Below are 53,583 nucleotides of genomic sequence, written 5' to 3'. Positions count from 1 at the left end.
GGATATCCTGATGACGAATATTTCTTTCTGAAGCTATTCGATATGAGCCGACAGAGCTACGAGAGGAATCGGAAATCCCACAAAATTTGTGATTGAGCCTTATTTATTCGCAACATATACAATTCCGAATGCTCCCGGTCCGATATGGCTGCCAATCGTCGGTCCGATCTCTCTGGTCTTAATCTTACCAAAATCCAACCCATTTTTCTGCAATGTCTGGATAAATGAAATACAGTTCTTCTTGTCCGCTGAATACAGAAAATATACCGAATAATTCTCATCCGGCATATCAGCCTCGACATATTTTATAATCTGGCGGAATACATTTTTATTACCACGCTGTTTTCCGCATACTGCTACCTTTCCTTCTTCATCAATGGTTATGATTGGTTTGATACCCGCCAGTCTTCCGATACTTGCTGCTGTCTTAGAGATCCGACCGCCTTTCTGCAAATATTCCAGCGTATCCAGTCCTGCAAAAAGACGTACTCTCGCTTTTAACTCATCCAACGCTTCTGCAATCTCTTTTGCACTCTTTCCCTGATCACGCATTCTGACTGCACGGTCTACTAACAACCGGATTCCAAGTGTGGCTGACTTGCTATCTACAATATATACGCCATCATGCTCTGCTATATCTTTCGCAATTGTGGCACTCTGCACTGTACCACTGAGCGCACCGGAAATCAGAATTGCTACAACGTCATCTCCATTCTCTTTTGCCTCTTCAAAACAATCTGCAAACTTTGCCGGAGACGGCTGTGATGTCTTAGGAAATTCTTTTTCATTCATCAGTTTCACAAAAAATTCTTCTTTCGTAAGATCTACTCCATCGATATACTGCTCATTTCCGAATGTTACAGTCATCGGAATACAGGTAATCTGTCTCTTCTCAATTTCTTTTGCCGAAAAATCAGCCGTAGAATCCACAATAATCTGAACCGCCATAATTATCCTCTTTTCTTAATCTGTTTTTATTATGAATATTAATCTCATTCAAAGCTTCTCTCAAAATAGATGTTGAAATATCAACATGACTATGCTACTATAGCAGATAGTTGTTGATAAATCAACTATTTTTAATGTGAAACGAGGAATTATTATGACCGATAGTTTTGAACTGCTAACCGGAGGTATAACCAGCGTCTATAAAAGCATACAGAAAATCAAGAAACTCTCAATGAGCGAAATCGGTCTGAAGGGTGTCCATGCCATGTGTATCTACTATTTATATACTACACCGGATGGTCTGACCGCCGCCGAGCTGTGCATTCGCTGCCGGGAAGACAAGGCTGCGATTTCCCGCATTCTGTCGGAGCTGGAAAGCTTTGAAATGATCACCTACCAACATTCAGGTCCGCAGGAAGGCAGAAAATACCGGGCAAAAGCTGTACTTACCGACAAAGGACGTGCCTACGCAGGTCAGGTCTCTGAACTGATCCGCCAGGCAGTAGATGCCGGACGCAATGGACTTACTATGGAAGAAACCAAGACATTTTACCGGGTACTCTATCACATTTCCGATAATCTGGAACAATTGATTTCTGTACTCGAAGAGAAAGGATAAGAAAACTCATGAATATATTTAAAAAAATATACTGCCGCGTATTTCAGACAGCATTCCGCCTGGCACTGCCAGTACTTCCTTATCGCAAACCGCAGATTGTAGGCAGTGTCCGGGAACTTCCGGATGTGATCCGCGGTAATCATGCCTCCTGTGTACTGATCGTTACAGACTCCTCTATTCGGAGTCTGGGACTGACCAAACGCCTGGAGCATACGTTAGAACGTGCCGCTATTCCATTTGTCATTTATGACGGAACTGTTGCGAATCCTACTACAATTAATGTGGCAGAAGCTCTGGAACTGTACCGCGATCATGCATGTGATGCGATCATTGGTTTCGGCGGAGGTTCCAGCATGGACTGCGCCAAGGCTGTTGGTGCCTGTATCGCCCGTCCGAAAAAAACACTGGCGCAGATGAAAGGCATCTTAAAAGTACGCAAAAAACTTCCGTTGCTCATTGCCATTCCAACGACCGCCGGAACCGGAAGCGAGACAACCCTCGCCGCTGTCATCACCGATGCTGAGACGCGGCACAAATATGCGATCAACGACTTTCCATTGATTCCAAGGTATGCCGTATTAGATCCGAAAGTGACTTTAAGCCTTCCACCGTCAATTACAGCAACAACCGGAATGGATGCTCTGACTCATGCCGTAGAAGCATATATTGGGCGCTCCACTACTTATCACACCAGACGGGATGCGTTGCACGCTGTACGACTGATCTTTGAAAATATTGATACAGTCTACGCTGATGGCAGAAACGTCAATGCACGTCGTGATATGCTTCACGCATCATTCTACGCCGGCTGTGCATTTACCAAATCCTACGTGGGTTATGTCCACGCTGTTGCCCATTCGCTTGGCGGTGAATACAATGTTCCGCATGGGCTGGCCAATGCAATAATCCTGCCAATGATACTGGAATCTTATGGTAAATGTATTCACAAAAAATTGCATAAACTTGCCATTGCCGCCGGCGTCGCTGATAAAAAAATGTCAGACGCTGAAGCTGCTGAATGTTTCATAAGCGCCATCAAAGATATGAAACACCGGTTTGACATTCCTGACACAATCCCGGAGATTAAACAGGAAGACATACCTCGTCTTGCCAGGTACGCAGACAAGGAGGCCAACCCATTATACCCGGTTCCGGTGCTGATGAACGCCTCAGAACTTGAACTATTTTATGAATCATTGATGCAAATAAACTAATTTATATTTTTTTATTGCGCAGAACCCTCTCTTCCTTTATAGTAGATAAATACGTGTATTGTATATTTATATCGTATATTAAGGAAGAGAGGGTTTATTTATGAGTAACAATTCACATCATCATAAGCGCGGCAGCTTTACTGGCTCGCTGGGCTTTGTTATGGCCGCAGCCGGAAGTGCTGTAGGTCTTGGAAATATTTGGCGTTTTCCTTATCTGGCAGCTAAGAATGGCGGAGGTACCTTCATCTTCGTATACATCATTCTTGCACTGACCTTTGGTTTTACCCTGCTGATCACGGAGATTTCCATGGGACGCAAGACCAAACAGGGACCGCTTACCGCTTACGGTATGCTGAACAAAAAATTCGCTCCGACCGGATTCCTGGCATGGATGGTGCCTGTCATCATTCTGCCTTACTACTGCACCATCGGTGGATGGGTACTCAAGTATCTGTTCGCATTCCTCACCGGAGACGCTATAAATACTGCAGCCGACGGCTATTTTACCGGTCATATTACCAGCCAGTGGTCACCGATTATCTGGATGATCATCTACATGGGATTGACTGCATTTGTTGTAATCAGCGGTGTTAACAAAGGTATTGAGAAATACAGCCGTATTCTGATGCCAATCCTGATCGTACTGATCATCGGTATTTCTTTCTTCTCACTGACACTGCATAGCACCGATGCAGATGGTATCACACGTACCGGATTAGAAGGACTTAAGATTTATCTGATACCGAACTTTGAAGGTATGACAATCAAAGGATTTTTCCTGCTTCTGATGGATGCTATCGGACAGTTGTTCTTCTCCATCAGCGTTGCCATGGGTATCATGATCACCTACGGTTCTTATGTAAAAGACGATGTTAACCTGATGTCATCCATTAATCAGATTGAATTCTTTGATACACTGGTTGCTCTCCTTGCAGGACTGATGATTATTCCGGCAATCTACACCTTCTCCGGTATCGAAGGTATGTCAGCCGGACCGGGACTGATGTTTGTATCCCTGCCAAAGGTATTTGCTGCTATGGGAAAAGTGGGTATCGCAATCGGTATCCTGTTCTTTGTAACCGTTACCTTTGCCGCGATCACATCATCTGTATCCGTCATGGAAGCGATCGTCTCCGGTCTGATGGATAAATGGAAGATTTCCCGTAACAAAAGTGTAGCCCTGTCACTGATCTACGCAATTGTCGTAGGTATCATCGTATGCCTTGGTTACAACGTATTCTACTTTGAACTTCCGCTGCCGAACGGATCTGTAGCCCAGGTTCTGGATGTACTGGATTACCTCAGCAACATGATCATGATGCCGATCGTTGCAATTTCAACCTGCATTATGGTTGGATGGGTACTGGGACCAGATACTATTATCAATGAAGTTACCAAGAGCGGTGCCAAGTTCAGCCGTAAAGGACTGTACATCGTTATGGTAAAATACGTAACCCCGATCCTGCTGTTCTTCTTATTACTGCAGTCTTTGGGCATTCTGTAAAAACGATTATAATCAAAAAAGGAAGACATCACAGTTTTCACTGTGATGTCTTCCTTTTTTCATGACCTTATACGCCCTCCAGAGTAAATGGAGGAATGAAGCTCTCTTCTGCTGTATCTCCTTCCTGGATATACGCGCATTCCACACCCAGATCTATGGCATAATCTACAAGCGCATCGTATTCCTTTTCCGTTACTTTTCTTCCAAGTTCCGGATATCTCACAGTATCCAGAGTATCTAACGGCGTATACTGATTCATCAGGCTCATATAGACAGAATCGCCGTAAGTCTCATAGAGATACTGCACAATCCTTTTCGCCGCCTTAAGTTCTCCCGGAAGCAACAAATGTCGTACGATCACACCCTTCTGAATCTTTCCGTTCTCATCAAATCTGCATGCGCCGGTCTGACGGTACATTTCACGAATCGCTTTTTTCACAGTTTCCGGATAATCCTCTGCTTTGGAATACCGCAATGCCTGCTCACTCTCCCAGTATTTAAAATCCGGCAGGTAGACATCGACCCATCCATCCAGCATACCAAGCGTCTCTTCCGACTCGTATCCTCCGGTATTGTATATAACCGGCAGATGTAATCCCCGAGCTTTGGCACATTTCAATGCCTCGATAATCTGCGGTACAAAATGTGTCGGCGTCACCAGATTGATATTATTTGCCCCCTTTTGCTGCAATTCCAAAAATATCTCTGCAAGCCTTGATATAGTAATCTCTTTCCCCGCTACGCTTCTTGACAGATCATAATTCTGACAGTACACACATCTGAGATTACAACCTGTAAAAAATACTGTCCCCGATCCTTCTTCTCCGGAGATGCAGGGTTCTTCCCACATATGTAAGGCGGCTCTCGCCACACGCAGATGATCCGTCTCCTGGCAGAATCCTTTTTCTCCATTATCCCGCATCACCATGCAGTGACGCGGACACAATACACATCCACTCATATTACTTTTTACAGCACTTCTTCATATATACAACACTGGCTGCCAGAGATACGATTACAACAACCAGATAAATCACAAATCCCATCTGTGTCTTCACACGCATGCTGACAGCAGATGCTGCACCGATCACAAGAAAAGCAACTCCATACCCTTTCTGTGCCTTCTTCATATCATACAGCTTATTCCGCTGAGCAGCATCCTTATCATTCAAAAGGACATCTCCTCTTCCCGTCAGCATCATAAATCCAACGATCAGACAGCCAATCGTAATAATCAGATCAAATGTTTCCATACTTTTCATCCTTTCATCTCATAATTCCGTAATATTTTCATGATACCTAATGCGCATTCATTTGTCAAATGATGCACTATTTACAATTAATTTGTCATTCAATTATTTTGATCATCAAATCTATTGACGTAGTATCGATTACCACTTATAATGTTTTTAGTTTCTAAATATTACAACTATGTGAAAGGAGATTCTCATGAATCCTATTATAATCGTCGCTGAGACCGGTTCTGATATCACACCGGAATTAGCCGCTAAATACAATATTACCTTAGTGCCGATGCACGTTACTTTTGACAACCATACTATGGATGACGGTTCTTTCCCGGTTCAGAAAATCTGTGATTATTATAAAGAAACCGGTAAGCTTCCAAGAACAAGCGGATGTTCCCCAGATGACTTCATGCTGGTATTTGATGCCATCCACACCGCGCATCCAGATGCCCAGATTCTTTATCTGGCTTATTCTGCTGTCACCACCTGCTCTTACCAAAGTGCTGTAATCGCATCTGAGGAACGGGATTATGTGACAATGTTAGATACCAAACAGGTATCCATCGGACAGGCAGCCATCGTAATCGCCATTGCAGAATTATTGCAGAAGAATCCGCAAATGACTCTTTCTGAAGCTGTGTCTGCTTCAAAAGCACTCTCTGCCCGCACCAAAATGTGCTTCCTTCCAGACAACCTGGAATTTTTGAAAGCAGGCGGTCGCGTCAGTAATGCTGTCTGCCTGGGAAGCCGTATTCTACACATCCATCCATGCATCGAAATCCAGGACGGTAAACTGGTTGCTACTAAAAAGTACCGTGGCAAAATGAAAAAAATTGCTCGACAGCTGATTTTGGACTATATAGAGAATTATAACCTTGACCGCAGTATTCTGTGGTTTGTCCGTACTGTCGGTCTCTCCGATGATGTACGAATAATTGCAGAAGAGACTGCAAAAGAATGTGGTTTTCAAAAGATTCAATGGCTGCAGGCGAATGGCGTTATCACAACTCATGGTGGACCAGCCGCCTTTGGATTGGCAGGATTTACAGAATAATAATTGCACATTGTTCCGAATAGGCGTAAACTGAATTTTATACATGATTTTAATCAAGGAGGATTCTTTTATGAGCTTAAATAATACGCCATCCGGTGAACGCATACATATTGGTCTGTTTGGAAGACGGAACGCCGGGAAATCCAGCATTATCAATGCAATCACCGGACAGAATCTGGCAATTGTCTCTGATATTGAAGGCACCACCACTGATCCTGTCATAAAGTCCATGGAACTGCTTCCTCTTGGTCCGGTTGTCATCATTGATACTCCGGGTCTGGATGATACAGGTGATCTGGGAGCCCTTCGTATCCGCAAAGCATACCAGATGTTGAACAAAACTGACATTGCCCTGCTAATCATCGACAGCAGTTCAGGCATCACAGATGAAGATCTGCGCATTTTGAAACAGATTCAGAAAAAGAATATTCCTTACTTGATAGTTCTGAATAAATGCGAACTAACCGAAGATCTTAATACCCTAACAAGTGCGCTCTCCGTCTGTCAGACAGATTCCGAGCATATCATTTCAGTAAGTGCTGAGAAAAAAATCCATATTCACGAATTAAAAGACCGCATCGCCAGTCTTGCCCCAAATCAGGATTCTGACCACAGAATCGTTGGCGACCTGATCCATCCGTCTGACTTCATCGTGCTGGTCGTGCCCGTAGATAAAGCTGCACCGAAAGGTCGTCTGATTCTTCCACAACAGCAGACCATCCGGGATATTCTGGATTCAAGAGCAGTATCCATCGTCGTTCAGGATACGGAATTAAAAGAGACCTTAGATTCTCTTGGACAAAAGCCTTCTCTCGTCATTACCGACAGTCAGGTCTTCGGTCACGTTGCCAAAGACACACCTCGTGACATACCGATGACTTCTTTCTCCATCCTTTTCGCCAGATACAAGGGCAATCTCAAAAGCCTGGTAAATGGTGCACAGGCAATTGACACGTTGGAAGACGGTGACAAAGTACTGATCTCCGAAGGCTGTACCCACCACAGACAATGCGGTGACATCGGCACGGAAAAGCTGCCGAACTGGCTGAAACAGCACACCGGAAAGAACCTCACTTATGAATTCACCAGTGGAACCGAATTTCCTCTGGAACTCGACCAGTATAAGCTGATCATCCACTGTGGAGGCTGCATGCTAAATGAACGTGAAGTGAAATATCGCATGAAATGCGCTGAGGATGCCGGCATTCCAATGACCAATTACGGAACAGCCATCGCTCATATGCATGGCATACTGGAGCGTAGTCTGGAGATATTTCCTGATCTGTAATATGGTGTTCTCTGATGACCACAAAAGGTTCTGGACATTAAGTCTCAGAACCTTTTTCATGTTGCACACTTTTTTATCTGTCATATGCATTGACATATACAAATTCTTCGTTTTCTCTCTCCATCTGATATCCTTCATCCAGAACTGCGTCTACAAAGTCCTGTCCGCCCGGTTCGATCGCCGTCAGATGCATTTCCAGTGCTTCTTCCACCTGCTGCACCGTCATATCATCTAGGAACACTTCTTCACCTGTACGCAGCATATTAGATGGAATCAGAAGTGTCTCACCAAGGTCCACACCCCGCTCCTTATATTCCAGCAGCTGTGTTACCAGGTCCTGTCCCGTGATCAGACCGGATACGGTAATCGTCTCTCCAAAGAAATCATTGCGGATTGCATATACATGAACCACAAGACCTGGATATAGCTTCGTCAGCCGCTCTGCAAACTGACAGATCGTCGGATACGTCAGCTTACCGGTAGCAATGGTCAGCGTACGTTCCATTGGTTTTCCTTCCAGATGCTTCACTGCCTCTTCAAACTCTTCGATAAAGAGACGCATCATGCCCACACCATTTTCCAGCTGAATGTATCCATCATATCGCTCTTCTTCCGGGAAATCCCGTTCAGCAGTAATATACCATTCATCACTGGCGTGAATAAAATGAAGTCCATACTCATTGTAGAACTTCTTCTGATAACTTTCAATCAGATCAATAACCTCTCCCGCTTCTTCCTTGGTATATAATTCCAACGGGTATAAACCATCCCGATATTTGGTGATACCGGCCGGAACAGCTGATACGCTTCGCATAAATGGAAGATACTTCGACAGATCCTCAATACTTCTTCTCAGTTCTTCCCCATCGTTAACGCCCTTACAGCATACAATCTGGCCATTCATCTCCACATGTCCTTCATACAGCTGATCCAGATATTTTAATTTATCACCTGCGAACCGATTGTGAAGCATCTTACAGCGAAGTTCCGGATTGGTACTCTGCACTGATATATTGATCGGCGCAAGCTGCATATGGATAATACGCTCTACATCTTTTTCTGTCATATTCGTAAGCGTGATATAATTTCCCTGCAGAAATGACAGTCTGGAATCGTCATCTTTAAAATACAAGGTCTCACGCATACCCGGAGGCATCTGATCGATAAAGCAGAAAATGCATTTATTACTGCAGGATCTGTAATCGCTCATCAGCCCATTGTCAAACTCGATTCCCAGATCATCATCGTAATCCTTATCAATCTCCAGTAGCCATTCTTCTCCATCTGCCTTGCGGATCAGTACTTCGATATAATCATCTTTTATATAGTAACGGTAATCAAATACATCTCCGATTTCCTGCTTATTAATCCGAAGCAGCACATCGCCCGGTTCAATTCCCATCTCCTCGGCAATTGAACCCGGATAGACTTCTTTGATCAAATGTTCCTTCTTCTTCAACTTATTCTCCTTGCTTAATCGCATTGATAATGCGGTTCACCAGTCCCACTCTGTGGAATGGTGTCATCAGATAAAATCCATCTGCAGCCCCACGCAGCGCTTCTGCAATATCCAGGCAAAGCGCTACTGCTGTATCCTCTGCCTCTTCACGGCTCATCTCTGGATCATATCGGTTCAGGATCTCATCATTCACATGAATGCCCGGCATCTCATTCTTCATAAATAGTGCATTTCTGTAGCTGACTAACGGCATCAGACCACAGATAATCTTCGCACCCGTCATCTCTTTCAGCTCGATCACTCTCTGTACATCTTCTTCTGAGAATATCGGCTGTGTCAGGAAATATGCACATCCTGCTTCCATCTTTTTACGCATTCTGCCGACAATTGCCCGGATATTATTACCCGCATAATTAAGCGCACCGCCATAATACACCGGCTGATCCGGGAATATCTCTTCATTCATGTGCTGCAGATATTCCATAAAACGGATAGAGTTTACATCAAATACACCGGTAATCTTGCCTCTGTTATCCGGTCCCACCGGATCTCCCGTGATCACAAGAAAATCGCGAATACCATTCGCATGCACACCCAATATCTCTGAGCGAAGACCGATCAGATTGCGGTCACGCATTGCCACATGTGGCATCACAGAAATGTCTGTCAGACGCTTTGCATAAACAGCCAAAAGTGCTGCATCTGCCCTGGATCTTGCCAATGGTGAATCCGATACCGTTATCATATCCACTCCATTTTCCTTTAATGCATAGACTCCCTTGCTGAATTTATCCATCTGCGCATCAAACGGCGCATCCAGTTCAACTACAAATACCTTCTCGCCACGTTCTAACTTGCTGATAAAATCAGTCGGTGCTGCATTACTTACACTCTCTCCATCCGCATTTTCCTCTACAACCTCTTTTGGTTGAGGTGCCTGTCCACCAAGTACTTTTTTCAATGCAGCAATATGTTCCGGTGTAGTACCACAACATCCACCTGCAATATTAATTCCCAGTGGGATCATGCGTTCCATCTGCTTCGCATAATACTCCGGATCATCCCCATAATGCATTCTGCCACGGAGCTCCTGCTGATATCCGGCATTCGGGAGCACACTTAATATACATTCCTTTGGAAATGTCTGCTTCTCCAACAGTTTCCGAAGATGTGCAGCACCTACGCCACAGTTAAACCCAAAGATATCGACTGTCTCCATCTGACACAACTTATCAATGATCTCTTTCATTCCAAATCCATACTGGGTATACCCGGATGGATTCAAAGAAAACTGAACGATCACGACGGACTCTTCACACTGACTCTTACAATATTCTGATAACGGCTGAACCCATTTTAATTCCAACATCGTCTCAAATACAAAAATGCGAATGCCTTCTGCCAGCATCGAATTTATAAGGAACTGATATTCCTTTATCGTATTCTCATCATCTTCTGTCACCGTCTGGCGGATCGGTCCGATCGATGCAGCAATTTCCACTTCACGACCGGATTCTGCTACCGCCTGTCTTGCACAGGCAATCGCTGCATGAATCGCTCTCTTACATTCCTCCCGCTTCGGAAACATCAGATGATTCACCGCAAAGGTATTCGTCCTGATCAGTTCTGCTCCTGCTTCAATGTATGCCTTATGTATTGCAGTAATCTCCTCCGGATGCACAAGATTCGCTTCCTCTGCCTCCAGTTCTGTACCATACTGCTGATTATAATAAGTGCCCATAGCACCATCCATCAATAAAATGTGATCTTTTATCTTGTCCAATAATCCCATAATGCTCTCCTCTTCTGTCACACTATATGTTATAATAACATACTTTCCACATTATCAAAAGGGCTATACACCATTTCGTGCACAGCCCATCTTACAACATTTTATCTTTTATCTGTTTTTCATTTTTCTGCGTCCGGTCCTCATCACCAGAAGCGTTCTCTGAAATTATTTTTATGAATCCTTTCCCTCTCCTGCAAAATATTCTTTTGTCATCTTCACTACCGTACCAGACAACAGGAATACTGCAATCAGGTTCGGGATCGCCATCAGTCCGTTAAATGTCTCCGCGATACTCCATAAAAGCCCCAACTCAACGGTAGCACCAAGAATCGCCACCAACGAATATGCCACCATAAATGGCTTAATTACCTTTGCGTCAAACAAAAACTCAATACATCTCGCCCCATACAATCCCCATCCGAGAATTGTAGAAAATGCGAAACAGCACATTGCCACTGCAGTAAAAACAGATACCCAGTTACCATATGTTGCTGTGAATCCTGCAATCGTAAGCTCCGCTCCTGCTGCTTCACCATACGGAACAGACACACCGCTACACAGGATAACTAATGCTGTCAGTGTACAGATCACGATAGTGTCTGCAAACACTTCAAAGATACCGAAAAGTCCCTGCTTTACAGGCTTCCTGGTATCTGCACAGGCGTGTGCAATGGAACCTGTACCAAGACCTGCCTCATTAGAAAAGATACCTCTGGATACACCTTTCTTCATACTTAAGAAGAAACTTCCGATCACACCACCGGTTACTGCTGATGGATGAAACGCACCTTCAAAGATTGAAGCAAATACAGCCGGGATATTCTGAAAATGAAATACAACAACGCCAAGTGCAAGCACGATATAAAGCACTGCCATAAATGGCACCAGACGCTCTGTAACCTGTCCAATCCTCTTCACCCCGCCAAGCAGGATCAAACCAACCAGGAACGTAATCGCAATACCAATAATCCAGTTCATTACAGGTACTGTATCTGTTGAAATCACATGATAATTCAAAAGTGCAGAATCAATTGCTGTCGTAATCGTATTCACCTGTGTGGCATTACCGGTTCCAAATACCGTCAGCACGCCAAATCCTGCGAACAGATACGCCAACCATCGCCAATTTTTCCCAAGTCCGTTTTTAATATAGTACATTGGACCACCGACAAGGTCTCCCTCTGCATTGCGCTCTCTGAAATGTACTGCCAGCGTAACCTCAAAAAATTTGGTACACATACCGAGAATCGCTGATATCCACATCCAGAACACCGCTCCTGGTCCTCCGATAGCAATCGCTCCGGCTACACCTGCAATATTACCGGTACCGACCGTTGCCGCAAGTGCTGTACAAACTGCCTGAAACGGCGTCAACGCTCCATCGGACGCCTCCTTTTTACGAAACATTCTTCCGATCGTCGTCTGAATCGCATATCCAAACTTACGGATCTGAAGAAATCTGGTACGTATACTCAAATACAGTCCCACACCAATGATACAAATCATTGCAGGAACTCCCCAGATAAAATCGTTGATCACACTGTTGATTGATTCAATTGTATGTAGCATCTTTTCAACCTCTTCCACTCTCATATAAACTATACATTCATTTTTTTGTTATCATAATAGCATACGAAAGTAGAAAAGTAAATTTAGTCTTTTAATTAACCAGTCTGATACTTTCTTAACTTTTCATAGATAAAAGAAAAGGTCATACGCTATTGTTCACGCACAACCTTTTCTTCTCATTCATTTAATTCTTCATCCGTAAGTATTCGCTGCAGATGCATTGCCAGATATCCGATCTCTACTTTTGAGAACTGACAACGCATATCTTTTCCAAGCTTCTCACAGATCTGTGCTGCCATCTGAAACTCTTCCGGAAACTTCTGTCCCATATAATCATTCATATCCAGCTTCAGTACTTCGCCGCTCATCTGTCTCGCTACCATATAACGGACATGATTCATCAGACGATTGTACGACAGGGACATGACATTCAGCTTCTTATCCAACACATTTTCCACATAAAACACACAGTCTCTGACCGCCTGCGCAATCTGCATTGCCTGGGATAATTCTTCTTTTTCGATCGCCGTATGGACATGAAGCGCAATATATCCCACTTCATGCTCATCCATATCAATACCCATTTTTTTCTTTAAAATCGGCACTACAGTCAGTGCCACTTTATATTCCGAATAAAACAGCAGGCGGATATCCTCTGTCAGCGGATTACTGATCGCCTCACCGGACTGGATACGTTTTACCGCATATTCAATATGATCTGCCATAGGAAATAATACGCTTTGATCAATCTTCCCAAAGACTCTCTCAGCTTCCTGCAACACCAGGTCTGCCACTTCCAGATATTCCGGTGGAATACTTCTGGCAAGCTTACTGGCACTGCCACGCCTGGTCGTCTCCTTCAGCGAATACATCGATACTTCATCTGGAAGCTCTACACGTTCCGTAACCTTCTTCCCAAATCCGATTCCTTTCCCCATGATCAGATATTCCTGGTGATCTTCTTCCTGGATTCCGATGATGGTATTGTGATTCAATACCTTGCTGATTCTGTACATCCGCTCTGCCCTCATTCTCTCCGGAGCTTCCTGTCTACTCGTAAATATTTACTGCAAACAGCGGTTCTCCCTTTTCAATCTCTCCTTCTTTCAACAGAGAAATCTTCTGATTGTCCGTCAATTCCGTACACAATATCGGTGACATCACTGACGGTGCATGTTCCTTCAGATAATCCAGATCCAGGCGCATGATCGGGTCTCCTTTTTTCAGCTTCGCACCCTGCTCTGTTAATATCTCAAATCCTTTTCCTTCTAGTTTTACCGTATCAATACCCACGTGAATCAATACGCTAATGCCGTTATCCATAGCATATCCTACTGCGTGCTTTGTGTCAAATATAAAAAGTACTTCTCCGTCTTCCGGGGCACACACAACCGGGTCTGTCGGAAGAACTGCTGCGCCGTCTCCCATCATGCGTTCTGCAAATGCTTCATCCGGCACTTCTGACAGATCTGCTGCCACACCTTTGATCGGGCTTCCTATTGTAATACTCTTTACAAGCTTCTTCTCATTTGTCTTCTCTTCTACAGCCTTTGTCTCTTCCGGAGTTACTTCATGAGTTGCCACATCGTCCTCGTCATCATTATCACCACATCTCTCCAGATAATCTTCCAGATCAGACTTAATCAGTGTAACTTTCGGTCCGTAAATAACCTGAACGCCTTCACCCTTACGTACCACGCCGGATGCACCGCTGGCTTTCAGTGTCTCTTCATTTACCAGAGACGGATCATAAACTGTGCAGCGAAGTCTCGTGATACAGCAATCTACATCAGAGATATTCTTCTTACCGCCAAGTCCTTTACAGATCATACGTGAGATAGTGTCATCTTTTTCGCCATTTTCAGAAGCACCTGCTCCACCATTCTTGCGGGCTTCCACATCACTTCTGCGATACAGTTTCACTTCTTCATCATCATTTCTTCCCGGTGTCTTCAGATCCATCTTGCGGATCATGAATCCAAACAGGAAATAATATACTACAAAATAAACTACACCTACAATTACGATCCAGATCCAGTTGGTCTTCGCATTACCCTGCAAAATACCAAACAGGAACATATCGATCAGTCCGCCGGAGAATGTCATACCTACACCAACTTTAAAGATATGCATCAGCATATAAGCAGCTCCGGCCAGTACACAGTGTACACCATACAAAGCCGGTGCCACAAAGAGGAATGTAAATTCCAAAGGTTCTGTGATACCTGTCAGCATAGATGTAAGCGCTGCAGATAATAACAGACCACCAACTACCTTTTTATTTTCCGGTTTTGCTGCTTTATACATAGCAAGTGCTGCTCCCGGAAGACCAAAAATCATCAGCGGGAATTTACCGGACATGAATCTTGTCGCTGATACTGCAAATTTTGTTGTAGATGGATCTGCTAACTGAGCAAAGAAAATGTTCTGTGCTCCTTCAATAACCTTACCGCCGACTTCCATAGTTCCGCCAAGTCCTGTCTGCCAGAATGGGAGGTAGAATACGTGATGAAGTCCAAACGGAATCAGCAGACGCTCCATGAATCCATATACCCAGGTTCCCGCATAACCGGAATTAAGTACCAGATTACCAACTGCATAGATACCGCTCTGAATTACCGGCCATACAAAGAACATCACAATACCGACACCTGTATACACCAATGCGGAGATAATCGGCACGAATCTTGTACCACCAAAGAATGACAGTACCTGTGGAAGCTGGATCTTGTAATATTTGTTATGGAGAGCTGCTACTCCAAGTCCTACCAGAATACCACCGAATACGCCCATCTGCAGGGATGTTATACCGCACACATCAGTCGTTGCACCGCTGAGCATCTTATCGGCACCACCATTCAGGTTGATCATTGCACTGATAGACGCATGCATAATGAAGAATGAGATTGCTGCTGCCAATGCCGCTACTTCTTTCTCCTTCTTCGCCATACCAATTGCCACACCCATTGCAAATATGATCGGTAAATTTGCGAATACAATATTACCTGCTTCTGACATTACCTCAAAAATCGCATGGAAGACTGTTCCAGGTCCCATCAATCCAATCAGATGATAGGTCTTCAGCATGGTTTCATTCGTAAAGGAACCGCCGAATCCTAACAGAAGTCCTGCCACCGGAAGGATAGCAATCGGGAGCATAAAACTGCGCCCTACTCGTTGCAACACGCCAAAAATTTTGTCTTTCATTTCTTTCTTCTCCTCACTTTCAGATGACTGAAATCTGTGAAGGCTGCCTGACTTTCTGCGCCCTGCGGATAGTCACTTTTTGGTACAAAAAAAGGCACTAACCCTACACAAATTCCGTTAAAATTTATGTATAGTTAATGCCTCGTTTTCACAAGTTACATACTATCTATTTGTTAAATTACCATACATAGTCTGACTTGTCAACACTTTTATCTGTGAAACAGACCTTTTTTTACATACGCTTCACTTGACACGGATACCAGTTCATATCCGGTTGGCTCGATAACTTTGCGAATCTGATCTTCCGGAAGTTCCTCTTCGCTGATGATCACGGTCTCATTCTTTGAATGAGAAGAATTCACTTTTTTCACTTTAAATGCATTGCGGATTGCTTCATTTACGTGAGATTCGCACATACCGCATGCCATACCGTTGATCTGTAATGTTGTTTTTACCATGATGTATTCCTCCTTACCGATAGCATCCAGATACTACTGGATCGAGGTTACTTTGTAATCCTGATCTTCTACTGTTTTCTTCAATACTTCATCCTGCACACCACTGTTCAGTGTTACCACTGCTGTGCCTGCTTCGTGGCTGACTTCTGCGCTGTCTACTTCTGCCAGTGCTTCCAATACCTTCTTCACTCTTGCCTCACAGTGTCCACACATCATACCTTCGATTTTCATTGTCTTTGTCATAGTAGTTCCTTCCTTTCCTGATTCCATTTCTGATTCTTCTTGAGAATCTGTATTCATTATTGTATCTTTTATTATTGCAGACTTGATCTTTTTATCCCTTGACGCATCATGCAGCCTGCAGAAGTTCAGCCGCAGTGCATTGGATACGACGCAGAAGCTTGACAGACTCATTGCCGCCGCTCCAAACATCGGATTCAACGTCAGTCCAAAGTGTACCCATGTCCCCGCTGCCAACGGTATGCCGATAATATTATAAATAAATGCCCAGAACAGGTTCTCGTGAATATTGCGGAGCGTTGCACGGCTCAGGCGGATTGCTGCCGCCACATCACGCAGCGAGCTCTTCATCAATACGACGTCTGCAGCATCGATTGCTACATCCGCTCCGGCACCGATTGCGATACCCATATCTGCTCTGGTAAGTGCCGGCGCATCATTGATACCGTCTCCAACCATAGCGGTCTTCCCCTGCTCCTTCAGCTTACGGATCACGCTTTCCTTACCATCCGGAAGAACCCCTGCGATTACTTCATCCACACCTGCCTCCGCACCAATGGCACGGGCAGTACGCTCATTGTCTCCGGTCAGCATGACTACATGGATTCCCATGTTCTTCAGCTGACGGATTGCTTCACGGCTGTCTTTCTTAATGGTATCCGCTACAGCAATCACACCGATCAGTTTATCATCTAATGTAAATAATAACGGTGTCTCACCTTCCTGCGCCAGACGATTGCAGATCTCCTGCATTGCCTCTGAAAGGCCGCTCTTCTCTTTGATAAAAGTCATGCTTCCGCCGACGATCCTCTGACCGTCAAGTACAGCTGACAGACCATTTCCCGGAAGTGCGGTAAAGTCCTGCACCTCCAATTTATCTACTGACCGCTCCTGACCACGCTTGATCACTGCTTTTGCCAGTGGATGCTCACTCTTCTGTTCCAGTGCATACGCTACTGTCAGTAGTTCGGTCTCGGAGATACCCTCCACCGGTATCAGATCCGTCACTACCGGCTCACCTTCCGTAATCGTTCCTGTCTTATCCAGTGCAACAATCTGCATCTTACCTGTCTCTTCCAACGATACCGCTGTCTTAAAGAGAATACCGTTCTTTGCTCCCAGTCCATTGCCAACCATGATGGCCACCGGTGTAGCCAGTCCAAGCGCACATGGACAGCTGATTACCAGTACAGAAATACCTCTGGCCAGCGCATATGCAAATTCTCTTCCAAGTAATAGCCACACGACTGTTGTAATACATGCAATGGTAATAACTACCGGCACAAACACACCCGATACTTTATCCGCGATCTTGGCAATCGGTGCCTTGGTCGCAGCCGCATCACTGACCATACGGATGATCTGTGACAATGTGGTATCCTCACCGACACGGGATGCCTCACAGCGGATATAACCAGACTGGTTCATCGTTGCTGCTGATACCAGATCACCTTCTGTCTTATCCACCGGAATACTTTCTCCGGTCAACGCTGCCTCATTAACTGCACTTGCACCTTCTAGCACAATACCATCTACGGGTATATTTTCACCCGGACGAACCACGAAAATATCTCCTTTTTTCACCTGTTCGACCGGTACGGTTACTTCCTCACCATTTTGCACCAGTACTGCTGTCTTTGGTGCCAGCTTCATCAGACTCTTCAACGCATCTGTCGTCTTGCCCTTAGATCTTGCTTCCAGCATCTTACCCACTGTGATCAGTGTCAGGATCATAGCTGCTGATTCAAAATAGAACTCATCCATATACTTCATCACGCCCGCCATGTCTCCATGCACTTCTGCATCCGTCATCAGGAATAACGCAAACACGCTCCACACATAAGACGCCATTGATCCGAGTGCTACCAGTGTGTCCATGTTCGGCGATCTGCGCCACAGGCTTTTAAATCCATTAACAAAAAACTTCTGGTTAATAACCATAATGATTCCTGCAAGAATCATCTGCACAAGCCCCATCGCAACATGATTCCCTTCAAACCAGGACGGCAGCGGCCAGCCCCACATCATATGTCCCATAGAGAAATACATCAGCACTGCGAGGAATCCGATCGATGTAATCAGACGTCGTTTCAGCACCGGTGTCTCTCTGTCTTTTAATGCATCTTCGTCCGCAGAAGCACTTCTATTCTCAGTTCCTGCACCTTTCAGAGAAGCTCCATAACCGGCTTCCATGACCGCAGCAACAATACTGTCCGCAGATGCCGTGCCTTCTACTCCCATGGAATTAGTCAACAGACTCACGGAGCAGGATGTAACTCCCGGCACCTTCGAAACAGCCTTTTCCACACGCGTACTGCACGCCGCACAGCTCATACCCGTCACTGTATACTGTTCCATTTCTATCCTCCTGTCTTCTTTGTGCTACCTATTTCATCAGTTTTTGAATCGTGGCGATCAGTTCATCCACTACTTCATCCTTGCCATCCCGGATATCCCGTACCACACAACTGTGAATATGTGCAGCCAGAAGTTCCCTGTTGAATCCGTTCATCGCAGCGCTCACCGCCGATGACTGGATCAGGATGTCATTGCAATATGCATCATTCTCTATCATTGTCTGAAGTCCTCGTACCTGTCCTTCGATCCTCTTTAATCTGTTCAGAAGCTTTTTCTTCTGTTCCTCTGATCTGCTGGTGGTCTTGGCACAACAACATTTCTTTTCTTCCATATCAGTATTCTCCCTCGTTTATCAGCTGATTATAAGTTGTCCAACATCATTTCATGAAAGCATTACATTTTCTCCAATCAAATATACCCCCTGTGGGTATATGCACATGATATACCTACAGGGGGTATCTGTCAATACATTTATTGACGATTTATTCTCTTTACTGATCGCAGTCTTTCATGGTCTTGCCCTCACCGGTCAGACCTTCAAAGTCTTTTACAAATGCATCAACCGCTGCTGTGATTGCTACGTTATTAACAAATCCATCGATCACAGACGGTGCAACGGTTGCTGCTTCTATACCATATTCACACAGTTCCAACACCTGCTGTGAATTCTTAAAGCTTGCTGCCAGAATGCCACAGTCCAGTCCATGGATCTCAAAAATATCCTGAATCTCCTTTGCCACGCCAACACCGTTATATCCCATATTATCGATACGATTCACATAAGGTGCCGCATAAGATGCTCCGCTTTTTGCTGCAAGATATGCCTGCATCGCTGTATAAATCGCAGTTCCTGTAGTACGGATGCCCTCTTTCTTAAGTGCCTTCATCGCTTTGAAGCCTTCCGGAATACAAGGAATCTTCACATATGTATTTTGTCCCAATTCCTTTACAATACGATGTGCATCTTCGATCATGCCTTCTGCATCTTTCGCAATCACCTGCACGTGAAGATCTGCTTCCTCGCCGATGAACTCACGAATCTCTTTTAATACGTCATATGGCTGTCTGCCTGATTTCGCCAAAATCGATGGGTTCGTTGTCACTCCATCAATCGGGTACAGATCATACAATCTGCGAATCTCATCAATATTTGCATCATCAATCAGTAATTTCATTTCACTCTTCCTCACTCTACCTTTTCAGTATCAACATGCTGCACAGTCAGTATAGCACAATTACGCAGTCAGTCGAAACCCTTTTCCAAAAGTTTCACTGCTCTTAGTGATCATGATGAATGCAGAATCATCTGTCTGGCGGATAAATCTCTGCAGGATCACTGCCTGACGGCGATCCAGCGCACATAAGATAACCTTTTTATTTTCATGAGAATAGCCGCCCTCTGCATTATAAAGAGTGGTACTTCTGTTTAATACATTCTGAATAAAATCGCAGATTGGTTCCGGATCGGAACTGATGATCGTAAAATACTTGCACAGACGCATCTGATCCATCGTACGATCTACGAAGATTGATTTCGCCAGCAATCCACATACAGAGAATAAACCTGTACGTACATCAAATGCGATAAATGAAAGTGCTACGATTGCAACATCAGAGATCAGCAGTGCTGTTCCGATATCAATTGTCGTATATTTCTTCAGTATCATCGCAACAATATCCGTACCACCACCGGATGCATCTACGTAAAACAGCATTGCCGCTGCAACTGCCGGAAGAGCAATCGCATAGGCAAGCTCCAGCATCGGCTGATTGGTAAGCGGTGCGCTGATCGGCATCATCTTCTCCATCAGGCTCAGCACTACGGAGGACAATACAGTAGCATAAGCCGTCTTCAGTCCAAAGCTTTTGCCGAGCACCGCAAAACCAATTACCAGCAGTGCCAGATTAATCACCAGGTTAATCTGAGCTGCTGAGATTCCAAGAATCTCATTTAACACTACCGCAAGACCGGAAACTCCTCCAAACGAGAAATGATTTGGGAATTTAAATGCATAAATCCCCAAATCCATAATGATCACTGCCAGTGTTATTACTATATAATCTTTAAAAAGTTTGATTGCTTTATTACTCATAACCGTTCCACCTCTCTGGAATCCATACTTTCTCTTCCTATATACTAGAGTAATACACATTCTTTCTATTGTGAAACAGTTTTATCCTAGTCCACGCTACAACATTTTTATTGTAGATGGATCATATTGCTTTCTGACCTCTTTTTTCATAATTTGAATCAGTTCATGCATTGCCTTCGTCACGTATTTTCCCTTGCGGTATACCACGGATACTTCCATATGTGTCCATGGATATTTCAGCCTAAAAAGCTGCAGTTCTCCGAGACTGTTATCCATAAGCAGCGTATGAAGAAGTGACGTCGGATAAAATGCAACACCGATGCCCGCCGCACACATTTCACCTACCGTCTCAATATTCTCCGTCTCTACCACTGTATGCGGCTTCATATTTTCCTCTTTGAAGATCTCATCTGCAACATCTCTGGAAATATTGCCTTCTTTATTTAACAAAAAGGACATATCTTTCAGGCAGCTGATCTTACCTGTCTGGATCAATGTATTCCGAATGTAATCTGCTTTCTCCTTTGGCAGCTTCTTGAACAGATCCTCGGAGATAGCAAGCACCACATCCTCTTCCGCCAGTTCCGTGAATACCATATCTTTAGCATCTTCTGTGCATGGTCCTACCGCCATATCAATCGTCTCATCCCGCAGTGCCTCCCACAGTTCCCTGGTATTGCCCTCCAGAATATGCACCTCAATTAACGGATACTGCTCCATGAACTCCGGTAATACTTTCGGCAGGATCAGCCGGCCTCTGGTGTGCGAAATACCGATGGTCAGCTCGCCACGCTTTTCTTCCTTAACTTCGCTGATCTCCTGCAACATTGCCTGATAGCTGTCCTCCATCTGAACCGCATATTTATAGAAGATCTCTCCCGCTGCTGTAAGCTTCATCGGAGTCTTCCGGTCAATCAGAGAGATCCCTACATCCTTCTCCAGCGAAGCAATATGATTACTCAATGCCTGCTGGCTGATAAATAACTTCTCTGCCGCCCTGGTAAAATTCAATTCTCTTGCCGCTGTAATAAAATACACCAGATTCAAATGATTGATCATAAGGATAGTTCTCCTTTTTTCTTCTTCGTCTCATAGTCTTTCAACGATGCGATCGCTTCCTTCGATAATGGGAATAACGCTATCATATTAAATATTGTCATAAGACCGATTCCCACATCGCCAAGATCCCATACAAAGGTATATGCTGCCTGGCATCCGACGAATAGCATCACCAGTGCCAAAATCTTATACAATGTCTGAGACAGCCAATTATCGCCAAACAGATACGCCACATTGCTGCGCGCATAAAACAGAATTCCAATAAACGTTGAAAAGCTGAACAGCAACAGCATCACGGCAATAAATACAACACCGGCCTGTCCCATATGATATTCCATAGCAGACTGCAGCAGATCCATACCTGCCAGTCCGCTTACGGTCTCTTCCGGTGCCAGAAGCATCAGCATGGCTGAGCAGCTGCAGATCACCAGTGTATCAATAAACACGCCCAATGCCTGTAACAATCCTTCCTTTGTCGGATGATCGATATCTGCCGCTGCTGCCGCGCACGGTGCCGAACCGGATCCTGCTTCATTTGAAAACAGTCCACGTTTAACTCCATTCATGATCACAGCACCAAAGCCGCCCGCTGCTACCTGACGAATGCCAAATGCCTCTGCAAAGATCCGTTCAAAGATTGCCGGAAGCTGTCCCACATTTTTCAAAATGATAAATACCGTTACAAAGAAATAGCATCCAGCCATAATCGGAACTACCACATCCAGTACTTTTACCGTCGCATTCTTCCGAAGTACGATCACCGCTGACACTATAGTCAATGCAACGGCTGTCCAAAGTGTCGGAATATGAAATGCATTTTTCAATGAAGTGGATACCGAATTACCGATCACCTGACTGATTCCACACCAGCAGATCAATCCGGAAATGGCAAACAGTACGGCCAGTACAGATCGTTTCAGCTTCTTTCCCCGTACACGTTCTGCAAGAGAATGCAGAAAATATGCCGGGCCTCCCCTATAACCGCCATAAAGCGGATCTTTTTCTTTGTATATCTGTGCCAACGTTGCCTCAATAAATGCAGTAGCCGAACCCACAATTGCGGTTACCCACATCCAGAATACGGCACCGGCACCTCCTGCTGACACAGCCGCTACAACACCTACCAGATTTCCCATGCCGACTCTGGTGGCCGTTGATACGATCAATGCCTGCAGTCCGGAGAGTCCATCCGATTTCTTCTCCGTGGATACGGTAATCTTAATCATATCCGGAAAAAGACGGATCGGCAGAAACCTTGTCCTTATCATAAAGAAGATTCCAGCTGGAACAAGAATCAGTACCAGCAGAGACAGCGCCACTGAATTTCCTCCGGGAAGCGGAATCTTTAACAAGTCTCCCCATAGGAAATTATATATCCAATACACTATTTTCATTATACAAACCTCTCTCTTTCACATAGATATATCAATACTTTACACTATTAAAGCGATAATATCAACACCAATTATTGACAACCCCAGTACAGCACAGATATAATAAGATTTAGGCATTTTAATTGTACTTTTTTTCTGAAAGGAATTTAATAATTATGAAACAGGTTATCTTAACGGGAGACCGTCCGACCGGGCGTCTCCATGTAGGACACTATGTAGGTTCACTGAAAGAACGTGTCAAGCTTCAGAATTCAGGAAAGTTCGATGAGATTTACATCATGATCGCCGACGCACAGGCTCTGACAGACAACGCTGAGCATCCGGAGAAAGTTCGCCAGAATATTCTTCAGGTTGCACTGGATTATCTGGCATGCGGTATTGATCCTGAGAAGGCTACTATTTTCATCCAGTCCATGGTTCCGGAGCTTACAGAGCTTAGTTTTTATTATATGAACCTGGTGACTGTATCCCGTGTACAGCGTAACCCTACGGTAAAGGCTGAGATCCAGCAGCGTAACTTTGAAGCCAGCATTCCGGTTGGTTTCTTCTGCTATCCGATCAGTCAGGCAGCCGATATTACTGCATTCCGTGCAACTGCTGTTCCGGTTGGTGAAGACCAGATGCCAATGATCGAGCAGTGTAAGGAAATCGTTCACAAATTCAACAGCGTATACGGCGAGACTCTGACAGATCCTAAGATCGTACTTCCGGACAATCAGGCATGTCTCCGTCTGCCAGGTATCGATGGCAAAGCCAAGATGAGCAAATCTCTCGGCAACTGCATCTATCTGTCTGACGAAGCGGATGACATCCGTAAGAAGGTCATGTCCATGTTCACAGATCCGAACCACCTTCGTGTCGAAGATCCGGGACAGGTAGAAGGCAATCCGGTATTTATCTATCTGGATGCATTCAGCCGCCCAGAGCATTTTGCAGAGTTTCTGCCAGAGTATCAGAATCTGGACGAGCTTAAGGCTCACTACTCCAGAGGTGGACTTGGTGATGTTAAAGTCAAGAAGTTCCTGAATAACGTTCTTCAGGCTGAGCTTGCTCCGATCCGTGAGCGCCGTAAGATGTGGGAGTCACGCATTGAAGATGTATATGATCTTCTGAGAGTCGGCAGTGAAAAAGCCCGCGAAACTGCAGCTTCTACACTTCATGATGTACGTCACGCTATGAAGATCGACTACTTTGAGGACAGTAACTTACTGAAATAAATTCAAAAGTACTTATAAAAGCCATCGGCATTCAATAGAATCTGCCGATGGCTTTCGTAATCTCTTACCGTATAAAATTGGTCGGTGTCTTCGGCTCTGTCTCCGGCAGTCCGAATTTCTCTTTTCCAAGCTGGATACTCTTCATCAAGAATGTCATATTCCGTGCAAGTACGCGCATGGTCTGCATTCCTTCCAGATCCCTGCTTGCCTCTCCCGGTGCTGCACCATGTACACTGTTCCAGTACTGGCTGGACGCAACCGGCATACCTGAGATGGTAAAATACTTATTCAGCTCATCGAATGTTGCTGATAATCCACCTCGTCTTGCTACTACTACGCCGGCCCCCACCTTCATGGTTTTGACAAACCCGGTGCTGTGGAACAAACGGTCAAGAACCGCAACCAGAGATGCATTGGCAGATGCATAATACACCGGACTTCCTACAACCAGTCCGTCTGCCTCCTCAAACTTCGGTGCAATCTCATTTACCAGATCGTCATATACACATTTACCAAGCTTACGACAAGCTCCACAGGCAACGCATCCGCGAATGGCATCATTACCAATATTCACGATCTCTGCCTCGATTCCCTCCTGCTCAAATACCTTCTTCATTTCCTGCAGCGCTGTGGCTGTATTACCCTCTTTGTGCGGGCTTCCGTTGATCATTAATACTTTCATCTATATTGCCTCCTTTATGTAATATCTATCCTCTATTCTTCTGAATCCGTCTGAAATCTGGACAAATGCTCATACGGCAGGATCAAGCGTCCCCGATACAGTCCGCATCCGTCATTTACATGGCTGTTATCCGTGGCTGCAAACATATTCACATCGAGATCTTTCATTTGAAGATTCAGAAGTTTCATGCCACGTTCGTAAGCATCATCAAAATACCTGCATTCACCTTCCGGGATCGCCTCTCTTCTGGATCGGTCTTTTTCCTGAGTCTTTTCATAGAGTCTGTGATTCGCCGAACCGATCTCCGCCACATCGTCCATTTCCTTCGTCCGGAGCTGTACCTCCGCATAACTTCTGGAACTGTTATCATAGAATGTAATATGCAACGATTGGTACTCATTGACCCCATTATGAGAAATATAATCCCGATAGTAAGGATGGACCTCCTCTTTTAAAAGCGGTGAAGTACTCTCCATGATTCCCTCTGCAGGCTCCGCAGTAAATCCTCGTTCTTCCAGAAACTCCGGCAGAATATTGGCAATCTGATAAAGATACTCTAATTCCCGTTTTTTCCTGTCTTCCTCTGAATCCGAATAACATTTCGGTAACGAAATGACAATACGATAAGCAATAAAATCCCGGAAGCAACTCAGTCTGTCTTTCAGCTGAGCCACAGATGGATAACTGCCGTATTTTTCATAATAATCGTAGATATATTCCACAATATACCCATTAAACTTCTCTTCTGCCCGGATCAGAGATTTGATCCGCCCCCGGAAAGTAAATGCAAGAAATGGATATTCCTTCGCCATATATCGATAAAATTCCCGTATTTTCTGAGACTGCGCAGTCAGGAAATCATTATGCTCCAGCATTTCCTGGATATGAATCAGAAAATTACTGTGAACCAGATCAATCTCATTATGATTAACCTTGGCATCTTTTCTCAGATCCCTGATGTAATTATTCAATATCCGGAAAATGGTACTTCCGGAATAGAGATAATCATTCAATGTTACCATCTTATCACCTTCCGTCTTCTGTTACTCTACTTTCAGTGCATTCGGGTAAATGCGCTGAAGTCTGGCATCATCAAATCGCTCATCCATCGTCTGCTGCCAGCTGTATGTGGCTTTCACACCATGTGCTCTCTGATCACTTCGTACTAACGCCATGATCGAAACTATCATATTACAACACATAAATACAATCAATATCCCGGTCAGAATTTTACCGATTTTCATCGGTATTTTCTCAATCCAACCGGAAATAACCGGATATAAAAGTTTCAGCCACACGACTGCCGCAATGCCCCAGAAAAAGCAATACAGCAGATTGATCCTGCCGCCCAGATTGAACGGAATATCGCTGTAATCCCAGAACACCTTGCCAAATACGATCTCTGAGAATACACTGCACAGATACTCATACGCTCCTCCCAAAAAAGTGCCTGCCATAAATATGTATCGATCTGATCTGTCACGATACCGGTAAAGCAGCATCGTTGCGCCCGCAATACCAAGTCCCCAGACTACACTGAACGGTCCCCAGACCACACTGCTCCTGCTCATCCAGACACCTCCGGTGATCCTGCAAAATATCGTCTCTACGATGTCTCCTAAAAATGCACCGATCAGAAACAGCCAGACAATCTTATAAAATCCGCAGCCATAAGCAAATACAGTCGAAGACATCTCATCTCGCTCTGCCTTTTCAGCCAGAATCTCCGCACGTTTACCTTCTTTCTCCGGATAAGCTCTGCGGATACGGCGGTCGATCCATCCATAGATCTTCCTCTCCAGATTAGAACTGATACCGGTAAGCCACGAGTCAACTGCTTCCCACTGTTCCATCCTGCGGCTTCGTCCTGACAAAATAATCAGCGTCGCTGCCATATCAAGTGCCAGCACACCCACCAGCACCCATAGCACTATCCTGCCGACTGTATATGGCAACAGATGGTAGATGTCTTCCAGCAGCAGATTCCCCCAGCGCATCATAACCGCGCCAAGTGCTCCCCACAATACAGATGCAGACAGACAGATATAACCGTCCAGATTCCATTTACGATTTGAATAATCCCACCATCTCTCATGGTACATTCGCTCAATCATATGACCTGCCACCCATTCAATCACGGTAGCCAGAATCATACACTCAGCAAACAGCCAGAAACCCTGCAGTTCCTGGCAGAAAATCGTTATCACCATCAATGCCACACCGTAGATGATACAAAACGGTGCATTGACAATACCTCTGTTTGTAAATTTTCTCCAACTCAGCGCTGCCGATGCAGTCTCCAGTGCCCAGCCAAGGAAGCTGGCGCTGAAGAAGAGCCAGAGAAACTCATATCCTGTGTACATTTATTCTTTTCCTTTTCTCGGCAGAGATAATATCACTACTGCACCAATAATACCGACGAATCCAAGCAGATCCATCACCGAAAATGCCACACCCATAAATAATACAGATGCGATCGTTGCTGTCAATGGCTCTACAGATGCAAACAGACTCGCTCTGGATCCGCCGATCAGCCGCACCCCTTCCATGTAGCATCCGAAAGAAAGTACTGTTCCCACAATAATGACCACACCTGTACAGAGAAACGTCTGCCAGTCCCAGGTAATAAGCGGTGTGGTATTCCACGGTCTCACAAATGGAAGCAGACCGATGCCGCTGACGAGCATACCCCATCCTACGATTGCAAACGTACTGTACTCATCCATCAGATTACCCGGAAGCAGGTTATAGAATACCGTTGCCACTGCCGACATAAGTCCAAGCACCAGGGTTGTCTTAGAAATGCTGAGTTCCGTCAGATGTCCATGTGTTGCAAGCAGGATAATTCCACCAAAAGCAAGAATCAGAGCCACACGCTCTGACACCTCCGGAAGCTTTCGATTACGGATGGACAGATATACCATGATCATAACCGGTGCCGTATATTGAAGCACTGTTGCAATGCCCGCATTGGAATCGTCCACTGCCATATAATAAGTCATCTGGCAAGCAGCAATACCGATCGCGCCATACAGAATCATACGGATCGCATGGCGGACATTCTTCCACACCCGGAACGTATCTTTTTTCTGCTTCATATAAACAGTTGCTAACAGTATCAGTCCGGCAATGATCAGGCGGACATTGACCAGCCACTGCGCCGTCATCCCTTTATGTTCAAATGAATACTTGCCAAAGACGCCTGCAAGTCCCCAGAACACGCCGCCCATCAATGTAAGCACTGTTCCCCGCATGGTCTCACGCCGCCTCATTTTCTCTGACATTTCTATGTTCGTATTTTCCACTTTAACCCTCTCACTCTCTTTTGTAATTACACACTGCTTTTATTGTAGCAAAAACGTATCTGGAATCCAACCCTCATTTTCGACACGTTTTCATACTTCCTGTCATTGACAAGCCTTCATCCTTCTACTATAGTTAAGTAAATGTGCATTTTTTACATTTGCATGGATTATAGAAAAGAAAACGAGGTCATTGTATGAATCTGTTAAAAGAAATTCTTATATTAGTGATCGGCTTTGTACTGCTGATCAAAGGTGCTGATTATTTTGTAGAAGGAAGCTCTTCCGTTGCCAGACGTCTGAAAGTACCGTCTCTCATTATCGGTATGACGATCGTAGCAATGGGTACCAGCCTCCCGGAATGCGCAGTCAGCGTAACTGCTTCCCTGACAGGCAATAACACTCTGGCTGTCAGCAATGTAGTCGGTTCTAATATATTCAATCTGATGGTTGTCTGCGGAGTCTGCGCACTGTTTGCTCCACTGACCATTAAAAAGGATACTTTACAGAAAGAATTCCCATTTTCCATTATCTGTGCCATCCTGCTGATGTTTCTTGGATACTTCGGCATGACACTGGGACACGTAGAAGGTGTGATTCTCCTGATCATCTTTGTCGGATATCTCCTCTGGATGATCCAGGCTGCCAGAACTGCCCGTAAAAAGCATGTGAAAGAACGTCTGATGACCGAAGAAGAGGAATTTGCTGAAGATGATGTTGATATTCTTCCGGTCTGGAAATGTCTGGTCTTCATTGTCGGTGGTATGATCGCCATCAAATACGGCGGTGACTTTGTTGTAGATGGTGCATCTGTGATCGCAGCAAGGCTCGGTCTCAGCCAGACACTGATCGGTCTTACGATCGTAGCTACCGGAACCAGCCTTCCGGAACTTGTCACTTCCATTGTTGCAGCACGCAAGAATGAGGTAGACATGGCACTTGGTAATGTCATCGGGTCCAACATTTTCAACATCTTATTTGTACTCGGCATCGCAGCGTCCATCAGTCCGGTTGCGTTTCTGTTGGAGAATATCATCGACATTATTATTCTGGTAATCATGAGTCTGATCGTCATGGTCTTTGCATGGACTTCCCAGACAATTAAACGTAACGAAGGCATCTTCATGTTGGTCGTTTATGCGGCTTATCTTATGTATATCTGTATACGATAATAATACTTTTCTTATTCACCGTTATCTGAGCATATATTCATTCAACTGACTTCTCTTATCGATATTTAACTTCGTATACACTGTAGACAGATGTTGTTTGACTGTACGCTCGGATAACCGCATATGCTCCGCAATCTCTGCATTGCTCCATCCCCTTCTCACCTGTGCAAATCATCCGCTTTCGTCTGATTAACCGTTCCCTTCCGGTAATGCGGTGGTGCATAGATCACGGAAAGTTTCAGCGGCATCTTGCCAATATTAATGATATTGTGCCAGTTTCCTGATGGTACAAACACTGCATCTCCGCGGCACATGCTCTCCTGCAGATCCATACACTTTCTGCATCTGCCAACCTTCACGATCGCATTGCCCTGCTCCACTCTGATATACTGATCCATGTCTTTATGAAACTCAGGTCCTGTCTCTTCGCAGGCAGAAATACTCATTACCGTCATCTGCAGATAACATCCCGTCCATACAGCTCTCCGATAATTCCGGTTCTGTATCGTACACTGCTCCACATTAACTACATACGGATTCATGCCATAATCTCTCTGTTCTGCACATTTCTCACAGTTCATGCCATGCCTCACATTTTTCTTCTCAATTTAAGTATATGTATCTCACTGGAAAATGTGTCCGCGTCTGGTCAGAAACCAGTAGTCTCTTATCTGTTCTATGCTTCTTCCGTCTCTGTCTCTGCAGCTTCGTACTCGTTCTCTGTAATTTCCAGAACCGATGTACAATGTGGGCAACGGCTTGCTTTGATGCTGATCTCGCTCTGACAGAATGGGCAGACCTTAGTTGTCGGCTCCGCAGGTGCTTCTTCCTTTTTATTAAATGTAAGCAGCTTATTAATTCCCTTCATCAGACAAAACAAGATAAGTGCCATGATCAGGAAATTCACGACTGCCGAAATAAAATTCGACGCGAAACCTGCCACATCTTCCACCGTATACATCTTGCCGGCTGTCAGCACATTTAAGATTGGATTAATGAAATTATCTGTCAGGGATGTTACGATTCCAGAGAATGCACCACCTATGATAACACCAACCGCCATATCCATCACGTTTCCGCGAAGGGCAAATGCTTTAAATTCTTCAATAAATTTCTTCATGTTCTCCTCCTTGTACCTTATGATATGTTTTCCTTAATACACATTGTATCTCATAACAGATACATTTTCAACTTCTTCATTCTGGTTGACTCATACTGATATTTTCAGTATAATCCAATAGAACTTTACAACACACGGAGGATAATAACTATGGATTTTCGTCAGATTGCTATGATACAGAAATTAAAGTCCGATTTGAACCTCTTTCGGGCTAATCATCCGAAATTTCCGATGTTCCTGAAAGCGGTATCGCAGGATGCTATAGAGGAAGGTTCGATCATCGAGATCAACGTCACTACGCCAGAAGGTAAAAAGTACTGCACCAATGTCAAGCTGAAAGCAGACGACATTGCACTGTTTGAATCACTGAAATCAATACAACAGTAAGAAAACAGGAGGAATTTCCCGTTTAAGTGAAATTCCTCCATTTAATCATAGTCATATTAATCACAGTCATGCTTTCTATTATGCTAAAATTATGCCAAAATCATCTTGCCGATTATGTCCATCAATTTCGCAAGCTGTAGACGTAATAATTTTCTCTATATTTTTCCCAAAAGACGCACAATTCGTCCCATTTCCGCTGAATTTCTATGTGAAATAGAAATAACCGTCCGATTCTCAGATACCCGCTTCAGTGCCTGCAAGACTTCCTGTTCAGTCTCTGCATCCAGATTTGCCGTAATCTCATCCAACATAAGCAATTTCGGCTCTGATACTGCAGCTCTGGCAATGGACAACAGCTGCCACTGTCCCTGCGAAAACAGTTCCGGCGTACACTCCGTATCGTAGCCGTGTTCCAGGCTCTCAATCGTATCCTTCAATCCGGTAAGTTCTGCAGCCACCTGCACCTGCCTGTCCGTAATCGTTTTATCATATAACGTAATCTGGTCTCTTACTGTTCCGGGTACTATATGGAAAGACTGCTCTACATATCCATATAACTTCCGTTTTCCGGTCTCACGCATTGCCGATACCGGAATTCCCTGCAGAAAAATCTGTCCCTGTTGTGGTTCATAGAGTCCCAGCAGCAGCTTCATGATTGTACTCTTACCCGCACCTGTCCTGCCGGATAAGGTAACCTGCTCTCCTTGTTCAACTTTCAGATTCATATGTTCCAACACCATATGCTCATCATAACCAAAGGTAACATCTTCAAATTCTACAAACGGACTATGTATATCATCCTTCTGTTCTTCCTGTAAGTTTCGTATTTTCTTTTCTTCTAATTCAAAGAATTCATTAATCCTGTGGATACCTGCAATAGCTGACTGAATCGTCTGGATCTCCATGCCGAGACTCTCTACCGGCGTAAATATCTGCGAAATATAATTCATGACCGCTACCGCTGTTCCAGCTGACATACCAAATAATGACAGCACCTTTGCATTACCGGTTGCTGAAAGAAGCATAACGATGGCAACTACTACTGCATTCAGGATCAGAATGACCGGAGAATAGACCGCATCGTAAAAGTTCGTCCGCTCCATTGCCTGATAACTCTCCCCAATATACTGATCGTACCGTTCTTCCATGTACCTTTCTTTTGCAAGACAATGGATCGTGCGGATATTGTGAAGTGTCTCCGGCACATGACCGGATGCTCTTCCGACTGCTTTTCGATTCTCAATCTGTGCAGTCAGCATATTTTTCTGTACCTGTCTGGTAAATACAAAAAGGATCGGCAACAGCATCAGGAGCACCAGTGTCAATCCCCGGTTCTGGTACCAGATCACCACAAGAATGCTGATGATCTTGCAGACATCTGCAAACATACTGATAATACCGAAAGTAAACAGATTCTCTACCGTATCCACATCTCCCACAAATCTGGATACCAGCATCCCCGGCTCCTGTCTGTTAATATTCTCTGTAGTAAGACTTACAAACTTCTCCATCAGACTGCTTCTGAGCGCATGGGTGATCTTCTGTCCAAATAACGTCAGCAGACTTTCTCTTATCGATTCGGTAATTCCTGTGAGTGCCAGCATTCCAAAGTATAAAAGAATGATGGCAAACGGCACCATTCTTCCAGCCGTGATCGTATCGACAATTTTTCCAAGGATCAATGGTGGAAGAAGTGCCACAACTACCGCTCCGACCACTGCGCAGAGAATCCCTGCCGACAGCCATTTCTGACATTTTACTGTGTTCCAGATCACAGTTCTTACTCTGCCTGGTTTCCGATTCTGTCTTCCTGTCTGATCTTTTTTATATGAAGGATTCTTCACGTTCTAAGCCTCCTTCCTGCACCGGATCTGTCTGTGCTGCATCTGTCTGTACCCCGAAGAGTTCCGCATATTCCGGCACATGTTCCAACAGTTCTTCATGGGTTCCCACTGTCGTCCGTCCATGTTCCATCCAGATCACCTGATCCATCTCTGGAAACAGATACAGACGATGTGAAATCAAAAGTACGATACTATCCGCTGTCATCTGACGAAGATGTGCAAAGATCTCTTTTTCCGTATTTATATCCAATGCAGAAAATGGATCATCAAGTATCATAACCGGTCTCTTATGATACAGGGTTCTTGCAAGCGCAAGCCTCTGCGCCTGTCCCTCTGACAGACGTACACCACCGGTTCCAACCAACGTCTCTTTTCCATCCGGCATCTCAGCGATCTCCTCATCGATACAGACTGCACGAAAATATGATTCCGCCGATACGGCATCTCCCATCCGCACATTATTCTCCAGACTGTCATTAAAAAGTTCCGGATCATGCCCCAGATAACCGATATTCTCTGATCGTTCTGCATCTTTAAATGCCTGCAGATCCTTCCCACGGTAAATGATCTTCCCATCGTATGGATATTCACCCAAAAATACTTTACCAAGTGTGGACTTACCACAGGCTACCGCTCCGGTAATGCCGATGATCTGTCCCGGCTCCGCCGTAAATGAAATATCCTCCAGAATCTTTCTTCCATCCGGATAAGCAAAACTGAGATGCTTTACTTCCAGCCTTCCGGCTCCTGCATCCATTTTTTTATCTTCCAAACTTTCGTTGCTCTTCTGTTCTTCAAAAAGATGCATGAGTGGTTTGATACGTTTCCATGATACCTGTGCTTTGTGTACGGCATTGAACAGCTTCGCTGCACTGGAAGACTTCACAGACAGTTTGACAAAACAGGCTAAGAATGTGGTAAAAGACGCAATTGTCCACGCCTTCCATCCGGTTCCCAGCACATTTTTCTGACCAAAATATAAGATAAACAGAACCCCAGCCATAGAGATCACGCGATATACCGGAGGCATTGCCGTATTCCAGATATTCGCTTTAATAGCTGAAATCTCATACGCTGTCAGATTATCCTCATATGCCTGCTGCCGTTCTGATTCACATCCAAATACACGATACGTGATTGCATTTCCTGCACGATCCAGAGTTGCTGTACTTAAAGCCCCCGACTGCTTCTTATAGAACGCTCCTGTCTGCTGGATCATTTTCTTCATCTTCTCTGCTATAATATAAGAAATTGGTGGAAAAATCATGCATAACAACGCCAGTCGCCAGTCATACCAGAACAACATCCCTGCATATGCTGCCAGTGCCACACCTGTATCAAAGATCTCTGTAGTAAACTTTCGCATTCCCTCCACGCAATCATCCACATCCAGGATTGCTTTGGTCATAATATCGCCTTCACCCTCTTCTCGCAGATCAGCCCTGCTCTTTCTGACCAGACTTCCGTATAAGATCTCTTTCATTCTGCGGTTCACGTTATTGGCAAATCTTCTTACATAAAACCTTTTCATATATCTGGATATCTGTACAATCCCGATTGCGACCACATATCTGATTACCAGGGTCAGCATATCCTGAAACTGCCCAGCTCCTCTTAGAATGTCAACCAGTGTTCCTGTCATCTTTCCTTCAAACCATGGTCCGGCCAAGAGTCCAAGATTGTAAATAAGCCCCGATACCGTCACCAGTAAAAGTACTTTCCATTCCAGTTTAAAATACGAAAGAATCTGATCCGGCTGAAATGTATCTCTGTTCTTCCCTTTATTCATCTTTTCCATCTGCCTCCTGCGTCAAAATCTCCGCTACATGTAAAGAGCAGACGATATTAAACCATCTGCTCTATATATTCTTCCAGCGTTGGAAATACCTGATCTTCCCCGGTACACACTGCCAGCATGTCATCACGCAATGCCTTTGCCTCCATTGATTCCATATACTCAAGCTCCTGCATAACATCCTGACTCTTTTTCAGCAAACTCTCTGGGACATTATCCCATTTTTCATGGAATCTCCTGCACCGGCAGTATAATTCCTTATCTGCGAGATATGACCGCATGGCCTCTACCATATACTTCGGGCATCCATTCGTATCCATATGCCGGATCACATTTTTCAGATCAATCGCATCCGATAGCGCATCATGACATACCTCATTGCCCAGTCCGCACAAATATTTCAGGTTTGCAATGCCAATACTGCGCAGTTTCAGTTTTCGGGAATAAATCACTTCGATATCCTTCATCATACGAAGTATACGATTTACGATTTTTCTGGACTTTTTTGAAATCATCTCCCGATACTCCACGAGATCCCTCTGAATGACGATCTTGTCCGGTCCCCATACGAAGATATGCTCCACTTCATGCTCGTCCAGCTTTTTACCAACTTGTTCCATCACTTTTTCATAAGATGGTGCATGACTGAGATCCTTTTCTGTAATTCCTGTAAGTTCTCGGAATTTGTCATGCAATTCGCCATCCATATGAATGTACGAATGAAATCTGTCTACTTCCTCAAAATCACCGCGACAGATTACCATTCCAACAGATACCAGCTTCGCCGGGCGTCCATGCTTCTGTTGTGATGTTACATACTCTGTATCCAGAAATGCAACTGTTTCATTCTTTAATATATCCCATACAACCAGAGTCTCTTTGGGCTGTTCTTTTCTATATGTTCTCTTTTTATGCTTCATCTTTGTCACCTGCCTATAACACATCTTAAATATAATCTCGTATCACTTTATATGCCTCATACAATTCCTCATAATGGACACGGCAATTTGCCGGACTTGTCGATGGAAGACAGATAATCTCCCGCCCGGTCTCTTTCTGACAATACCTTTTATACAATTGCGCCGCTTTCTGCCCGGTTGCAAATATTGCCTGAATATCAGCTTCTTTTAATATCCGGTTCATATCATTCGGCTCCGGATTACGGATACTACTGTCGTCCGCACCATGTATCTCACAGCCTGCCAACACATCCCATACTGCAATATGGTTCCGCAGTGCAAATGCAATCTTCTCTTCCTTTGTCTCTGGTAAAGCCTCTCCGCACACATCCGAAACAACTTTCCAGAAACGATTCCTCGGATGACCGTAATAAAATCCCACCTCTCTGGACTTTGGCGATGGCATAGTCCCAAGCATCAATACTTTGGAATCCTTATCATATATCGGTTGAAATTCATGTGTCACATGTTCCATTTCATTCATTTTCTTCTGCCCCATAATCTTTTATCTGCCTATTTTCTTCTTAAACTGGTAATACTTAATTCCAAACTGTATAAAGACAACAAGATACAGTACAAACACAGCACCAAGCAGAATAGCCAGCATATTCTGCACCGCATCCTCATCCCTGTAATGAATGGTATTCATCAGAAACTGTGGTACAATGCAGCAGCAGAAAACCACGAGTAATGGAATCACCTTCCCCCTGATTACTCTCGTAGCCATATCCAATCTGGATTCATCATCACAGAAAATCGATTCATCTCCATCCATCTCCGAAACAGGCTTACGGAAATAACTATATCCCGCAAAATCCTGCAAATACTCCCATCCGCAGTCCTTAAACATCTGAAGATATTCATTCTGATGCTTAACCCCATCTGGATTATAATCCAATTGATAAACAACATCTTCCGGCTCGCATGCTTCAAATTCATAGAATCCAAGCAGCGATACTTTTACAAATTTCCACCCTTTTTTGTGCATTTCTCTTAGAAAATCTGCTTCTTTCTCATAATCCATAATAGAAAAAAATCGAAAACATGTCTTTGTCTCACCCATCATATTATCTCCTTCATATTGCGGTACAATCTGTCAATTCTGTGAAATTCCAGCTTCAGGACTTCCCATCCAAGATCTGTTATTACATATAATTTCCGTTTTTCTTCTTCTTTGACAAATTGAATGATTCCATCCTTCTCCATCTTTGACAGACTACCGTACATCGTTCCCGGCGCAAGCACAATCTCTCCATCGGTAAGTTCTTTTACCTTCTGCACAATTCCATATCCATGATTCGGCTCTCTGAGACAAAGCAGAATATAGAATCCTGTCTCCGTCATCGGAACATAAACTTTTCTCGTATGCGCATCCATATGATCCCTCTTATATCCTTCAATCTATATCTTACTTCTATGTATCGTAGTTCGATATATAGAGCTTATCGCACTGCGATATAGTTGTCAATAGTTTTCAGTTGTTTTTGATTGTTAACCAACCGAGCATATGTAGTTGACAATCTATTTTTTACGTGCTAAAGTAAGATGAGCATAACAAAAACGAAACGGAGAATGAAAATGAATCTTAACAATACTCAGGAATTACAAAAAAATAAAACCTATGCCCTGACAGCAACCGCTCTAATGACCGCTGTCACCTGCATTCTCGCACCATTATCTGTTCCAATCGGTCCGGTGCCAATATCACTTACCAATTTTGTCATTTTCCTGTCCCTTTATCTGCTGGGTTGGAAAAAAGGCACTTTAAGCCTCCTGGTCTATCTGTTACTCGGACTTGCCGGTCTTCCTGTATTCTCTGGGTTCGCCGGTGGAATCTCTAAACTCGCCGGTCCGACAGGCGGATATATCATCGGCTTTATTCCAATGGCAATTGTTGCAGGTATAATCATTGATAAATCCCATCAGAGATGGATTCAGATAGTTGCAATGATCATCGGAACTGCAATCTGCTATGCATTCGGAACCGTGTGGTTCTGCTTCCAGTCCGGATATACCGTAGCTGCTGCTCTTGCAGTCTGCGTCATTCCATTTATCCCGGCTGACCTGATTAAAATTGTTATTGTAACAATAATCGGACCAATGATACGGAAAAGATTAGGAACTGTAATTGAATAATCCCCCCTTATAGCAAAGGTGGATTTGCCAAAACTTCAGCAAATCCACCTTTTCTTGTTATTATCACTTTGTATTTTCATCATTCATAATCGTTGCTTTTACAGAATTATAATCAACATTTTTCTCGTAATATTCTGCTCTGTCCTCAATGTCTGTAGTATCAGACTCAAGCTGCTCTACATCCAGGATCTGAAACGCAGAATCAGAATCAGTATCCGTATCTTGACTACAACCTGTAATCGCAGATACAACGGTCATAGAAATAATCGCCATAGCAACTATCTTTTTAAAACTGTTACCCTTTCCTTTAAAACTCCTACGCTTTTTTACCTGTTATTTCTTACTTTATTTTTTCTTCCCACTCAACTTCTTTGAAACCTGTAACTACTACATCATCCCCAACTACCAGCGGGCGTTTTACCAGCATTCCATTGGTGGCTAAAAACTTCAACTGCTCGTCCTCATTCATATCCGGCAGCTTGTCTTTCAGCTTCATCTCTTTGTAAATCATACCGCTGGTATTGAAAAACTTCTTAAGCGGCATACCGCTCTTCTGATACCATTCTTTTAATTCTTCATATGTTGGATTCTCCTCAACAATATGACGTTCCGTGTATTCAATCTCGTGACTGTCTAACCATTTCTTTGCTTTCTGGCAGGTTGAACACTTAGGATACCAAATAAATAACATATCAATTCCCTCCAATCCGTAAATCACTTTGTATTTTCATCATTCATAATCGTTGCTTTTGAAGAAGTATAATCAACATATTTCTCGTAATATTCCGCTCTGTCCTCGATGTCTGTAGTATCAGAATCCGTATCTTGACTACAACCTGTAATCGCAGATACAACGATCATAGAAATAATCGCCATGGCAGCTATCTTTTTAAAATTGTAACTCATTCCTTTAAAACTCCCTTACTTTTTGAGAAGAACAACTAATTCTTCGGCATCTTCTCTTTTTCCGCGTAATGAATAAATGCTTCAATTTTATCAAATGTTATATCCGAACACGTCCGATCATGAAGAATATCATGGGTTGCATCTTTCACACAACAGATTTGGGTATCTTCATTATTTTTACAATATGCATGATAAATTTTAGCAATGCCCTTACCGAATCCGGCAACCGGATCTTTTTCTCCATATATAAAGAACGTTGGTATCGTGCTATTATTTGGATTTTTCAGTTTCTTATTGGTATATACCATTCCTTTTAAGAATTCACAGAAGAACCCCGGAGTGAAATTCTTTTTGACGAATTTATCATTTTCATATTCTGAACGAGATTTTTCATCCGTAAGTAACCAGTAATTACCAGGCATATCTTTGAATTTATTATTATAGTTCTCGAACGCCAACTTCCCGATTTTCTCACTTGCATATTCCATTGTATTACGATATTTACTTCTCAAATATTTTTCTAAAAGCCCCAGAACGATAGTTGGCTGATATCCGGTTCCAATAAGAATTTCTGCCGCATATCCCTTCAAAGAATCCAAGGAACGCACAATAAATGATCCCAGAGAAAACCCTAAAATATAGATTGGTTTTCCTGGATACAATTCTCCAGCTTTTTGCCGAATCAATTTCACATCAGACACAGCATCAAACCAGTTTTTCATATAAATATCCGATACTTTTGCAGTATGTGTACGACCATGTCCAATAATATCATTGCCTATAACTGCATACCCTTTGCTTGTAAAATATTCCCCCAACTCTTCATAACGATCCAGATGCTCCGTCATACCATGTACAATCTGGATAACACCCTTTATCTCCATGTCAGAAGGTGTAAAAATCTCGACATGAAGCATTGTATCTGGATCAGTAGATTGACATTCAAAAAAATCTTTTACCATGTATTTTCATTTCCTTTCCAATTCGCCTGAACCTCGTCTGTTCTTCGTACATAGAACAGGTCAGCGGTTATTTTTCGACTTGACTGATGGCTCAACTTCCATGCACTCGACCTTGGCAAGCTAAAAATCCAACAGAAAATTTTATTAGCAACACTGCTACTTCTTTGCATTCTCTTCTAGCTCCAACATATACTTATCAAACCAGCGTCATATAATGTGGCCATTATCTTCTGTGTCAGCCATATATTCTCGTCCTTATAGCGCATTTCAATGCTATCCTGCTGATCACCTATAGAGTCGACATAAGTCACTTTGTATTTTCATCATTTGTAATAGTTGCTTTTAAAGACGTATAATCAACATTCATTGTGACAGCTTCGCCCGGTGTGAGTAAATATATTTCTCCCAAATCTGAATCATGACCCTCAATTTTTTCCGAAATCACCTTATAAATTCCTGGTGGAAGTCCAATCGTATCGTCTCCATCGTAAAGATCTCCCTTGTATACATTATCATTTCTCAGAAAGATAATGTCAGCTGGTCATTTCGTCCATACGATCTTCAACATTTTTCTCGTAATATTCCGCTCTGTCATTGATGTCTGTAGTCTCAGACTCAAGCTGCTCTACATCCAGGGTCTGAAACGCCGAATCCGTATCTTGACTACAGCCTGTAATCGCAGATACAACGGTCATAGAAATAATCGCCATGGCAGCTATCTTTTTTAAATTGTTACCCATTCCTTTAAAACTCCTGTACTTTTCAAATCAAAAACTAATTTTTCGTATTCTGTTCTAATTTTAACATATATTAATCAAAAGCGGACATAAATAATCAATTCTAAGTTTGTTTATTCTATACTTGTGGTTATATGATGGTATGAGATCTCTCCTGTTCCGTTATCAACTTTCATAACATTCCGCTCCCTCTACACCGAAGGGTTCTTCAATGCTGTACTCCAGTATCCCCACCTCTTCCATGGTCTTCGTCAGAAAATCAGTGACTCGACTCCCTCTTGTCCCCTTGCGGAGCTAACGTAACGATGCTACAGGATTCACTTTATGTTACAAGAAAACCGAGCTTTCCGCAAGGCTTCTCTGATGATACTGACCTCGCAAAAAGCCCGGAAATACGCCGCTTTTCAGCTTCTATTTATCTTTTCTTGACAGCAAACAGACAGTCTCCACATGCGGTATCATTATTTCAGACCTCAACATCCCGCGAACCCGCATAAACACTTTCTTTTACACCCTTTGTTATTTTGCCATGTTTAATCAATGCTACTGTCTAAATTTGGCGTACAGACCGTTTGACTTGACTGACGTGTGACGGGTGCGCCGATATTTTCTAGCACCATTATAATGCAAAAACAGTGCAAATACTGCTGTCGGATTTGGTAATATATCGATCCGCAGATTTGTTTTGGGCAGTTTTATGAAGGGCGTTAACACCCTCAATGTCCGCTTTTGCAGTTTCAATGTCCACTTTACGTTTCAATAACATTCTAAAACTTCTTCCAACAACGCTCTTTTAAGAATGCGCCAATGACCTCTAGTGGCTCACCTTCATAATATTGCACCAATAACTTCTTAAATTCCGGTACATCCTTTTCCGGTATAACTAAAAATCCCATACCTTGTGCAATCAGATAATGATTGGCAAAAATAACCGATGCTCGCTTATTTCCATCTTTGAACACCTGCGTTTTCATACAGTACATACATAACTCAATCGCTATCTCTATTGGCTCTTTATCCTGACTTCTAATTTCATCTATTCGCTCGACAACCACTGTTTCAATAGGTAATGGTGGTACATAGCTTGTTCCGCCTATCTGCACAGGAATACCACGAATACGACCTCCATCATAAAAGAAACCTTCATTAACCAACTTTGCAATATGACAAAGCATATGATAATTACTTTCACTCTGAATCACATCTTTATCTAAGATAAATTCCCAGGCGTGTTTCAAATTAAGAATCTTCTGCACATCCGTAGCCGATACCCCATGGACTTGTCCATTCTCGATAATATCCTCCGTTTGCGGAAATGTCGTTGCGACACCTTCTAACACTGCCTGATCATAAATGTTCGCTTTCAAATTTGCTCTGGCAAAATCCAAATTTTGTAATACTCTCGCTGAAAGTTCTTTATCTTCGTAACCAAGTGCTGCTAAATCTTTATTGATTTTACGAATGGCTTTATTTAAATCTTTGCGTTCCTTGGCATTACGCAAAAGCAACTGATATAGTTCATCTGAATATACGTCTACATAAGTAGAGGTCAATTTACCTGCTACTCGCTTACGCATATACAAGTATTTTGAACCATTTGATTCCTTAATTTCCGGATTTCCATCATATGGCATCAGATTAAGCCTCGCCTGTATATCCGCTTTTTGCTGTAATAATTCTTGAATTTCTGAATAATTTGCTCCCATTCATTTCACCTCTCTCTTTTTAGGGAACTTTTATGCTATATATTATATTAAAAAGTTCCCTAATTATCAAGAATTATTTAGGGAACTTTTTGGCATATTATTTGTCACAAAAGTTCCCTATTATTAAATTTAGTGCACCAAAAGGATTGCTATACAAATAAACATAACAAAAAATTTAACCTTACCGCATTACTTCTTAATATCTTGTGCTTTTAGTAATCTGATTCCACTCTTGCTAGAGTACTCCCGTACCCTATCTCTAAAATCTAAATTTCGCTCTATATTCCTTCCCATAACAATCGCACGTGGCTTTACTAAAAAATCAAATTTTTTACCATTTTCTCCTTCTTCTAATTCTGAAAAATCAGAAAATAGTCTCCACTCAGCTTCACTACTGTACGGAATTCTCTCTTTCGTCAAACAAGAAAATAAGAATTTCAAATACTCTGGTTCCGAATTATCTTCAAAATTATATTCTTTCGATGTGAACCATATATCCTTTTGTTTCTTTCTATTATCAACATATCTAACAGGGTAGAACTTTAACTCCGAAGGCAATGACAAAAAAATATCATTCAAATTATATACCAAACAAATTCCTTCCGAATCCAGCGCATAGTTCTTCCACATAAACTCATCATATCTTTCACTAAAGCACGCTACAAGTGCTTGGTCTCTTATTTTATTTCTTAAATTTTCAAAACGAGCATTTTTATTTAATTGCTCTATTACGTCATTATAAAACTTATCATCAAAAGCTGTTTCCATCCTATTTAACAACTCAGTTCTTCGTTCAAGCATAAAATATTCGCATAGATCTCGAAGATCAAATAGTATTTCACAATCACCCGAATCCTCATAAACCGACGGTTTACAAAGAAAAATCTGTTCTGCTTCCAGTGTATCAATTTCATAGCCTTTGGGAGGTCTAAACCTAAATAACACTCCTTCATTGGCATTAATATTAATAATCTCTTTAACACATTCAAATGCCTTATCTCTGTCTCTTTCAATAAAACCTGCTTCTAACGCTTTTTCTCTCCTACGCATTTCTCCTCTAGTCAAATCCAACCATCCTTTACTCTAATGCTATGATGATTCGGACACACAATAAGTTGATTACTCGCATCGTTATTAAGGCTCGACACAAAATAATCGATGTGATGTGCTTCAACAATATGCGAACCATATGTGCTATTAGGCAGATATTCATTTCAAGCCACTATATCCCAGCCAGCATTTCTTAATTGCTTATCAATTTTTACACGAGCTTTTTCTTCCGGTAACATAGGCACACTCTTCCTTTCTAATCCATTCTCTCATACCATGTGTCCCAAAATCAGGACTTGACATACTTCCCTGACTTAATTCTTTTATCTGCCGGTTTCACAGCATCCTTTGGAATGGCCCATGTATTACCGAATTTCATAGCCCCATCTATCATTCCTTCGTTACAGATTGTCTGCACTCTTCTCACTGAAAGATTCCACTTTTCTGCTGTTTCTTTAATTGTCATATATTCCATATTTCTTACCTCAATAAAGTTATAAAATACGACATTTTACTCTACCCTTTATTATGAGCGCAGAGACGCCGAAAATCAATCTAAATCTATACATATTTCAGCGTACAGCCCATTACCTCTCCGCGTACAAAATTCCATAAAAATAACCTTTCATCGCACCTGATACCAACTACGCCAAAAGGTCTATTTTTACTACACCCATATTCAATTTTTCAATACAAGCACATATTTTTAAACCTATTTTTGTCGATATGTTTCCTTCAAAATAGGCCACAAACCCGCTTAAAATTGGCATTTCTTCGAGAGTAAGCACACTGTCTCCACATGCACCGTACTCGGGAATAAATCGACGCACGCGATCCTTTCCACTTTATATCCTCTTCCTTGCAGCATCTCAAGATCTCTTGCAAGACTGGTCGGCTTACACGCAATATACACCAGTCTGTCCACGCCGAAATTACAGATTTTCTCCAGTGCCTTCGGATGTACACCGTCACGTGGCGGGTCGAGCATGATCAGATCCGGTACTTCGCCGAGTTCATCGATGACTTTTAATACATCACCAGCCCAGAAAGTACAGTTGTCCAGTCCGTTCAGTGCCGCATTTTCTTTGGCTGCCTCTACTGCTTCTTCTACAATCTCTACACCAACAACTTTCTTTGCGACTGGAGCGAGGATCTGTGCGATGGTTCCGGTTCCGCTGTACAGATCGAATACGACTTTATCTTTGGTGTCTCCGATATATTCTCTTGCTTTTTCGTACAATACTTCTGCTCCCAGCGAATTAGTCTGGAAGAATGAGAACGGTGTAATCTTGAATTTCAGTCCCAGCAGTTCTTCATAGAAATAATTCTGTCCGTAGATAATCTCGGTTCCTTCGTCTTTTACCACATCTGCCAGACTGTCATTAGAGGTATGCAGAATGCCTGCGATACTTCCTTTCAGTTCCAGATTCTGCAGTGCCTCTGCCCATTTCTTCATATCAAATGCATCCGATTCCGTAGTCGTAACCAGATCAACAAGGATCTGTCCGGTCTTTACCGCTTTCCGCACCAACAGATGACGGAAATATCCATCATGACGCATTTTATGATAATACGGAAGTCCGCTCTCTGACGCGTACTCTAATGTGCAAGTAAGGATTTTACGGAAGTCTTCATCCACGATCTGACATTCCGGCACATTGACAATATCATGAAAGCTTCCGCGCTTGTGCATACCGAGTGCTAACGGTCCGTCTTTATATTCATCACCAAATGAGAATTCCATCTTATTGCGATATTCGCTGATTGCAGGGCTTGGACTGACACCTTCCCATACATAATCACCGTTAACAGCCTCATCCATCATGGCTTTAACCTGTTCCTCCTTCATACGAAGCTGACACTCATATGGCAATGTCTGATACGTACAGCCTCCGCATGCTCCAAAATGCGGACATGGTGATGTCACTTCGTCCGCTGACGGCTCCAGCACTTCCAGGAGTCTTCCTTCTGCTTTGCCTTTACGCATCTTATTAATCGATGCCTTCACCTTCTGTCCCGGTATGGCATTTTTTACGATCAGAGTCTTTTCCTCTCCCTCGACTTTCACAATTCCTTTATTCGGGAAATCTACCTTCGTTACAATTCCTTCTACGATCTGTCCTTTTTTCATCTTCTATCCTATCCATTTCTTCTATCTTAATTATCGTTCAGACTTAATCATTGTTCAGAGCCACTTCCAAAATGCTTCGCATTTCGTCAGTGTGCGTATCCGCCACATAGAATCTCAGTTCAGGGTGTTGTTCGTGTAAACACGACACCGCCCTGATTTGGAATCCTGCGTGGCTCTGAACGATACAAAAAGGCACTTCTATTGAAGTGCCCTTTGCATCTGAACTGTCTAACTATACCTGATCCTCTTCGTTGAAAAAGTCATCATCGAAATCGTCTTCGAAGTCTTCTTCAAAATCTTCCAGATAATCCGGTGTCAGGAAACAGTATACTGCATATGCGATACCTGCTACTGCTGCAACTGCTCCGACAATAGCCAGAATCATAAGAATGATCTTACAATTCTTCTCGTCTTCCTCTTTCTTGTGGATCAGTTCATTTAATTTGGAAGTAGCCAGAACTTCCTCAAGCTTGTTCATGTTCATATTCATGCTCCCGCTCCTTTCCGCTTACCATGTATTGATGATGCCGGGATTCAAAGCCCGGCTATGATGTGTTTATTATAACACCTAAGCCTGCCGATTACTACTTTTTTTAACAAAATATACCCGCATTTCTTAACGGATTTCTTAATCAATTTTCTGCAGTCTCGCAAATGTTGCAAACATCTTTTTCTGACCTGCCTGATCAAACTGTACAGTCACTTCGTAATCTCTTCCGCCCTCTGTGATTGCGGTCACAAGTCCATCTCCAAACTTCATGTGACGGACTCTGTCGCCCACGTCATAGCCAGGTCCTTTGCCGTCTGCGACCTTGAACTGCTGAATCGGTTTTGCCTGAAATGCTTTCGTATGGAAGCTTTTCTTTGCCTGCTGATATGCTGTCTGTACCGGTGGTTCCGGTTTCTCATTCTTAAATGCATCTCCATCGGATAATAGCTCAACCGGAATCTCTTTTAAGAATCTGGACATCTTATTATACTGCATTTCACCACGAATCATACGTCTTCTTGCGTAGGTCAGTGTCAGTTCCTGCTCTGCTCTTGTGATTCCCACGTAGCAAAGTCTCCGTTCCTCCTCGATCTCGCTCTTATCGTCCGAAGTGATGCACATATAACTTGGAAATACGCCATCTTCCATACCTGCCAGATACACCTGTGGGAATTCCAGTCCTTTTGCACTGTGAAGTGTCATCAATACCACGTAATCGCTGTCTTCTTCCAGGCTGTCGATATCGGCTACCAGCGCCACTTCCTCCAGAAATCCGCTCAACGTTGCCGTTTCTCCCTGGTCTTCGCAGACCTCTTCGTATGCAATAATCTTATTCTTCAACTCATCGATATTTTCAATACGCGCTTCTGCTTCAATCTCGCCTTCACCCTTCAGTTCTTCCAGATAACCTGTTTCTTCCAGAATCTCATCGACTAATTCAGATATCTTAATCCGTTCTGCATCCATTTTGAAATGCTCAATGAGTGCTACAAAGGATTCCATTTTGGATGCGCCCCTGCCGATATTCGGGATAAATTCTACTCCCATCAATGCTTCATAGAATCCCAGTTCCCGGGCAAGTGCATACTCCTGCACACGATTCACACTGGTTAGTCCGATACCGCGTTTCGGCACATTGATAATACGGCGGACTGCAATATCGTCTTTGGCATTATCGATTGTCTTCAGATATGCCAGTATATCCTTGATCTCCTTACGGGCATAGAAATTGATACCGCCCACGATCTTATATGGAATATTCGCTGTGACAAATTTCTCCTCGAACAGACGGGACTGTGCATTGGTTCGGTAAAGGATCGCAAAATCATTATAATTTGCCCCATTGCCACGGGTCTTTCTGCGGATATCATCTACAATAAACTCTGCCTCATCATAGGCAGAATCAAACTGGCGGAACTGGATCTTATCGCCCTCGTCATTATCCGTCCACAGCGTCTTATCCTTTCTGCCGCGGTTATTGCGGATCACAGCATTGGCCGCATTCAGGATCGTACCTGTAGAACGGTAATTCTGTTCCAGTTTGATCACTTTTGCATCTGAAAATACCTGCTCAAAATCCAGAATATTACGAATATTAGCGCCACGGAATTTGTAAATGGACTGGTCATCATCACCAACCACACACAAATTACGATACTTCGCTGCCAAAATGCTTATAAACTGAAACTGTACCGTATTAGTATCCTGATACTCATCCACCATGATATAACGGAATCTTTCCTGATAATACTCCAGCACATCCGGCTGTGTTTGAAACAGCTGTACCGCTTTCAGCAGCAGATCATCAAAGTCCAATGCATTGTTGGCACGCATCTGTTTCTCGTATTCTTCATATACCGTTGCGATCTTCTGCCGTCCGAAGTCACCCTCTGCTTTCAGACGGTACTCCTCCGGCGTGATCATTTCATTCTTTGCTGAAGATATGGCTGATAAGAGATTACGTTCTTTAAATACCTTCGTATCAATCTGCAGATATTTGCAGATATCCTTCATCAGTGTCTTCTGATCATCCGTATCGTATATAGTAAAGCTGTTGTCATAGCCAAGTCTGTCTATGTATCTTCTCAGAATCCGCACGCAGGTTGAATGAAATGTACTTACCCAGATGCTTTCTGCGCCAAATCCTACAATCTTATCCACACGTTCCCGCATTTCACCCGCAGCTTTGTTAGTAAATGTGATTGCCAGTATATTCCATGGGTTTACGCCCTTTTCCTCGATCAGATATGCAATCCTGTGGGTAAGCACTCTGGTTTTTCCTGATCCTGCACCTGCCAGAATCAGGAGCGGTCCTTCTGTATGCTGCACCGCCTCGCACTGAGGCGGATTCAGTGTCTCCAAATCTATCATGTTATTCCTCGCAATTTCTCTTTATTCTACAATCCAGCAATGAATATCGGATGCACCGGCATATTGTTCCAGATATTTTTTACCATATTCCATTGCTTTTTCCAAATCCTGACTATCAGAAAATGAATAGATCAGTGTCAATACTTCCGTTGCATCTTCTGTAATCATCGCACGCTCTGAATCACTGGTGGAACTTCCAATTGCTCCCTCCGCATCTGCAAGAACCGGCAGACAGTCAATCTTAATCTCTTCTTTTCCGATTCCTTTATATGTCTCTCCATCTCTTCCAATACGAAATATCAGCTGATCCGCAATCTTGCTGCAGTCATAGGAGCCAACAGAGAAGCCAGATTCTATAGAGATCAGATTATTCACATCCACAACTGTATTCACCTCATACAGACCTTTACCCTGCCCAATTCGCCGGATCAGTGCCTCAGAGGATACTCTGTAACGGCTCGGATCTTTGCCAAATGCCTTGTATGCAAGACGTGATTCCTTAATATTCGGTATATCATTCACACCATAATCAAAGATAGCGTCTCTGGTCTTTTTAAAAACATCTTTCTTCAGATATGACCACATATCTTCATTTTTCTTTTCCACTTTCACCTGGTACTGTAAACATCCAACCCTGGTCTGCGGCCATTTTTCTTTCATGCCAGGATCTATCCTAAGACTCTTCATTATATATTCCTCCAACCGAATACTCACTGACTCATTCTCATTGAATGCATCGTTGCTGTGCTTTAACAGTATACCTCAGTTTAACTTTCCATTCAACCGGAAAAGCACCCGGAGCCTGAGCCCCGAGTGCCATTCATGAATGTCCTTATTCTTTTAATTCCGGCTGATTTTATGCGGAAATGCTGTTTCCGGTATACAACTGATAATATCTTCCTTTTTCCTCGATCAGCTGGTCATGCGTACCACGTTCAATGATCCGTCCCTGCTCCAGTACCATGATACAGTCGGAATTGCGTACAGTAGACAGTCTGTGTGCAATGACAAATGTTGTCCGTCCGTGCATCAGGCGATCCATACCTTCCTGTACGATTCGCTCTGTTCTGGTATCAATGGAACTTGTCGCCTCATCCAGAATCAGTACCGGCGGATCTGCGACTGCTGCCCTCGCGATCGCAAGAAGCTGTCTCTGTCCCTGGCTTAAGTTCGCTCCGTCTCCGGTCAGAACTGTGTTATAACCTTCCGGCAGTCTGCGGATAAATCCGTCTGCATTGGCAAGTTTTGCTGCCGCAACAACCTCATCGTCCGTTGCATCCAGGCGGCCAAACCGTATGTTGTCCATAACCGTTCCGGTGAATAAATGGGTATCCTGCAGTACAATACCAAGTGATTTTCTCAGATCAGATTTCTTGATCTTATTAATATTGATGCCATCGTAACGGATCTTACCATCCTGAATATCATAAAAACGGTTAATCAGATTGGTGATCGTCGTCTTACCGGCTCCTGTTGATCCTACAAACGCAATCTTCTGACCCGGTTCCGCAAACAACTTGATATTATGCAGTACGATCTTATCATCCGTATAGCCGAAATCCACATCGTTAAATACCACATTGCCCTGAACTTCTACATAATCGGTTGTTCCATCTGCCTGATGAGTATGTTTCCATGCCCAATGTCCGGTACGTTCGTCTGTCGGTACTAATTTTCCATTCTCTTCTTTTGCATTTACCAGTGTCACATAACCGTTATCTACCTCTGGCTCTTCATCCAGCAGATTGAAGATACGCTCTGCTCCTGCAAGCGCCATAACGATCGCATTTAACTGCATACTGATCTGGTTGATCGGCATACTGAAACTCTTGTTGAATGTCAGGAAACTTGCCAGACCGCCAAGTGTCAGTCCGCCGATTCCATTTAACGCCAGCACACCTCCTACGATAGCACACACCACGTAGCTGACATTGCCAAGCTGTGCATTGATCGGCCCCAGAATATTGGAAAATGTATTCGCACGGTCTGCACTGACATACAGTTCATTATTCAGTTCCCGGAACTTTTCTTTGCTTTCTTCCTCATGGCAGAATACTTTTACCACCTTCTGGCCGTTCATCATTTCCTCGATATAACCATTTACCGCACCAAGATTCTTCTGCTGTCTGGCAAAATATTTACCACTCTGTCCGGTCGCTTTCTTGGTAAAGAACAGCATAATGCCGACCATGATAAGTGTAACTGCTGACAGTGGAATGCTCAGGATCAGCATACTGATAAAGGTACTGATAATGGTAATTCCGCTGTTCAGAAACTGTGGAATACTCTGGCTGATCATCTGACGCAGCGTATCGATATCGTTCGTATATACAGACATGATATCACCATGCGCATGCGTGTCAAAATACTTGATCGGCAGTTTTTCCATATGGCTGAACAGGTCTTTTCTCATATTATGAAGAGTTCCCTGTGTAATGTATACCATGATCAGATTGTAAATGTATACAGATACTACACCCACTGCATAAAACACTGCCACCTGGCCAATTGCTTTTGCAAGCGGTGCAAAGTTCGGATGGTCAGTCAGCAGAAATGGCGTAATGTAATCGTCGATCAGCTTCTGCATAAATAAAGTTCCCTGTACATTTGCGAGCACGCTCACAAAAATAAGGATCACAACCAGAAAGAACTGGTATTTATAATTCTGGAATACATAGGACATAATCCGCTTAAAAATCTTGCCCGGATTCTTGACATTGGACTTCATGCCCCGCATCTGTCTTGCATTCTGTGCCATCTTACTCACCTGCCTTTTCATCAAAATCTCCGCCGCCCTGTGTCTGCGACTCGTAAATTTCGCGATAGATCTCATTCGTCTCCACCAGTTCCTCATGAGAAGCAAATCCATCTATACATCCTTCATTTAACACGATGATACGGTCTGCATCCTGAAGACTGGAAATACGCTGGGAAATGATGATCTTCGTCGTATTCGGGATCTCTTCACGGAATGCCCGGCGGATGTTTGCATCTGTTGCCGTATCTACTGCACTGGTACTGTCATCCAGGATCAGAATCTTCGGTTTCTTAAGCAGTGCTCTCGCAATACACAGACGCTGTTTCTGACCACCGGATACGTTACTTCCGCCCTGCTCTATGTAGGTGTTATATCCATCCGGAAAACGCTGGATAAATTCGTCTGCGCAGGCTAACTTACATGCACGGATGCATTCTTCCTCGCTGGCATCCTTGTCACCCCAGCGCAGGTTCTCAAGGATTGTTCCTGAGAACAGCACATTGTTCTGAAGTACCACGGATACCTGATTACGCAGGACTTCCATATCATAATCCTTTACGTTGTGACCGCCTACGATCAATTCACCGTTCGTCACATCGTAGAGACGGCTGATCAGATTGACCAGACTGGTCTTGGCACTTCCGGTCGCTCCCAGAATACCGATAGTCTCACCGGACTTGATCGACAGATTAATGTTTTTCAATACCGGAGTCTCACTGTCTTTGAAATATGCAAAATCCACATGTTTAAATTCAATTGCACCATTCGGCACTTCCATGACCGGATGCTCCGGATTCTCTAATGTACTGGTCTCATTTAATACTTCTGCCACTCGGCGTACACTTGCCACACTCATGGAAAGCATGACAAATACCATCGACAGCATCATCAGACTCATCAGAATATTCATGCAGTATGCTAACAGACTCATCAGTTCGCCTGTGGTCAGCGAATTCGACACAATCATCTTAGCGCCCAGCCAACTGATCAGCAGAATACAGGTATATACAGTCGTCTGCATCAGCGGTGCATTAAGGATTACATTCTTCTCTGCACGGACAAAAATCTTATAGATATTCTCACTTGCTTTCTGGAACTTTGTAGTCTCTTCACCTTCTCTTACATATGCCTTAACCACCCGAATTCCGGATACATTTTCCTGAACCGATGCATTTAACTCATCGTATTTCGGAAATGCCATCTGAAAATATTTGGTCGCATGACGGATCAGACAGAATAAGATCACGCCAAGGATAATGACCGCACAAAGGTAAATGCTTGCAAGTCTTCTATTGATTAAAAATGCCATCGTCATGGCGCAGATAATGCTTGCCGGTGCACGCATGGACATACGCAGCGACATCTGGTATGCGTTCTGAATATTGGTAACATCTGTCGTCAGACGAGTCACCAGACCTGCTGTGCTGAAACGGTCAATATTCGCAAATGAAAATGTCTGAATGTTATTAAACATCGCCTCCCGCAAGTTTCTGGCAAGTCCCGCACTGGCCTTCGCACCGTAACGTCCGCCCGCCATACCGGCAAGCAGTCCCAACAGTGCTGCCACGATCATCAGACTGCCTACTTTGTATATATGATGGATATTTCCCGCATTCACTCCCTGATCAATGATTGATGCCATCAGAAACGGAATGATCATTTCCATCAATACTTCCAGGATCATATAGATTGGCGTTGCAATCGATGCCCGTTTAAATTCTTTCACTTCTTTCAAAATTGTCCGAAGCATATTCTTCCTCCTCTCCACCTGCCTGTATTCGTATCAGATTCTTCTTGATTTTCGTCATGATTCGATACAGACTGTCCAGTTCTTCTTCTGTAATATCTATCACCTGTTCTTTTTCCAACATTGAAATCAGGTATTCCATCTTCAAATGATTCTCCTCACCTTTTGCTGTCAGACTGACACATTTCAGTCTGGCATCTCCCGGCACGGATCTGCGCTCTACATATCCCTTCTTCTCCATCAGCTGTATAATATTGGTTACTGTAGATCTTCGGATATCAAATGTATGCTCAATATCCTTCTGGCAGATTACCTGCTCTCTGTTCTCATACAGATATCGCATGACCCAGCCATGCATCAGTGTTACTTCATCCAGACCTTCCGCACGCACACGAGAACTCAAGTTACGGAACATCAGACGATCTATCTGATGAATCATCGGTCCCAGCGGAACATCTCTGGTAATTTCTTCAAATTTTCCACGTTCACAATTGTGCATAACACCACCCCTTCTCTATAATGGTCTCATAAATTAAGACACTTTTTCGGACAGTTTTTAATGAATCTGATATACTTAAACCAGTATGAAAGAAAGGATCCATTATCATG

The 53,583-nt window shown here is 43.5% G+C and carries 52 protein-coding genes and 1 pseudogene; 9 read left to right on the top strand and 44 right to left on the bottom strand.

Translation table 11 applies throughout. The annotated features are described in order from the left end of the window. Window positions 1-99: 99 nt before the first annotated feature. A complete protein-coding gene (locus tag OCV65_RS11425) occupies window positions 100-948 on the bottom strand; it encodes a DegV family protein (protein ID WP_262582174.1) in 849 nt (282 codons plus the stop codon). Window positions 949-1,102: 154 nt separating this feature from the next. Between OCV65_RS11425 and OCV65_RS11420 the strand changes: the two genes are divergently transcribed. From OCV65_RS11420 to OCV65_RS11410, 3 genes are all read left to right on the top strand, one after another. Then, window positions 1,103-1,567 carry a MarR family winged helix-turn-helix transcriptional regulator gene (locus OCV65_RS11420; protein WP_262582173.1) on the top strand — a complete coding sequence of 155 codons (465 nt, stop codon included), beginning with the start codon at window positions 1,103-1,105 and terminating at the stop codon, window positions 1,565-1,567. An 8-nt stretch (window positions 1,568-1,575) separates the two neighbouring features. Next, complete coding sequence (locus OCV65_RS11415; protein WP_262582172.1) at window positions 1,576-2,781, top strand: iron-containing alcohol dehydrogenase; 1,206 nt, start codon at window positions 1,576-1,578, stop codon at window positions 2,779-2,781. A gap of 100 nt (window positions 2,782-2,881) precedes the next feature. Then, a complete protein-coding gene (locus tag OCV65_RS11410) occupies window positions 2,882-4,285 on the top strand; it encodes a sodium-dependent transporter (RefSeq protein ID WP_262582171.1) in 1,404 nt (467 codons plus the stop codon). Between the two features lie 67 nt (window positions 4,286-4,352). On the opposite strand, the gene OCV65_RS11405 is transcribed toward OCV65_RS11410, so the two are convergent. After that, the gene (locus tag OCV65_RS11405) at window positions 4,353-5,246 is read right to left on the bottom strand and encodes a radical SAM protein (protein WP_262582170.1); all 894 of its coding nucleotides are present in this window, start codon (window positions 5,244-5,246) and stop codon (window positions 4,353-4,355) included. A gap of 1 nt (window position 5,247) precedes the next feature. Next, complete coding sequence (locus OCV65_RS11400; protein ID WP_262582169.1) at window positions 5,248-5,538, bottom strand: DUF3784 domain-containing protein; 291 nt, start codon at window positions 5,536-5,538, stop codon at window positions 5,248-5,250. Window positions 5,539-5,734: 196 nt separating this feature from the next. Here OCV65_RS11400 and OCV65_RS11395 point away from each other — a divergent pair, with 196 nt between their 5' ends. Together OCV65_RS11395 and hydF are read left to right on the top strand one after the other, a co-directional pair. Next, the gene (locus OCV65_RS11395) at window positions 5,735-6,586 is read left to right on the top strand and encodes a DegV family protein (RefSeq protein WP_262582168.1); all 852 of its coding nucleotides are present in this window, start codon (window positions 5,735-5,737) and stop codon (window positions 6,584-6,586) included. A gap of 70 nt (window positions 6,587-6,656) precedes the next feature. Continuing rightward, complete coding sequence (gene hydF / locus OCV65_RS11390; RefSeq protein ID WP_262582167.1) at window positions 6,657-7,874, top strand: [FeFe] hydrogenase H-cluster maturation GTPase HydF; 1,218 nt, start codon at window positions 6,657-6,659, stop codon at window positions 7,872-7,874. A 73-nt stretch (window positions 7,875-7,947) separates the two neighbouring features. On the opposite strand, the gene OCV65_RS11385 is transcribed toward hydF, so the two are convergent. The 12 genes from OCV65_RS11385 to OCV65_RS11330 all read right to left on the bottom strand — a co-directional run bounded on the left by OCV65_RS11385 (window position 7,948) and on the right by OCV65_RS11330 (window position 23,503). Beyond that, window positions 7,948-9,357 (bottom strand): DUF512 domain-containing protein, encoded by a 1,410-nt coding sequence (locus OCV65_RS11385; RefSeq protein ID WP_262582166.1) that lies wholly within the window; start codon window positions 9,355-9,357, stop codon window positions 7,948-7,950. Then, the gene (locus tag OCV65_RS11380; RefSeq protein ID WP_262582165.1) at window positions 9,335-11,125 is read right to left on the bottom strand and encodes a bifunctional homocysteine S-methyltransferase/methylenetetrahydrofolate reductase; all 1,791 of its coding nucleotides are present in this window, start codon (window positions 11,123-11,125) and stop codon (window positions 9,335-9,337) included. The genes OCV65_RS11385 and OCV65_RS11380 overlap by 23 nt, the downstream gene beginning before the upstream one ends. A 171-nt stretch (window positions 11,126-11,296) precedes the next feature. Further along, on the bottom strand, window positions 11,297-12,694 hold the full coding sequence (locus OCV65_RS11375; protein ID WP_262582164.1) for an alanine/glycine:cation symporter family protein: 1,398 nt from the start codon (window positions 12,692-12,694) through the stop codon (window positions 11,297-11,299). Between the two features lie 176 nt (window positions 12,695-12,870). Then, on the bottom strand, window positions 12,871-13,710 hold the full coding sequence (locus OCV65_RS11370) for a PRD domain-containing protein (protein WP_262582162.1): 840 nt from the start codon (window positions 13,708-13,710) through the stop codon (window positions 12,871-12,873). Window positions 13,711-13,744: 34 nt separating this feature from the next. Further along, window positions 13,745-15,901 carry a PTS sugar transporter subunit IIABC gene (locus tag OCV65_RS11365; RefSeq protein WP_262582161.1) on the bottom strand — a complete coding sequence of 719 codons (2,157 nt, stop codon included), beginning with the start codon at window positions 15,899-15,901 and terminating at the stop codon, window positions 13,745-13,747. Between the two features lie 209 nt (window positions 15,902-16,110). After that, window positions 16,111-16,359 carry a heavy-metal-associated domain-containing protein gene (locus tag OCV65_RS11360; protein WP_118382293.1) on the bottom strand — a complete coding sequence of 83 codons (249 nt, stop codon included), beginning with the start codon at window positions 16,357-16,359 and terminating at the stop codon, window positions 16,111-16,113. A gap of 33 nt (window positions 16,360-16,392) precedes the next feature. Continuing rightward, the gene (locus OCV65_RS11355; RefSeq protein WP_262582160.1) at window positions 16,393-18,957 is read right to left on the bottom strand and encodes a heavy metal translocating P-type ATPase; all 2,565 of its coding nucleotides are present in this window, start codon (window positions 18,955-18,957) and stop codon (window positions 16,393-16,395) included. Between the two features lie 28 nt (window positions 18,958-18,985). Beyond that, window positions 18,986-19,288 carry a metal-sensing transcriptional repressor gene (locus OCV65_RS11350; RefSeq protein WP_262582159.1) on the bottom strand — a complete coding sequence of 101 codons (303 nt, stop codon included), beginning with the start codon at window positions 19,286-19,288 and terminating at the stop codon, window positions 18,986-18,988. Between the two features lie 160 nt (window positions 19,289-19,448). Then, the gene (locus OCV65_RS11345; RefSeq protein ID WP_262582158.1) at window positions 19,449-20,132 is read right to left on the bottom strand and encodes a fructose-6-phosphate aldolase; all 684 of its coding nucleotides are present in this window, start codon (window positions 20,130-20,132) and stop codon (window positions 19,449-19,451) included. 60 nt (window positions 20,133-20,192) lie between these two features. Further along, the gene (locus OCV65_RS11340; RefSeq protein ID WP_118452683.1) at window positions 20,193-21,050 is read right to left on the bottom strand and encodes a YitT family protein; all 858 of its coding nucleotides are present in this window, start codon (window positions 21,048-21,050) and stop codon (window positions 20,193-20,195) included. Window positions 21,051-21,146: 96 nt separating this feature from the next. After that, window positions 21,147-22,109, bottom strand: coding sequence for a LysR family transcriptional regulator (locus OCV65_RS11335; protein ID WP_118382289.1), 963 nt, complete (start codon window positions 22,107-22,109; stop codon window positions 21,147-21,149). Continuing rightward, window positions 22,106-23,503 carry an alanine/glycine:cation symporter family protein gene (locus OCV65_RS11330; protein ID WP_262582156.1) on the bottom strand — a complete coding sequence of 466 codons (1,398 nt, stop codon included), beginning with the start codon at window positions 23,501-23,503 and terminating at the stop codon, window positions 22,106-22,108. Before OCV65_RS11330 ends, OCV65_RS11335 begins: the two co-directional genes overlap by 4 nt. A gap of 155 nt (window positions 23,504-23,658) precedes the next feature. On the opposite strand from OCV65_RS11330, the gene trpS reads away from it, so the two are divergent. Then, a complete protein-coding gene (gene trpS, locus OCV65_RS11325) occupies window positions 23,659-24,720 on the top strand; it encodes a tryptophan--tRNA ligase (RefSeq protein WP_118452681.1) in 1,062 nt (353 codons plus the stop codon). Window positions 24,721-24,784: 64 nt separating this feature from the next. On the opposite strand, the gene OCV65_RS11320 is transcribed toward trpS, so the two are convergent. Genes OCV65_RS11320 through OCV65_RS11305 form a run of 4 tightly spaced genes read right to left on the bottom strand, consistent with a single transcriptional unit; the run spans window position 24,785 to window position 28,707 of the window. Further along, entirely contained in the window at window positions 24,785-25,402 is a 618-nt protein-coding gene (locus OCV65_RS11320; RefSeq protein ID WP_262582155.1) for a flavodoxin family protein, read from the bottom strand. A 32-nt stretch (window positions 25,403-25,434) separates the two neighbouring features. Then, window positions 25,435-26,424, bottom strand: coding sequence for a nucleotidyltransferase family protein (locus tag OCV65_RS11315; RefSeq protein ID WP_262582154.1), 990 nt, complete (start codon window positions 26,422-26,424; stop codon window positions 25,435-25,437). A 21-nt stretch (window positions 26,425-26,445) separates the two neighbouring features. Beyond that, a complete protein-coding gene (locus OCV65_RS11310) occupies window positions 26,446-27,765 on the bottom strand; it encodes a putative ABC transporter permease (protein WP_262582153.1) in 1,320 nt (439 codons plus the stop codon). Beyond that, entirely contained in the window at window positions 27,766-28,707 is a 942-nt protein-coding gene (locus tag OCV65_RS11305; RefSeq protein ID WP_262582152.1) for a DMT family transporter, read from the bottom strand. Between the two features lie 194 nt (window positions 28,708-28,901). Here OCV65_RS11305 and OCV65_RS11300 point away from each other — a divergent pair, with 194 nt between their 5' ends. Further along, a complete protein-coding gene (locus OCV65_RS11300; RefSeq protein WP_262582151.1) occupies window positions 28,902-29,876 on the top strand; it encodes a calcium/sodium antiporter in 975 nt (324 codons plus the stop codon). A gap of 21 nt (window positions 29,877-29,897) precedes the next feature. Here the strand turns inward: OCV65_RS11300 and OCV65_RS11295 are convergent, their stop codons facing one another. The 3 genes from OCV65_RS11295 to mscL all read right to left on the bottom strand — a co-directional run bounded on the left by OCV65_RS11295 (window position 29,898) and on the right by mscL (window position 30,996). Beyond that, the gene (locus OCV65_RS11295) at window positions 29,898-30,038 is read right to left on the bottom strand and encodes a response regulator transcription factor (RefSeq protein WP_262582150.1); all 141 of its coding nucleotides are present in this window, start codon (window positions 30,036-30,038) and stop codon (window positions 29,898-29,900) included. After that, window positions 30,035-30,457 (bottom strand): cupin domain-containing protein, encoded by a 423-nt coding sequence (locus OCV65_RS11290; RefSeq protein ID WP_262582149.1) that lies wholly within the window; start codon window positions 30,455-30,457, stop codon window positions 30,035-30,037. The genes OCV65_RS11295 and OCV65_RS11290 overlap by 4 nt, the downstream gene beginning before the upstream one ends. Before the next feature lie 95 nt (window positions 30,458-30,552). Beyond that, window positions 30,553-30,996: a large conductance mechanosensitive channel protein MscL gene (gene mscL, locus OCV65_RS11285; protein ID WP_262582148.1), complete on the bottom strand. Its 444-nt coding sequence runs from the start codon at window positions 30,994-30,996 to the stop codon at window positions 30,553-30,555. A gap of 150 nt (window positions 30,997-31,146) precedes the next feature. Between mscL and OCV65_RS11280 the strand changes: the two genes are divergently transcribed. Beyond that, window positions 31,147-31,383 carry a hypothetical protein gene (locus OCV65_RS11280; protein WP_262582147.1) on the top strand — a complete coding sequence of 79 codons (237 nt, stop codon included), beginning with the start codon at window positions 31,147-31,149 and terminating at the stop codon, window positions 31,381-31,383. Window positions 31,384-31,538: 155 nt separating this feature from the next. On the opposite strand, the gene OCV65_RS11275 is transcribed toward OCV65_RS11280, so the two are convergent. Genes OCV65_RS11275 through OCV65_RS11250 form a run of 6 tightly spaced genes read right to left on the bottom strand, consistent with a single transcriptional unit; the run spans window position 31,539 to window position 37,358 of the window. Next, window positions 31,539-33,227, bottom strand: a complete 1,689-nt coding sequence (locus OCV65_RS11275) for an ABC transporter ATP-binding protein (RefSeq protein ID WP_262582146.1) — start codon at window positions 33,225-33,227, stop codon at window positions 31,539-31,541. After that, window positions 33,208-35,025: an ABC transporter ATP-binding protein gene (locus tag OCV65_RS11270; protein ID WP_262582145.1), complete on the bottom strand. Its 1,818-nt coding sequence runs from the start codon at window positions 35,023-35,025 to the stop codon at window positions 33,208-33,210. The genes OCV65_RS11275 and OCV65_RS11270 overlap by 20 nt, the downstream gene beginning before the upstream one ends. Before the next feature lie 47 nt (window positions 35,026-35,072). Further along, window positions 35,073-35,942 (bottom strand): exonuclease domain-containing protein, encoded by an 870-nt coding sequence (locus OCV65_RS11265; RefSeq protein ID WP_262582144.1) that lies wholly within the window; start codon window positions 35,940-35,942, stop codon window positions 35,073-35,075. A 25-nt stretch (window positions 35,943-35,967) separates the two neighbouring features. Continuing rightward, entirely contained in the window at window positions 35,968-36,480 is a 513-nt protein-coding gene (locus OCV65_RS11260; protein WP_262582143.1) for a DNA-deoxyinosine glycosylase, read from the bottom strand. A gap of 6 nt (window positions 36,481-36,486) precedes the next feature. Beyond that, complete coding sequence (locus tag OCV65_RS11255) at window positions 36,487-37,047, bottom strand: DUF2812 domain-containing protein (RefSeq protein ID WP_262582142.1); 561 nt, start codon at window positions 37,045-37,047, stop codon at window positions 36,487-36,489. After that, entirely contained in the window at window positions 37,044-37,358 is a 315-nt protein-coding gene (locus OCV65_RS11250; protein ID WP_262582141.1) for a PadR family transcriptional regulator, read from the bottom strand. Before OCV65_RS11250 ends, OCV65_RS11255 begins: the two co-directional genes overlap by 4 nt. A gap of 201 nt (window positions 37,359-37,559) precedes the next feature. Between OCV65_RS11250 and OCV65_RS11245 the strand changes: the two genes are divergently transcribed. Continuing rightward, a complete protein-coding gene (locus OCV65_RS11245) occupies window positions 37,560-38,117 on the top strand; it encodes a biotin transporter BioY (RefSeq protein ID WP_262582140.1) in 558 nt (185 codons plus the stop codon). A 63-nt stretch (window positions 38,118-38,180) separates the two neighbouring features. On the opposite strand, the gene OCV65_RS11240 is transcribed toward OCV65_RS11245, so the two are convergent. From OCV65_RS11240 to OCV65_RS11165, 16 genes and pseudogenes are all read right to left on the bottom strand, one after another. Then, window positions 38,181-38,390, bottom strand: coding sequence for a hypothetical protein (locus OCV65_RS11240; RefSeq protein ID WP_262582139.1), 210 nt, complete (start codon window positions 38,388-38,390; stop codon window positions 38,181-38,183). A gap of 67 nt (window positions 38,391-38,457) precedes the next feature. Then, window positions 38,458-38,808: an arsenate reductase family protein gene (locus tag OCV65_RS11235; RefSeq protein ID WP_262582138.1), complete on the bottom strand. Its 351-nt coding sequence runs from the start codon at window positions 38,806-38,808 to the stop codon at window positions 38,458-38,460. 23 nt (window positions 38,809-38,831) lie between these two features. Beyond that, complete coding sequence (locus OCV65_RS11230) at window positions 38,832-39,023, bottom strand: hypothetical protein (protein ID WP_262582137.1); 192 nt, start codon at window positions 39,021-39,023, stop codon at window positions 38,832-38,834. A 35-nt stretch (window positions 39,024-39,058) separates the two neighbouring features. After that, window positions 39,059-39,985 (bottom strand): lysophospholipase, encoded by a 927-nt coding sequence (locus OCV65_RS11225; RefSeq protein WP_262582136.1) that lies wholly within the window; start codon window positions 39,983-39,985, stop codon window positions 39,059-39,061. 188 nt (window positions 39,986-40,173) lie between these two features. Beyond that, a pseudogene (locus OCV65_RS13460) lies at window positions 40,174-40,296 on the bottom strand (cell filamentation protein Fic); the annotation flags it as partial. Window positions 40,297-40,518: 222 nt separating this feature from the next. After that, a complete protein-coding gene (locus OCV65_RS11215; RefSeq protein ID WP_262582135.1) occupies window positions 40,519-40,725 on the bottom strand; it encodes a hypothetical protein in 207 nt (68 codons plus the stop codon). Window positions 40,726-41,489: 764 nt separating this feature from the next. Beyond that, the gene (locus OCV65_RS11210) at window positions 41,490-42,428 is read right to left on the bottom strand and encodes a DUF6788 family protein (protein ID WP_262582134.1); all 939 of its coding nucleotides are present in this window, start codon (window positions 42,426-42,428) and stop codon (window positions 41,490-41,492) included. A gap of 189 nt (window positions 42,429-42,617) precedes the next feature. Then, window positions 42,618-43,493 carry a DUF2971 domain-containing protein gene (locus OCV65_RS11205; RefSeq protein ID WP_262582133.1) on the bottom strand — a complete coding sequence of 292 codons (876 nt, stop codon included), beginning with the start codon at window positions 43,491-43,493 and terminating at the stop codon, window positions 42,618-42,620. Window positions 43,494-43,767: 274 nt separating this feature from the next. Further along, window positions 43,768-43,953: a helix-turn-helix domain-containing protein gene (locus OCV65_RS11200; RefSeq protein ID WP_262582132.1), complete on the bottom strand. Its 186-nt coding sequence runs from the start codon at window positions 43,951-43,953 to the stop codon at window positions 43,768-43,770. Window positions 43,954-44,235: 282 nt separating this feature from the next. Then, a complete protein-coding gene (gene rlmD, locus OCV65_RS11195; RefSeq protein WP_262582131.1) occupies window positions 44,236-45,609 on the bottom strand; it encodes a 23S rRNA (uracil(1939)-C(5))-methyltransferase RlmD in 1,374 nt (457 codons plus the stop codon). A gap of 232 nt (window positions 45,610-45,841) precedes the next feature. Beyond that, window positions 45,842-46,087: a DUF4366 domain-containing protein gene (locus OCV65_RS11190; protein ID WP_262582175.1), complete on the bottom strand. Its 246-nt coding sequence runs from the start codon at window positions 46,085-46,087 to the stop codon at window positions 45,842-45,844. Between the two features lie 150 nt (window positions 46,088-46,237). Then, window positions 46,238-48,469, bottom strand: a complete 2,232-nt coding sequence (gene pcrA / locus OCV65_RS11185) for a DNA helicase PcrA (RefSeq protein ID WP_262582130.1) — start codon at window positions 48,467-48,469, stop codon at window positions 46,238-46,240. 21 nt (window positions 48,470-48,490) lie between these two features. Then, complete coding sequence (locus OCV65_RS11180) at window positions 48,491-49,156, bottom strand: B3/B4 domain-containing protein (RefSeq protein WP_262582129.1); 666 nt, start codon at window positions 49,154-49,156, stop codon at window positions 48,491-48,493. Between the two features lie 169 nt (window positions 49,157-49,325). Continuing rightward, window positions 49,326-51,227: an ABC transporter ATP-binding protein gene (locus OCV65_RS11175; protein ID WP_262582128.1), complete on the bottom strand. Its 1,902-nt coding sequence runs from the start codon at window positions 51,225-51,227 to the stop codon at window positions 49,326-49,328. Between the two features lies 1 nt (window position 51,228). After that, window positions 51,229-52,977: an ABC transporter ATP-binding protein gene (locus OCV65_RS11170; protein ID WP_262582127.1), complete on the bottom strand. Its 1,749-nt coding sequence runs from the start codon at window positions 52,975-52,977 to the stop codon at window positions 51,229-51,231. Continuing rightward, complete coding sequence (locus OCV65_RS11165; RefSeq protein ID WP_262582126.1) at window positions 52,940-53,473, bottom strand: MarR family winged helix-turn-helix transcriptional regulator; 534 nt, start codon at window positions 53,471-53,473, stop codon at window positions 52,940-52,942. Before OCV65_RS11165 ends, OCV65_RS11170 begins: the two co-directional genes overlap by 38 nt. Window positions 53,474-53,583 lie beyond the last annotated feature (110 nt).

It is taken from the genome of Dorea ammoniilytica, from assembly GCF_025567415.1.
Lineage (GTDB): Bacteria > Bacillota > Clostridia > Lachnospirales > Lachnospiraceae > Claveliimonas > Claveliimonas ammoniilytica.
Note: the sequence above shows the minus strand (reverse complement) of the source record. Positions and strands in the feature narration are given on the sequence as shown.

Bases quoted from the DNA above. Each gene is read 5' to 3' on its own strand.
- OCV65_RS11425 (WP_262582174.1), bottom strand. From the start codon at position 948: ATGGCGGTTCAGATTATTGTGGATTCTACGGCTGATTTTTCGGCAAAA.
- OCV65_RS11420 (WP_262582173.1), top strand. From the start codon at position 1,103: ATGACCGATAGTTTTGAACTGCTAACCGGAGGTATAACCAGCGTCTAT.
- OCV65_RS11415 (WP_262582172.1), top strand. From the start codon at position 1,576: ATGAATATATTTAAAAAAATATACTGCCGCGTATTTCAGACAGCATTC.
- OCV65_RS11410 (WP_262582171.1), top strand. From the start codon at position 2,882: ATGAGTAACAATTCACATCATCATAAGCGCGGCAGCTTTACTGGCTCG.
- OCV65_RS11405 (WP_262582170.1), bottom strand. From the start codon at position 5,246: ATGAGTGGATGTGTATTGTGTCCGCGTCACTGCATGGTGATGCGGGAT.
- OCV65_RS11400 (WP_262582169.1), bottom strand. From the start codon at position 5,538: ATGGAAACATTTGATCTGATTATTACGATTGGCTGTCTGATCGTTGGA.
- OCV65_RS11395 (WP_262582168.1), top strand. From the start codon at position 5,735: ATGAATCCTATTATAATCGTCGCTGAGACCGGTTCTGATATCACACCG.
- hydF (WP_262582167.1), top strand. From the start codon at position 6,657: ATGAGCTTAAATAATACGCCATCCGGTGAACGCATACATATTGGTCTG.
- OCV65_RS11385 (WP_262582166.1), bottom strand. From the start codon at position 9,357: ATGCGATTAAGCAAGGAGAATAAGTTGAAGAAGAAGGAACATTTGATC.
- OCV65_RS11380 (WP_262582165.1), bottom strand. From the start codon at position 11,125: ATGGGATTATTGGACAAGATAAAAGATCACATTTTATTGATGGATGGT.
- OCV65_RS11375 (WP_262582164.1), bottom strand. From the start codon at position 12,694: ATGCTACATACAATTGAATCAATCAACAGTGTGATCAACGATTTTATC.
- OCV65_RS11370 (WP_262582162.1), bottom strand. From the start codon at position 13,710: ATGTACAGAATCAGCAAGGTATTGAATCACAATACCATCATCGGAATC.
- OCV65_RS11365 (WP_262582161.1), bottom strand. From the start codon at position 15,901: ATGAAAGACAAAATTTTTGGCGTGTTGCAACGAGTAGGGCGCAGTTTT.
- OCV65_RS11360 (WP_118382293.1), bottom strand. From the start codon at position 16,359: ATGGTAAAAACAACATTACAGATCAACGGTATGGCATGCGGTATGTGC.
- OCV65_RS11355 (WP_262582160.1), bottom strand. From the start codon at position 18,957: ATGGAACAGTATACAGTGACGGGTATGAGCTGTGCGGCGTGCAGTACG.
- OCV65_RS11350 (WP_262582159.1), bottom strand. From the start codon at position 19,288: ATGGAAGAAAAGAAATGTTGTTGTGCCAAGACCACCAGCAGATCAGAG.
- OCV65_RS11345 (WP_262582158.1), bottom strand. From the start codon at position 20,132: ATGAAATTACTGATTGATGATGCAAATATTGATGAGATTCGCAGATTG.
- OCV65_RS11340 (WP_118452683.1), bottom strand. From the start codon at position 21,050: ATGAGTAATAAAGCAATCAAACTTTTTAAAGATTATATAGTAATAACA.
- OCV65_RS11335 (WP_118382289.1), bottom strand. From the start codon at position 22,109: ATGATCAATCATTTGAATCTGGTGTATTTTATTACAGCGGCAAGAGAA.
- OCV65_RS11330 (WP_262582156.1), bottom strand. From the start codon at position 23,503: ATGAAAATAGTGTATTGGATATATAATTTCCTATGGGGAGACTTGTTA.
- trpS (WP_118452681.1), top strand. From the start codon at position 23,659: ATGAAACAGGTTATCTTAACGGGAGACCGTCCGACCGGGCGTCTCCAT.
- OCV65_RS11320 (WP_262582155.1), bottom strand. From the start codon at position 25,402: ATGAAAGTATTAATGATCAACGGAAGCCCGCACAAAGAGGGTAATACA.
- OCV65_RS11315 (WP_262582154.1), bottom strand. From the start codon at position 26,424: ATGGTAACATTGAATGATTATCTCTATTCCGGAAGTACCATTTTCCGG.
- OCV65_RS11310 (WP_262582153.1), bottom strand. From the start codon at position 27,765: ATGTACACAGGATATGAGTTTCTCTGGCTCTTCTTCAGCGCCAGCTTC.
- OCV65_RS11300 (WP_262582151.1), top strand. From the start codon at position 28,902: ATGAATCTGTTAAAAGAAATTCTTATATTAGTGATCGGCTTTGTACTG.
- OCV65_RS11290 (WP_262582149.1), bottom strand. From the start codon at position 30,457: ATGAACTGTGAGAAATGTGCAGAACAGAGAGATTATGGCATGAATCCG.
- mscL (WP_262582148.1), bottom strand. From the start codon at position 30,996: ATGAAGAAATTTATTGAAGAATTTAAAGCATTTGCCCTTCGCGGAAAC.
- OCV65_RS11280 (WP_262582147.1), top strand. From the start codon at position 31,147: ATGGATTTTCGTCAGATTGCTATGATACAGAAATTAAAGTCCGATTTG.
- OCV65_RS11270 (WP_262582145.1), bottom strand. From the start codon at position 35,025: ATGGAAAAGATGAATAAAGGGAAGAACAGAGATACATTTCAGCCGGAT.
- OCV65_RS11265 (WP_262582144.1), bottom strand. From the start codon at position 35,942: ATGAAGCATAAAAAGAGAACATATAGAAAAGAACAGCCCAAAGAGACT.
- OCV65_RS11260 (WP_262582143.1), bottom strand. From the start codon at position 36,480: ATGGGGCAGAAGAAAATGAATGAAATGGAACATGTGACACATGAATTT.
- OCV65_RS11255 (WP_262582142.1), bottom strand. From the start codon at position 37,047: ATGATGGGTGAGACAAAGACATGTTTTCGATTTTTTTCTATTATGGAT.
- OCV65_RS11250 (WP_262582141.1), bottom strand. From the start codon at position 37,358: ATGGATGCGCATACGAGAAAAGTTTATGTTCCGATGACGGAGACAGGA.
- OCV65_RS11245 (WP_262582140.1), top strand. From the start codon at position 37,560: ATGAATCTTAACAATACTCAGGAATTACAAAAAAATAAAACCTATGCC.
- OCV65_RS11240 (WP_262582139.1), bottom strand. From the start codon at position 38,390: ATGGCGATTATTTCTATGACCGTTGTATCTGCGATTACAGGTTGTAGT.
- OCV65_RS11235 (WP_262582138.1), bottom strand. From the start codon at position 38,808: ATGTTATTTATTTGGTATCCTAAGTGTTCAACCTGCCAGAAAGCAAAG.
- OCV65_RS11230 (WP_262582137.1), bottom strand. From the start codon at position 39,023: ATGAGTTACAATTTTAAAAAGATAGCTGCCATGGCGATTATTTCTATG.
- OCV65_RS11225 (WP_262582136.1), bottom strand. From the start codon at position 39,985: ATGGTAAAAGATTTTTTTGAATGTCAATCTACTGATCCAGATACAATG.
- OCV65_RS11215 (WP_262582135.1), bottom strand. From the start codon at position 40,725: ATGGGTAACAATTTAAAAAAGATAGCTGCCATGGCGATTATTTCTATG.
- OCV65_RS11210 (WP_262582134.1), bottom strand. From the start codon at position 42,428: ATGGGAGCAAATTATTCAGAAATTCAAGAATTATTACAGCAAAAAGCG.
- OCV65_RS11200 (WP_262582132.1), bottom strand. From the start codon at position 43,953: ATGGAATATATGACAATTAAAGAAACAGCAGAAAAGTGGAATCTTTCA.
- rlmD (WP_262582131.1), bottom strand. From the start codon at position 45,609: ATGAAAAAAGGACAGATCGTAGAAGGAATTGTAACGAAGGTAGATTTC.
- OCV65_RS11190 (WP_262582175.1), bottom strand. From the start codon at position 46,087: ATGAACAAGCTTGAGGAAGTTCTGGCTACTTCCAAATTAAATGAACTG.
- pcrA (WP_262582130.1), bottom strand. From the start codon at position 48,469: ATGATAGATTTGGAGACACTGAATCCGCCTCAGTGCGAGGCGGTGCAG.
- OCV65_RS11180 (WP_262582129.1), bottom strand. From the start codon at position 49,156: ATGAAGAGTCTTAGGATAGATCCTGGCATGAAAGAAAAATGGCCGCAG.
- OCV65_RS11175 (WP_262582128.1), bottom strand. From the start codon at position 51,227: ATGGCACAGAATGCAAGACAGATGCGGGGCATGAAGTCCAATGTCAAG.
- OCV65_RS11170 (WP_262582127.1), bottom strand. From the start codon at position 52,977: ATGCTTCGGACAATTTTGAAAGAAGTGAAAGAATTTAAACGGGCATCG.
- OCV65_RS11165 (WP_262582126.1), bottom strand. From the start codon at position 53,473: ATGCACAATTGTGAACGTGGAAAATTTGAAGAAATTACCAGAGATGTT.